Source organism: Ruegeria sp. AB8 (genome assembly GCF_056542605.1).
In genome coordinates this window covers 55,637-113,307 of sequence record NZ_JBQGAB010000008.1, presented here as the reverse complement: position 1 = coordinate 113,307, position 57,671 = coordinate 55,637, and the positions used below count along the sequence as shown (strand labels likewise).

General features: G+C 59.3%; 52 protein-coding genes and 1 pseudogene (2 of these 53 running past the window's edge). 33 read left to right on the top strand and 20 right to left on the bottom strand.

What is annotated here, in order from left to right; genetic code table 11:
- A protein-coding gene (locus tag ACR0CG_RS10290; RefSeq protein ID WP_480524595.1) for an MmgE/PrpD family protein crosses the window boundary here: on the top strand, positions 1-1,017 show its 3' portion. Its footprint begins 339 nt before the window's first position; 1,017 of the gene's 1,356 nt are visible here — the last part of the coding sequence; its start codon lies beyond the left edge, outside the window; its stop codon occupies positions 1,015-1,017.
- Positions 1,018-1,030: 13 nt separating this feature from the next.
- On the opposite strand, the gene ACR0CG_RS10285 is transcribed toward ACR0CG_RS10290, so the two are convergent.
- From ACR0CG_RS10285 to ACR0CG_RS10215, 15 genes are all read right to left on the bottom strand, one after another.
- Positions 1,031-1,729, bottom strand: coding sequence for a maleate cis-trans isomerase family protein (locus tag ACR0CG_RS10285; protein ID WP_480524594.1), 699 nt, complete (start codon positions 1,727-1,729; stop codon positions 1,031-1,033).
- A gap of 38 nt (positions 1,730-1,767) precedes the next feature.
- Entirely contained in the window at positions 1,768-2,835 is a 1,068-nt protein-coding gene (locus tag ACR0CG_RS10280; protein WP_480524592.1) for a pyridoxal phosphate-dependent aminotransferase, read from the bottom strand.
- The gene (locus tag ACR0CG_RS10275; RefSeq protein WP_480524591.1) at positions 2,832-4,487 is read right to left on the bottom strand and encodes a hydantoinase B/oxoprolinase family protein; all 1,656 of its coding nucleotides are present in this window, start codon (positions 4,485-4,487) and stop codon (positions 2,832-2,834) included. The genes ACR0CG_RS10280 and ACR0CG_RS10275 overlap by 4 nt, the downstream gene beginning before the upstream one ends.
- Positions 4,484-6,580: a hydantoinase/oxoprolinase family protein gene (locus ACR0CG_RS10270; RefSeq protein ID WP_480524590.1), complete on the bottom strand. Its 2,097-nt coding sequence runs from the start codon at positions 6,578-6,580 to the stop codon at positions 4,484-4,486. The genes ACR0CG_RS10275 and ACR0CG_RS10270 overlap by 4 nt, the downstream gene beginning before the upstream one ends.
- Before the next feature lie 336 nt (positions 6,581-6,916).
- A complete protein-coding gene (locus ACR0CG_RS10265) occupies positions 6,917-7,546 on the bottom strand; it encodes an amidase family protein (protein WP_480524588.1) in 630 nt (209 codons plus the stop codon).
- Positions 7,483-8,205, bottom strand: coding sequence for an amidase (locus ACR0CG_RS10260; RefSeq protein ID WP_480524586.1), 723 nt, complete (start codon positions 8,203-8,205; stop codon positions 7,483-7,485). Before ACR0CG_RS10260 ends, ACR0CG_RS10265 begins: the two co-directional genes overlap by 64 nt.
- On the bottom strand, positions 8,202-9,395 hold the full coding sequence (locus ACR0CG_RS10255) for a YlbE family protein (RefSeq protein ID WP_480524584.1): 1,194 nt from the start codon (positions 9,393-9,395) through the stop codon (positions 8,202-8,204). Before ACR0CG_RS10255 ends, ACR0CG_RS10260 begins: the two co-directional genes overlap by 4 nt.
- On the bottom strand, positions 9,392-10,018 hold the full coding sequence (locus tag ACR0CG_RS10250; RefSeq protein WP_480524583.1) for a hypothetical protein: 627 nt from the start codon (positions 10,016-10,018) through the stop codon (positions 9,392-9,394). The genes ACR0CG_RS10255 and ACR0CG_RS10250 overlap by 4 nt, the downstream gene beginning before the upstream one ends.
- Entirely contained in the window at positions 10,018-10,647 is a 630-nt protein-coding gene (locus tag ACR0CG_RS10245) for a hypothetical protein (RefSeq protein WP_480524581.1), read from the bottom strand. Before ACR0CG_RS10245 ends, ACR0CG_RS10250 begins: the two co-directional genes overlap by 1 nt.
- Positions 10,648-10,684: 37 nt before the next feature.
- Positions 10,685-12,070: a Rieske 2Fe-2S domain-containing protein gene (locus tag ACR0CG_RS10240; RefSeq protein ID WP_480524580.1), complete on the bottom strand. Its 1,386-nt coding sequence runs from the start codon at positions 12,068-12,070 to the stop codon at positions 10,685-10,687.
- 1 nt (position 12,071) lies between these two features.
- Complete coding sequence (locus tag ACR0CG_RS10235; RefSeq protein ID WP_480524579.1) at positions 12,072-13,592, bottom strand: aldehyde dehydrogenase family protein; 1,521 nt, start codon at positions 13,590-13,592, stop codon at positions 12,072-12,074.
- Positions 13,593-14,138: 546 nt separating this feature from the next.
- The gene (locus ACR0CG_RS10230; RefSeq protein ID WP_480524577.1) at positions 14,139-14,933 is read right to left on the bottom strand and encodes a TIGR03084 family metal-binding protein; all 795 of its coding nucleotides are present in this window, start codon (positions 14,931-14,933) and stop codon (positions 14,139-14,141) included.
- On the bottom strand, positions 14,926-16,929 hold the full coding sequence (locus ACR0CG_RS10225) for an acetyl/propionyl/methylcrotonyl-CoA carboxylase subunit alpha (RefSeq protein ID WP_480524575.1): 2,004 nt from the start codon (positions 16,927-16,929) through the stop codon (positions 14,926-14,928). The genes ACR0CG_RS10230 and ACR0CG_RS10225 overlap by 8 nt, the downstream gene beginning before the upstream one ends.
- A gap of 122 nt (positions 16,930-17,051) precedes the next feature.
- The gene (locus ACR0CG_RS10220) at positions 17,052-18,683 is read right to left on the bottom strand and encodes an acyl-CoA carboxylase subunit beta (protein ID WP_480524573.1); all 1,632 of its coding nucleotides are present in this window, start codon (positions 18,681-18,683) and stop codon (positions 17,052-17,054) included.
- A complete protein-coding gene (locus ACR0CG_RS10215; protein ID WP_480524572.1) occupies positions 18,683-20,464 on the bottom strand; it encodes an acyclic terpene utilization AtuA family protein in 1,782 nt (593 codons plus the stop codon). Before ACR0CG_RS10215 ends, ACR0CG_RS10220 begins: the two co-directional genes overlap by 1 nt.
- Before the next feature lie 141 nt (positions 20,465-20,605).
- Here ACR0CG_RS10215 and ACR0CG_RS10210 point away from each other — a divergent pair, with 141 nt between their 5' ends.
- The 14 genes and pseudogenes from ACR0CG_RS10210 (at position 20,606) to ACR0CG_RS10145 (ending at position 31,285) form a co-directional block, all read left to right on the top strand.
- Positions 20,606-21,238 (top strand): TetR/AcrR family transcriptional regulator, encoded by a 633-nt coding sequence (locus ACR0CG_RS10210; RefSeq protein ID WP_480524570.1) that lies wholly within the window; start codon positions 20,606-20,608, stop codon positions 21,236-21,238.
- A gap of 285 nt (positions 21,239-21,523) precedes the next feature.
- Positions 21,524-22,678, top strand: coding sequence for an acyl-CoA dehydrogenase family protein (locus ACR0CG_RS10205; RefSeq protein WP_480524568.1), 1,155 nt, complete (start codon positions 21,524-21,526; stop codon positions 22,676-22,678).
- A gap of 186 nt (positions 22,679-22,864) precedes the next feature.
- A complete protein-coding gene (locus tag ACR0CG_RS10200) occupies positions 22,865-23,668 on the top strand; it encodes an SDR family NAD(P)-dependent oxidoreductase (RefSeq protein WP_480524566.1) in 804 nt (267 codons plus the stop codon).
- 177 nt (positions 23,669-23,845) lie between these two features.
- Positions 23,846-24,232 carry an acyl-CoA thioesterase gene (locus ACR0CG_RS10195; RefSeq protein WP_170678786.1) on the top strand — a complete coding sequence of 129 codons (387 nt, stop codon included), beginning with the start codon at positions 23,846-23,848 and terminating at the stop codon, positions 24,230-24,232.
- Between the two features lie 376 nt (positions 24,233-24,608).
- Positions 24,609-25,103, top strand: a complete 495-nt coding sequence (locus tag ACR0CG_RS10190) for a lyase family protein (protein ID WP_480524564.1) — start codon at positions 24,609-24,611, stop codon at positions 25,101-25,103.
- The gene (locus ACR0CG_RS10185) at positions 25,100-25,237 is read left to right on the top strand and encodes a hypothetical protein (RefSeq protein WP_480524562.1); all 138 of its coding nucleotides are present in this window, start codon (positions 25,100-25,102) and stop codon (positions 25,235-25,237) included. The genes ACR0CG_RS10190 and ACR0CG_RS10185 overlap by 4 nt, the downstream gene beginning before the upstream one ends.
- 92 nt (positions 25,238-25,329) lie before the next feature.
- Complete coding sequence (locus tag ACR0CG_RS10180; RefSeq protein WP_480524560.1) at positions 25,330-25,776, top strand: DUF2141 domain-containing protein; 447 nt, start codon at positions 25,330-25,332, stop codon at positions 25,774-25,776.
- Position 25,777: 1 nt separating this feature from the next.
- On the top strand, positions 25,778-26,371 hold the full coding sequence (locus ACR0CG_RS10175; protein WP_480524559.1) for a TetR/AcrR family transcriptional regulator: 594 nt from the start codon (positions 25,778-25,780) through the stop codon (positions 26,369-26,371).
- Positions 26,368-26,613: a hypothetical protein gene (locus ACR0CG_RS10170; RefSeq protein WP_480524557.1), complete on the top strand. Its 246-nt coding sequence runs from the start codon at positions 26,368-26,370 to the stop codon at positions 26,611-26,613. The genes ACR0CG_RS10175 and ACR0CG_RS10170 overlap by 4 nt, the downstream gene beginning before the upstream one ends.
- 28 nt (positions 26,614-26,641) lie before the next feature.
- Entirely contained in the window at positions 26,642-27,796 is a 1,155-nt protein-coding gene (locus ACR0CG_RS10165) for an aromatic ring-hydroxylating oxygenase subunit alpha (RefSeq protein ID WP_480524555.1), read from the top strand.
- Positions 27,793-28,857, top strand: a complete 1,065-nt coding sequence (locus ACR0CG_RS10160) for a 2Fe-2S iron-sulfur cluster-binding protein (protein ID WP_480524553.1) — start codon at positions 27,793-27,795, stop codon at positions 28,855-28,857. The genes ACR0CG_RS10165 and ACR0CG_RS10160 overlap by 4 nt, the downstream gene beginning before the upstream one ends.
- A 383-nt stretch (positions 28,858-29,240) precedes the next feature.
- A complete protein-coding gene (locus tag ACR0CG_RS10155; RefSeq protein WP_480524551.1) occupies positions 29,241-29,654 on the top strand; it encodes a RidA family protein in 414 nt (137 codons plus the stop codon).
- Entirely contained in the window at positions 29,651-30,451 is an 801-nt protein-coding gene (locus tag ACR0CG_RS10150) for a class I SAM-dependent methyltransferase (RefSeq protein ID WP_480524549.1), read from the top strand. Before ACR0CG_RS10155 ends, ACR0CG_RS10150 begins: the two co-directional genes overlap by 4 nt.
- Before the next feature lie 21 nt (positions 30,452-30,472).
- Positions 30,473-31,285, top strand: a pseudogene (locus ACR0CG_RS10145) (class I SAM-dependent methyltransferase).
- Between the two features lie 50 nt (positions 31,286-31,335).
- Here ACR0CG_RS10145 and ACR0CG_RS10140 read toward each other — a convergent pair.
- Entirely contained in the window at positions 31,336-31,524 is a 189-nt protein-coding gene (locus ACR0CG_RS10140) for a hypothetical protein (protein WP_170614043.1), read from the bottom strand.
- Between the two features lie 253 nt (positions 31,525-31,777).
- On the opposite strand from ACR0CG_RS10140, the gene ACR0CG_RS10135 reads away from it, so the two are divergent.
- The 11 genes from ACR0CG_RS10135 to ACR0CG_RS10085 all read left to right on the top strand — a co-directional run bounded on the left by ACR0CG_RS10135 (position 31,778) and on the right by ACR0CG_RS10085 (position 45,583).
- Positions 31,778-32,647: a LysR family transcriptional regulator gene (locus ACR0CG_RS10135; protein WP_480524547.1), complete on the top strand. Its 870-nt coding sequence runs from the start codon at positions 31,778-31,780 to the stop codon at positions 32,645-32,647.
- Positions 32,648-32,894: 247 nt separating this feature from the next.
- Positions 32,895-34,031 carry a LacI family DNA-binding transcriptional regulator gene (locus tag ACR0CG_RS10130; protein WP_480524545.1) on the top strand — a complete coding sequence of 379 codons (1,137 nt, stop codon included), beginning with the start codon at positions 32,895-32,897 and terminating at the stop codon, positions 34,029-34,031.
- Between the two features lie 16 nt (positions 34,032-34,047).
- Positions 34,048-35,409, top strand: coding sequence for an ABC transporter substrate-binding protein (locus ACR0CG_RS10125; protein WP_480524543.1), 1,362 nt, complete (start codon positions 34,048-34,050; stop codon positions 35,407-35,409).
- A 68-nt stretch (positions 35,410-35,477) separates the two neighbouring features.
- Positions 35,478-36,713: a carbohydrate ABC transporter permease gene (locus ACR0CG_RS10120; protein WP_480524541.1), complete on the top strand. Its 1,236-nt coding sequence runs from the start codon at positions 35,478-35,480 to the stop codon at positions 36,711-36,713.
- Positions 36,713-37,921 (top strand): carbohydrate ABC transporter permease, encoded by a 1,209-nt coding sequence (locus ACR0CG_RS10115; RefSeq protein WP_480524539.1) that lies wholly within the window; start codon positions 36,713-36,715, stop codon positions 37,919-37,921. The genes ACR0CG_RS10120 and ACR0CG_RS10115 overlap by 1 nt, the downstream gene beginning before the upstream one ends.
- A 5-nt stretch (positions 37,922-37,926) precedes the next feature.
- Positions 37,927-39,174, top strand: coding sequence for an MGH1-like glycoside hydrolase domain-containing protein (locus tag ACR0CG_RS10110; protein ID WP_480492360.1), 1,248 nt, complete (start codon positions 37,927-37,929; stop codon positions 39,172-39,174).
- A complete protein-coding gene (locus tag ACR0CG_RS10105) occupies positions 39,174-40,226 on the top strand; it encodes a sn-glycerol-3-phosphate ABC transporter ATP-binding protein UgpC (protein ID WP_170679222.1) in 1,053 nt (350 codons plus the stop codon). The genes ACR0CG_RS10110 and ACR0CG_RS10105 overlap by 1 nt, the downstream gene beginning before the upstream one ends.
- Before the next feature lie 207 nt (positions 40,227-40,433).
- Positions 40,434-42,074 carry a thiamine pyrophosphate-dependent enzyme gene (locus ACR0CG_RS10100; protein WP_480524537.1) on the top strand — a complete coding sequence of 547 codons (1,641 nt, stop codon included), beginning with the start codon at positions 40,434-40,436 and terminating at the stop codon, positions 42,072-42,074.
- Positions 42,071-43,264: a pyridoxal phosphate-dependent aminotransferase gene (locus tag ACR0CG_RS10095; RefSeq protein WP_480524536.1), complete on the top strand. Its 1,194-nt coding sequence runs from the start codon at positions 42,071-42,073 to the stop codon at positions 43,262-43,264. Before ACR0CG_RS10100 ends, ACR0CG_RS10095 begins: the two co-directional genes overlap by 4 nt.
- Entirely contained in the window at positions 43,264-44,607 is a 1,344-nt protein-coding gene (locus tag ACR0CG_RS10090) for an MmgE/PrpD family protein (RefSeq protein ID WP_480524534.1), read from the top strand. Before ACR0CG_RS10095 ends, ACR0CG_RS10090 begins: the two co-directional genes overlap by 1 nt.
- A gap of 70 nt (positions 44,608-44,677) precedes the next feature.
- Entirely contained in the window at positions 44,678-45,583 is a 906-nt protein-coding gene (locus ACR0CG_RS10085) for a LysR substrate-binding domain-containing protein (RefSeq protein WP_480524532.1), read from the top strand.
- Between the two features lie 170 nt (positions 45,584-45,753).
- Here ACR0CG_RS10085 and ACR0CG_RS10080 read toward each other — a convergent pair whose 3' ends face one another.
- Positions 45,754-46,455, bottom strand: coding sequence for a GntR family transcriptional regulator (locus tag ACR0CG_RS10080; RefSeq protein ID WP_480524529.1), 702 nt, complete (start codon positions 46,453-46,455; stop codon positions 45,754-45,756).
- 77 nt (positions 46,456-46,532) lie between these two features.
- Between ACR0CG_RS10080 and ACR0CG_RS10075 the strand changes: the two genes are divergently transcribed.
- Entirely contained in the window at positions 46,533-47,072 is a 540-nt protein-coding gene (locus ACR0CG_RS10075) for a HutD/Ves family protein (protein WP_480524527.1), read from the top strand.
- Here the strand turns inward: ACR0CG_RS10075 and ACR0CG_RS10070 are convergent.
- Positions 47,069-48,433, bottom strand: coding sequence for a formimidoylglutamate deiminase (locus tag ACR0CG_RS10070; protein ID WP_480524525.1), 1,365 nt, complete (start codon positions 48,431-48,433; stop codon positions 47,069-47,071). The two genes, ACR0CG_RS10075 and ACR0CG_RS10070, sit on opposite strands and share 4 nt — an antisense overlap.
- Before the next feature lie 81 nt (positions 48,434-48,514).
- Here ACR0CG_RS10070 and hutI point away from each other — a divergent pair, with 81 nt between their 5' ends.
- Genes hutI through hutU form a run of 4 tightly spaced genes read left to right on the top strand, consistent with a single transcriptional unit; the run spans position 48,515 to position 53,731 of the window.
- Positions 48,515-49,726, top strand: coding sequence for an imidazolonepropionase (gene hutI, locus ACR0CG_RS10065; RefSeq protein WP_480524523.1), 1,212 nt, complete (start codon positions 48,515-48,517; stop codon positions 49,724-49,726).
- Complete coding sequence (gene hutH / locus ACR0CG_RS10060; protein ID WP_480524521.1) at positions 49,723-51,261, top strand: histidine ammonia-lyase; 1,539 nt, start codon at positions 49,723-49,725, stop codon at positions 51,259-51,261. Before hutI ends, hutH begins: the two co-directional genes overlap by 4 nt.
- Entirely contained in the window at positions 51,258-52,052 is a 795-nt protein-coding gene (gene hutG, locus ACR0CG_RS10055) for an N-formylglutamate deformylase (protein ID WP_480524519.1), read from the top strand. Before hutH ends, hutG begins: the two co-directional genes overlap by 4 nt.
- Entirely contained in the window at positions 52,049-53,731 is a 1,683-nt protein-coding gene (hutU, locus tag ACR0CG_RS10050) for a urocanate hydratase (RefSeq protein WP_480524517.1), read from the top strand. Before hutG ends, hutU begins: the two co-directional genes overlap by 4 nt.
- A gap of 170 nt (positions 53,732-53,901) precedes the next feature.
- On the opposite strand, the gene ACR0CG_RS10045 is transcribed toward hutU, so the two are convergent.
- Together ACR0CG_RS10045 and ACR0CG_RS10040 are read right to left on the bottom strand one after the other, a co-directional pair.
- Positions 53,902-54,942 carry an aromatic ring-hydroxylating dioxygenase subunit alpha gene (locus tag ACR0CG_RS10045; RefSeq protein ID WP_480524515.1) on the bottom strand — a complete coding sequence of 347 codons (1,041 nt, stop codon included), beginning with the start codon at positions 54,940-54,942 and terminating at the stop codon, positions 53,902-53,904.
- Positions 54,943-55,052: 110 nt separating this feature from the next.
- Positions 55,053-55,994 carry a LysR substrate-binding domain-containing protein gene (locus tag ACR0CG_RS10040; protein WP_480524513.1) on the bottom strand — a complete coding sequence of 314 codons (942 nt, stop codon included), beginning with the start codon at positions 55,992-55,994 and terminating at the stop codon, positions 55,053-55,055.
- A 403-nt stretch (positions 55,995-56,397) separates the two neighbouring features.
- Between ACR0CG_RS10040 and ACR0CG_RS10035 the strand changes: the two genes are divergently transcribed.
- Positions 56,398-57,414 carry a succinylglutamate desuccinylase/aspartoacylase family protein gene (locus tag ACR0CG_RS10035; protein ID WP_480524511.1) on the top strand — a complete coding sequence of 339 codons (1,017 nt, stop codon included), beginning with the start codon at positions 56,398-56,400 and terminating at the stop codon, positions 57,412-57,414.
- 239 nt (positions 57,415-57,653) lie between these two features.
- Positions 57,654-57,671: the 5' end (the start) of a molybdopterin molybdotransferase MoeA gene (locus tag ACR0CG_RS10030; RefSeq protein ID WP_480524509.1), read on the top strand. 1,227 nt of this gene lie beyond the right edge of the window; only the first 18 of its 1,245 coding nucleotides appear in the window; it begins with the start codon at positions 57,654-57,656; its stop codon lies off the right edge, out of view.

Genomic DNA, 57,671 nt, shown 5'->3' with positions numbered 1-57,671 from the left:
CTGGCGGCACTGGCGGAAACGGTGCCCGATTTCTCGGGGCCTGAAGCGCTGACCGCCGTGACGATTGGGTATGAAGTTGCCGGACGAACCGGGATTTCTCTGCATGATACGGTCAGCGACTATCATACGTCGGGCGCCTGGAATGCATTGGGCGTGGTGGCGGTTGCAGCCCGTCTTCGCGGTCTGAGCGCTGAACAGATGCGGCAGGCAATGGGCATCGCCGAGTATCACGGTCCGCGCAGCCAGATGATGCGCGAGATCGCTAACCCGACCATGTTGCACGACGGCTCAGGCTGGGGGGCTTTGGTGGGTATTTCCTCGGCGGTACTGGCAGAAAAGGGCTTTACCGGCGCGCCTGCCATCACCATTGAGGCGAAAGAGGTCGCCCCGCATTGGCAGGACCTGGGTCAGTTCTGGCAGATGGAACATCAGTATGTGAAACCCTATCCGATTTGCCGCTGGGCTCACGCTGCCATTGACGCAACCCGCGCATTGATGCGCGAAAACAACCTGAGCCATCAGGATATCGCGGCCATCCACGTGAACACCTTCAAGGAAAGCGCCTGCCTGTTCCGGGGCATGCCGGATGATACGTCCAAGGCGCAATACTCGCTGCCTTTTGCGGTCGCCACAATGGCGGCACATGGCCGGATCGGTGTCGAGCACATCACCGGCGCAGGTCTGTCCGACCCGCTGGTGGCCAGCATTGTCGAGCGCATCACGGTTGCGGAAACCGCACGCCACTCTGACCGCTTCCCGCAAAGCCGCACTGCCGATGTCAGCATAACTCCGACCGACGGACAGGTGCTGAACTCGGGTGACGTACACGCGCGCGGCGGCCCCGAAGCACCGATGGATCAGGACGAGGTTGTCGGAAAGTTCATGGAATTCGCCAGCCCGTCGCTGTGTACAGAACGGGCCGTCGCCATTCGGGACGCGGTTCTCGGGCTCAACCAAGCCGGATCAAAGTTCTCGGACCTTGGCGCACTGATCTACGACGCTGCGAACCGCACCTGAATAGGGGCGAAGATCAAAGCCACTCGAACAACTGGCCTGGTAACGCATCGTGACGCGGAAGATTCAGGGCCCGCATAAGGCAAAACATCATTGCCTGATTGGGCGTCACCACTGGTTTGCCCAGCTTTTCTTCGATCCGGTCAATTGCTTCCACGGATCGCATGTCCGTGCAGCTGAGAACAATTGCCTGCGCGTCGGGATGATCGGCCTGACAGGCCAGATCAAAAACCTCATCCGGGGTCAGTTCACCCTGACCATAATTCCCCAGTTCGCGGCCTATGTCAGCGCAACGAACGGTTTCGATGCCGTTTTGAGACATGAAATCAATCGCCTGTGCATTGATTTCCCCCAGGTAGGGCGAGGAAAACCCGACTTTGGCAGCTCCCAGCGCTGTAATCGCCGCAATCAGTGACCCTGCGGCGGTCAGAGAAAGCGCGCCCGAACCGGATTTTATCTGCCGCGCAAGATCCGCGTCAAATGACGGGCCATGAGTCAGCGTGGCAGAAGTGCAACCGTATAATACCACGTCCGGCCGAACGCCTGCGATCATTCGCAGGTCGTGACTGATATCGGATGCGCCAAGATTTGCCATCTGGTCCGATCCCGGAATCTCGTCCACGTCGTACCCACCCATGCGCTGGAAATGGACGGTGGTGTCCGGCGGGCGCATCAATTCCATATCCGGTTCCAGATTGGTATTGGTGAAGGGCACAAGGACGCCTATTTTGGCTCGTCTACGCGTTTCGCAAATCATGATATCACCTTTTTTAGCACCGCCAGGCATCGACCCATGACCGGTGCCTCGCATATGGTGGCGCGCAGGCAGTCGCTCAGCCCATAGCCGCCCATTCCGCGCATCAACAGATTTTCAGCACGCAGCGCCGCATCAGCACGCTGTGCTTCTTCGGCCGAGGCAAAACGCAGCAGGACGAAGTTGGTGTGGCTTTCGGGAACGCTCAGGCCCATGGCGCGGCATTGATCGGCGAAGCGGTCGCGAATGTCGGCGGTTCGGGCAATCACGTCCCTCATATGCGTCTGATCGCGCATCGCGGCGGTTGCGGCGGCTTGCGAGGCGATCGATATATTGTTGGGATTCAGAAGCTTTCGTATCTCAGTCGCAATCGCCGGCGGGAAATACCCCCAGCCCACCCGAGCACCCGCAAGACCATAAGCCTTGGAAAACGTCCGCATGACCACGGTATCACCCCTGTCAGTCAGGGCAAAATTCCCGGCGGGGTCATTGACCTCATCAGAGAACTCGGCATAGGCCTGATCCACGACCAGCAGAACATCTGCGGGCAACCCGTCCCGCAGGCGCAGGATCTCGGAGTTCGGAATCAAGGTGCCCGTCGGGTTGCCTGGGTTGCAGACAAAAACGATCCGCGTCTTGCGCGACATCGCAGCAAGGATGTCGTCAACGGATACTGTCAGGTCAATTTCGCGGGCTTGGACATAATCAGCCTGCACCTGCGCCGCAGCGGACGAGACGAACGCATATCCATAGTCCGTACCGAGAACCCGATCGCCAGGTCCGGCATAAGCCCGGATCAGGCAACCAATCAGTTCCATCGAGCCGGCGCCGCATAACACCCGCGCCGGATCCAGCCGATGCACATCGGCAATAGCGGCGCGCAGTTCCGGCCACTCCGGATCGGGGTAGAGTGGCAAATCACTCATTGCAGCCTGTCCCGCCGCGATGGCAGCGGGGCTTGCAGGAAAGGCACTTTCGTTCTGGGCCAGCGAGATGGTGTCCGCGCCGCCGAGATCGGCCAACGCATACGCCGCCATCGCGCCTACATGGGAAACCGGGCGGATCATGACACAACACCGTAGGATTTGGCGCCGTCCTTGCTGATCAGGCCGCGTTTCAGATCCAGCGCAAGTGCCTGTGCGTCGCGTTCGGAGGGATCTCCGAAACCACCTCCGCCGGGGGTTTCGAAAATCAGATAGTCGCCGCCTTCGACCCGCAACTCGCCCTTGCCGGGAATGTCGCCTTCTCCGTCGCGGAAACGGATGCGCCCGGGTGCGCCTGGCCGTCCGCCCATACGCCCCAGGGCGGGGAACTTCAGCCGTTCGACCGAGAGGAATACGATGAAGGGTGCACCGTTGGCCGAGGTCATCTCGATCCGTTGACCCAATCCGCCGCGATACGTGCCTGCGCCGCCGGAATCGGGGCGCAGTTCGCGCCGCCAGATGGTGACGGGCGCCACGCTTTCAGTGATCTCGACCTGTGATCCGAATACGCCCGAAGGGTAAGCAGTGGCCGACAGGCCATCCGCGTGTGGCCGAGCGCCGGTGCCGCCATTATGTACCGGTTCAACCGCAAACTCGCGCCCACCGTCACGGGCCACTTCGGGGGCATGGCGCATTGGCAGGTCGAACATGCACGAGGCACCTTCGGCCGGCACCGCTTTTGGAAGCGCCTGATGCAGACACCCCAGCACCAGATCCGGCGTCACCTGTCCCAGCGTATGCCGCATGGCGACCGGCACCGGGCGCTGTGCATTCAGGATACAGCCCTTTGGTCCGTCCACGGTGAACGGTTCCAGCGACCCGGCATTGTTGGGGATGTCAGAGCCGACGATGCAACGCAGTGCGAACACTGTATAGGCGGTGGCATAGTTGAGCGGCACGTTGATACCCTTGCGCGAACAACCCGAGGTGCCGGTGAAATCAACATGCATGCCCGATTTGCTTACGGTCAGTGTCGCGTGCAGTTCCAGTTCGTTCTCGTAGCCGTCCATCTTCAGCGCGTTCCTGTAGACGCCTTCCGGTACTTCGGCGATTGCTTCGAGCGTACCACGGCGCGAGGTGTCGATGATGTAGCTTCCCAGCCTGTCCAGATCGTCGATGCCGAACTCGTCCATCATGTCGACCAACCGGGTCACACCCGCCTCGCAGCAGGCGATCAGCGCGTAGATGTCACCCTCATTTGCAATTGGCTCGCGGCTGTTGGCGCGGACGATGTCGAGCAGCAGCGCGTTCGGCACGCCTTCTTCGACCAGTTTGCAGGGCGGGATCAGCAGACCTTCGTCATAGATGTCCGAACCCTCTGGCCCCATGCCGAGGCCACCCAGATCGACCAGATGCGAGGTGCACGAAGTAAAGCCCACGACCTCGCCATTCTTGAACGCAGGCATCATCAGCAGAAAATCGTTCAGATGCCCCGAGGCGAGCCAGGGATCATTGGTCATGTAGATGTCGCCGGGCTTCATGTTCTGCACCGGGAAACGCTCGCGCAGATGCATCACCGCTTCGGCCATGGTGTTGATATGGCCCGGTGTGCCGGTGACCGCCTGTGCCAGCATCCGGCCGGAGATATCGAAAATCCCGGCAGAGATGTCGCCACATTCCCGCACAATGGGCGAAAACGCCGCGCGGATCAGGGTCTGGCCCTGTTCCTCGACCACTGCCAGCAGTCGGTTCCACATCACTTGCAGGCGGGCGGGAGAATGATCGGCAGTCATCATGCGCCTCCTTTCTGGTCCTGGAGCAGGACGAGGTTTCCAATGGCGTCCACATGCGCCGAGAAATCAGCCGAGACCAATGTTGTGGTCTGCGGTTCGGTGATCAGTGCCGGGCCATGTATCCGGTCGCCGGGTCTCAGGCTGTCGCGGGGGACAAAGCTTGCCTGCTTTTTCTGCCCGTCAACATCACAGGTGATGGGGCGCGTCTCGGAAGGTGTGATCGTGGTCAGATCAGGTGTTGTCGGAATATCCGTCACCTCGGCATCCGGCGTGGCAACGCGCACGGCCCAATTCAGAATCTCGATCTGCATCCCCGGCACAGGGCGGGAGAACTGCTTGCGGTATTCCGTTTCGAACGCCGTTATCAGCGGGCTGATATCATCCGCCGTTAAGGCACGGTCGGGCAGGGGAATCTCGATCTCGTGACCCTGACCGTTGTAGCGCATAAAGGCAGTGCGTTGCGTCTCGGTAAGCGCATCGCCTGCACCTTGTGCAACAACGCCACAGGCCTCGGCAATCATGTCAGCGAACAGGGTGTTGATCCCGTCAAAATCCAGCGTCTCCAGCAGCGAGTAGCGCGAGCGCACGATCTCAAAACTGACTGGTGCGAACAGGAAACCCACCGCCGAGCCGACGCCCGGATTGGGCGGGATCACGATCCGGCTGACCCCGGCCGAACGCGCCACACGGCTGGCGTGCAGCGGCCCGTTACCACCAAAGGCGATCATGGTGCGCGGACCCAGATCCTTGCCCGATTCCACGGCATGCATCCGGCCAGCGCTGGCCATGCTTTCATCGACGATCCGGCTGACCCCATCGGCCGATCCCGTCGCATCGGTGTCCAGGCGTGATCCGATCACACGGGTAAGCGCCTCTTTTGAGGCTTCGGCATCAAGCTTGATGTGCCCTTCGGCAAAAGTGTCCGGCACGATGTAACCCAGCGTGATGTCACTGTCGGTCACGGTTGGTTCTGTGCCGCCTCGGCCAAAGGCCACCGGGCCGGGTTCCGATCCGGCCGATTTCGGGCCGACGGTCAGGCGGCCCAGACGATCGACATCCGCGATGGAACCACCACCCGCGCCAATCTCGATCATTTCTATCACCGGAATGCGCACGGGCATGCCCGATCCCTTGATGAACCTAGCTGCGCGCGCGATTTCGAACTGGCGTGAGGTTTGGGGCCGGGCGCTATCAATCAGGCACAGCTTGGCGGTTGTGCCGCCCACATCAAAGGACAGAACATCGCAAATCCCAGCCCGCGCCGCGATGCGCGCGGCAAGGATGGCACCGCCCGCTGGTCCGCTTTCCACCAGTCGGATCGGAAACCGGGCGGCGGTTCGTACCGTGCACATGCCACCCCCTGCAGTCATCATCAGGATCGGGCAGGTCACGCCCTCGGCCTCAAACCGGGCGACGAACCGTTCGAGATAGCTTTCCATCAGCGGCTGGATATAGGCATTGGCAACCGTGGTGCAGAGACGGTCGAATTCACGCGCCTCGGGGCTGACATCGGACGAGATCGAAACCGTCAAACCGGGACGTTTCTCGGCTAGCGCATCGCGCAGGCGCCGCTCATGGTCGGGATTGGCATAAGCATGCATCAGGCAGATCGCGACCGCCTCGGCACCGCTGGCGTCTAGATCGGCCAACAATGCATCAATCGCGTCATCCTCCAGAGGGATCAGCACACTGCCATCCGCCGCCATCCGTTCACGAACGGTCAGCGCCCGTTCGCGCGGCACCAGCAGATCGGGCTTTTCCAGATTGATGTCATATTGCGAGTACCGCCGCTCGTACGCGATCTCAAGGATGTCCCGGAACCCTTCGGTCGTCACCGTCGCCACAACAGCGCCGCGCCGCTCAATCAGTGCATTGGTTGCAAGGGTGGTGCCGTGAATGAACCCTGTTACTTCATTCAGGTCGTGCCCGGACTGTGCCATTACTCGCACCGCGCCCTCCATCGCGCCATCTGCCGGGTTCTGGTGCGTGGTCAGCGTTTTTGTCGAAGCCAGTATCGTCTCTTCACCGGATACCAGAACCGTATCGGTAAATGTGCCGCCAATATCAATGGCCAGACGCAGTCTTTGAAATGTCATGAAGTTTTCCGGATATGATCGTCACAGCGCAGATGAGCCCGGGCAGATGCCCGCGCTTCAGGCTGACGCGACCAGATCGCAACCGGTCGCGCGACGGTCCAGAGGGTTCAAGATGTGACTCGCTCTCATGCGATTGATCTTGCCGTCGCGCCAATGCTTCGACAAGCCGATTTGCGACAAAAGTTCTCGTTAGCGACATGCACTTGCTCGCTCGGCCGATAGTCGTGCGACAGAATTTTGTTTTGAAGCGGACCCCGTGGCCCCAGCAAAGGACTACTGAAAACCAAATAGCCAGCAACCTACACGCCACTTGGACCGGGATTCGTGCCCATTATTTTATGGCTCAGCCTGCAGAATATCATGAACCCATTGCGCAATGCCCAACAACCGCGCGTCGGCACCGCATGGTGCGATCAACTGAAATCCCAACGGCAGGCCGCTTGGATCAACCCCGAACGGTACGGCGCAGGACGGGACCTGCAACAGGTTCCACATTCGGGAAAACAGTGGATCGCCGGTGGCTTCCAACCCCTTAGGTGCAGGTCCCGGAGCCGATGGCACCAGCAAGGCGTCAATATCCCGGAACAACTGGTTCAGAACGACAGACGCGCTGTCGCGGATTGTCAGCGCCTGCCCGTAGTCCGCTTCGCTTGTCCGAAGACCATTCTCGATCAGCGAATGGAATTGCGGGCTGATCGCGGACTCGCCCGCGCTGTATTCGACAGCGCGCAACCGGGCGGCCTCATAACTCATGACGGTGTTTTGGGCGTCGGAAAGTCCGGAAAACACCTGCGGGCAGGCGACCTCTGCTGTGTCGGCTCCGGCCGCCGCAATTGCAGCCAGCGCACGAGTACATGTATCGCGCATTTCGACCGTGCCATCCATCCAGTGTGGGCCACGCATCAGCCCGATACGCGGCAGATTGTCTTGGAAGTCTGGCGGCGGCGGCACATCGGTTCCCAGCAAGACAGAATCCGCCAACAAAAGATCACGGGGTTTCGGGCCAGCTCGCCCAGGGTATCTAGGCTTTGCGACAAACCCATGACTCCGTCCAGCGGATAGCCACCCATAGTTGGCCGAAACCCATATACCCCGCAATAGGCCGCTGGCCTGATCAGGGAAGCCGCCGTTTGCGAACCAAAGGCCAGCGGCACCATGAAGTCCGCCACCGCTGCGGCTGAGCCTGACGAAGATCCGCCGGGTGTATGCAAGGTGTTGTGGGGGTTTGCCGTCTTGCTCGGGCGGAAATAGGCGAACTCGGTTGTCACCGTCTTGCCGACTGCAATCGCGCCCGCATTTATGAATGCCTGAACGCAGGCCGCATTACGCGTTGGCTGCCGCCCCGCATACAAGTCACTGCCCCATCCTGTTGGCATGTCTTCGGTATCAATGATGTCTTTAATCGCGAAAGGCACCCCAAACAGCGGCCCGTTGACAGGCAGAGCGTCGGCTCGGATCGCCCGTTCCATGGCATGCTCAGCATCGAGGTATTCGAAGGCGCCAATTTCAGGCTCTCTGCGTGCCATGCGATGCAAATGGGCGGCCATTACTTCGGACGGTTTGGCTTGGCCCGCCCGGATCAGCGCGGCAAGCTCAAACGCCCCAAGCTCATTCAGTTCTGTCATGAAGGCAGCGCCCGCAAGGCAGCCGCAAAAGGATCGACCGGCATGTCATAAATCCCACCGCCTAAGCGCCCAGCCTGTCCCAGCCGATCCAGAATGCCAAGGCTGACCACCGGACCTGCCCCTTGCGCAACCGCCCCTCTGGCGGTCGAGCCCAGACGGATATCCAAGGCATTGAAGTATGGGTGCGCGCCTACTGACAAGCCGGATGTACGTGTCCTGGCATCGTCCGGCAAAAAGGCACCCAAACCCTTTAACTGCTCTGGGCTGTGTTCGATGGCCATGGCGCCCAGCCCGAACGCGTCGACCACAGCGCTGTCACCGATGGCGCCAAGGGCACGCTCGGCCGGTAGATCGACATCGAATTTACCTGATGGCGGAGCGGCCGGAATGGTGAACCAACGCCTGGGCAGGCCAGATACCTGAATGCCGACGTCGCGCCCGTTTCCGCCGGCCGCGGTGACGAAACTGGACCCTTCGACCCCCTCGGCCAGTTTCATCATGATCTTGGTTGCGGCCATCCAAAGGTTCAGAAACAAGGACGGTGAGGTCGCCATGAATTCCAGCGCATCCTCGTCATCAATGCCCCTCGGGCTGCGTTCTTTCAGTTCCTCGACAAGCGCAGCCGTGCTGACGGGGGTTCGCCCGTGACAATCATCACCACCCACCAGACCAATGACCGCCAGAGGCACAAGTGCAAGGCCCTCGGCGATGCCGTTTTGCAGGATGTCCAGAAATCGCGTGTTCAGCCAGCGGATATGATCCAGCACTGCCTGGGATCGCAGACCCAGCCGCATGGACGGGCGCGCGCCACCGTTGATCGGGGTGAATACCCGCGTCTGTCCCCGCCACGCATCGTAAATCGTGTGAAGGGGCATATTTGCGGAGACAACGGCAGCCAGTGGTGTGACCACGTCATGGTCTTGCGCTGGTTGCAACAGGATTTCCTGTGCCATGATCATCGCTTCGGCCTGATCGAAATCCCGGGCCAACCCTTCCCAGACTGCCGCGACACAGGCGGAATTCAGGATCGGTACAGTGATTTGTTCCGGCGCAGAGAACGCCGGACCAGCATGCAACAACACGTTTTCGGCCAACCCGACTGCTTCGGAGGCCGTGTTAAAACGGTTCCAGACCGGTTGCGTCACCATCGCCCGGTCAAACGCCAGCTGGTCGGCGGGGTGCAGAGTCATGAGACCTCCGGCGGGATGATCCAGGTTTCCGAAAAATAGAGGAACGCGGTCGTGGTCTCGAACCCGGCCTGAACCCGTGTCCCCAATTTTCCCGGCAATGCACGCCCATTTACGATGATCTGCGCGAATTTCGCCGGGATCAGAAGCGAGAACATGTTCTGTTCACCCGATGCCACCTCATGCGGGGACAACTCCAATGCGCGGGGTGGTTCAAGCTTCTCCCAGACCAGTTCAACCGTCAGGGTTCCGCCAACGATGGTTTCAGAGTAACGATGGCTCATCGGGTCACCCGAGCTGCGAACCACCTGCGCGCCAATTTCCGGAAGGGTTTCAAAAGCTGGCGCGTTGGCAAAGGCTGCAAGTTTGCTGATGAAGTTCTTTTTCAGAAAAGCAGTCAGATCGGGATTGTCGCTGAGGATGACATTCGGCGCATCCGAAGTGCCTTCGACCTGAGAGGGGGTGCCGTACAGCAGCAGAACCTGCCCCTGTCCCACAGGCGACCAGGCAACACGGAAAAACAAGGCCATCGCGCTAATTTTCCCGTCGTCATCTTTCAACAGGATTCCGGGATTTTCCCCGGTCCAGTCAACCACGCCCGGTGTGATCGGTTCATTCAGTGGCATCAGGCATCCTCCTGCGGCGTGACCCAGGTTTCTGAAAAGGCCAGAAAGGCGGTGCTCATCCTGCGGCCAAAGAACTGACGTTCCGCCACTTGGCCGGGCAGGGTTGTGCCGTTGATCTTGATCTCCGCCTTGCCCGCCTCAAGGAAAACGGAATACATCTCGTGTTCCTTGGTCGCCGAGTTCTCTTTGGTCACCTCGACCGGCAGCGGCGGGCCCATATCCCGCCAGATCATCTCGAGTGTCACGCCAGACCCGCGCAGGGTCTCCGAATACCTGGTTTTGAGGTCTCCGGGACGTTTTTCAACGCTGTCACAGTCCAGCCATGTCATCGCGGACAGCCCGGCCTTGCCTACGAATGTCGGCATTTTCGTCACCCAGCCATCGACGATCCAACGCATCATACGCTGATTATCAGTCATGATCAGATTTGGCACCCTGGGCCAGCCGAGTGCGTCATCCGGCGCACCTAGCACGATGGCCGCATGACCCCGTCCGAACGGCGATACAACCACGCGGAAGAAAAGCGCCAGAGTGTCATACCTCTCCTGACCCGGATCCCGCTTCAGGTAGATGCCCGGGTTTTCCCCCGACCACTCCACCCGCCCCGGATTGTGCGGTATGCGCGTCATGTCCAATCCCCTTTTCCTGTCGCCTCGCCCTTCACCGTCAGGCCCAGCCAGATTCGTAAGCCTTCAGTTCCTTCACGATAAAGTCGCGTCTCTGTTTGCCGGTCAGGTGATCGCCCGATTTCAGGATTTCGGCGACCTTGAAGCTGACTTCTTTCTGCAGGGCACCGTCGTCGCGGCCTTCCTGCTGCGGGATCTTCAGTACCGTGTCACCGGCGTAGGTTGGGATCACCCTGCCGGTGAAATGGTCGGTCGGCTGTGCGGGGCGCTCGCCTTTTTGCAGCGCCCGGATCGCATTGCGTACCATCCGCCGCGCCTTGGCGACCCCACGGTCGGTAAACGACAGGTTTTCGCGGGCATGGATATTGATCGGGCCCTGACTGACCCAGGCGTCGTAGTCGCCTGGATCTCGTTGGCGCGTTTCATATGGGCGGTCAGGGCCCTGTCCGTAGAAATCCGTTTTGCCGAACCCGACCTCGTCACGATTGGTCAACCCTCGCGGGTCATCATTGAACTCGGGGTCGCGAAAGTGCCGCCAGGCGATGACCATCGTATTGGTGTCGTCGATCGGGGTGATCCAGCGCGTCAGTCCCCCGCGACCAAAATAGCGCGAGCGGTCCGGCACCGGAAAATGCCCGCCATTCTGCGTGAAACTGGGCAGCATGTGGTCGTGCACGCGCACCCAGATATAGTCCCCGTCCCGGCGCACGTTGGTATAGAAATCGCCGGTGGCGCAGTCGTGAAACTCAATCATCGGCATATGCGCGAACGCTTCGGTGAACTGCACGCGGGCGGCCAGCGTGTGCAGGTACACGACATGGAACGGATCCCAAGCATTCTCCATCACCTGGAGCCAGTTGCACGGAGATTTGATCAGATAGGGAACAAGCTCGTCTCCTTCATCATCGAACGTGTCCATGACTGGGAATGGCGGCATTTCGTTCTTTGGACCCAGATAAGCAAAGGCAAGTCCCTTGTATTCGATCACCGGATAAGCCCCCAGACAGGCCTTTTTCCTGACCTGGCTGGCAGGGGGTTCGCAGGGCGTTTCCAGAACCGTGCCATCCAGACCGTATTTCCAGCCATGATAGGAACATCGGATGCCACCCTCTTCGACGATACCGAATTCCAGGCTCATGTTGCGGTGGCAGCAGTGCAGATGAGTCAGGCCCAGCTTGCCTTCCTTCTTTTCCCGGAACAGGACAAGATCCTCGCCCAGTATGCGCAGTCGATAGGGCAGATCGCCAATCTGATCCGTCATCGCGACCGGCATCCAGAACCGCCGCAGATACTCGCCGCAAGGTGTGCCGGGGCCGACTTCGGTCAGTTCCGGATCATGCTCAAGTGACCATACCTGTTGCTGGTCATGACCCCGGAAATCACCCTCGGGAATTGCGAACAAGATGTCGTTGGCTGGATTGCTCATGTCATTGCTCCATACTTTCCGGGTCACAAAGGGTTGTTTCCGTCGGGTCCGGGAAGGGGTCGGGAACCGGGGAAGATCCGGTCCAGATCGATTTGCTTTGCAGGAAGTCCTTGACGGCATCCGGCCCCAATTCCCGGCCATATCCCGACAGTTTGAACCCGCCGATGGGACTTGCCGGATCGACGCTTCGAAAATGGTTGATGTAAACCGTGCCTGCATGAATGGCGCCGGCAACGCGCGCGCCCTTGTCCGGATCAGAGGTCCAGACTCCGCCCGCCAGGCCGTAGTCGGTGTCGTTGGCCAATTCGATGGCCTCGTCTTCAGTTGCGAAGGTGGTGATCGCAAGGACCGGACCAAAAACCTCCTCACGCCAGAGCTGCATGTCCGGTGTCACTTCGGCGAAAATCGTTGGTCCGATATAAAAACCGGGATACCCGGCCCCTGTCTCGGTACCATCAAGAAGGCAAATCGCGCCATCGGCCTTCGCCTGCCGGATCATGGCCGCAACCTTGGTCCAATGCGGTTCGTTCGCCAACGGTCCGATCTGCGTCTCTGTTTTCATCGGGTCACCAGGCCGAAGGATGCGGGCGCGTTCCAGAAGGCGATTGGTAAAGGCGGCGGCAACCGTTTCCTCCAGAATCAGACGGGACCCGGCGACACAGGTCTGACCATTCGAAAGAAAGATTCCCGACATGACGCCGTTGACCGCATTTTCCGGATCGGCATCGGCAAACACGACTTGCGGGGACTTGCCACCCAGTTCCAGAGTAGTAGGAACAACTCCGGCTGCTGCTGCCTCGGCCACTTTACGCCCGCCGATATCAGAGCCGGTAAAGGTCACTTTGCGGGTCAGCGGGTGGCGCACAAGCGTCTCACCAGCCTCATGCCCGTGACCTGTCACGACGTTCAATACACCAGAAGGCAAGCCGCATTCACACGCCAGTCGCGCAAATTCCAGCGTCGAGGCCGACGCCATCTCGGATGGTTTCACCACCACCGTATTCCCTGCGGCTAGTGCCGGGGCCAGTTTCCACGCCAGGATCATCAGCGGTGAATTCCACGGTGTGATCGCGGCGACCACCCCGTAAGGCATCCAATGGCCGGTGCTTTCCACACCAGACACCCCGTTCGATTGCGGCGCGGGCGAAAGCTGTCGTGCCTGATCTGCAAAGTACCTGTACCAGCCGTGCAAGCCGGAAAACTGTCCGCGGACTTCGGCGATGCGTTTGCCGTTGTCACGGATTTCGGGCTCGACAAGCTCTTCCCAGCGACTCTGCAGCCCATCCGCAAGACCATCTAGGATATCTGCGCGCTGCGAAGATGTTGCATTGGCCCAGGGCCCGGTTCGAAACGCCGTGTCCGCATCACGAACAGCCTGATCGACCTCGTCAGACCCGCAACACGCAAACCGACACCATTCCTGACCCGTCGCAGGGTCAACACTCGGCAATGTCTCACCATGCCAGTTCAGGAATGAACCCGAGATGAAAGGGCCGTATGTTTTCAAGCCGCTATCGCCCATTTACCAGCTCCCGAGCCGCCATTTCAGGTTTCCGCAGACTTGAGATTGTGCACCTGTTGCCAAGACGGATCAGGCTCGCTGCACACATTCTCGGGATTTGATGGCCGGTGGTTGAAATGCATGAACTCATTGCAGGCGGATCCTATTTAACTTTCATTCATAATATTTTCGAAATCGAAAAGCAAAAACTTACTTACTGTGTGATGAAACAATCTGAAAAATGAACAACAAGAGCATGCGAAACACGGTACTCACCAGCAGGAAAAGACCCGTTCCGCAGCCAATTGAGGCGCCGTGCGGCCCGAGATTTAAGCTGGCCGCAATCGAGGAGTGGTCGTTTTCAGGCTTGGCATTTGGCCGTTCGCAGCGAATGAATTAACTGCCGGCCGCCAAGTTCTCGAACCTGAACACCAACAGGTTGGACACCGTCTGCGATCAGGGTCGTGGCCGACACCAGATGCTGTCGCGCGTCGCCTGATCGCACCAAACGTTCGCGGCCATACCTGGCGACTTTTGGGGGGTTTACCCAGACGTGTTCTTACGAGCTCAGGCCATATGGCGCTGGCCGGGGGTCGGGGGCATTTCGGGGGGGCCCGCAAAACACTGCGCCATGCCCATCCATTCCGTGGCAACCGGGCCGGTCACTTGTAGGGCGGTGTCGGCGATATTTCGGGTTTGGGTGACGACCTGACAAAACTCTGTGGCGCGGCCCTCGATCCGCTCGGCCTCATTGGGTTCCCCCCATTCCCAGACTTCACCGGAAGGGGCGGTCAGGTTTAGATAGGGCATCGTACTGGGCACATCCAAGCTGCGGTTCTTGTAGGTCCAGCCAAAGGTGTTCACACCCAGAACGACGATATTCTTGATATAGTCGTGATCCTGCCGCACGACACCGAACAGATCGTAAAGCGCCTGCGCGTGCGACCAGGTTTCCATCAGCCGGGCAGAAATGGACGATCGCACGGACATATCCGGCCCGACCCACGGCACCCGAGCTTTGGGATCGGCCTGCGCAAAGCGGTCGCACATTCCAGTGGTATAGAACATCCACTCATCCAGCAACGCGTGCCCCGATAAGCCCTCGAGGTATTTCGTCTCGAATCCGACTAGATCGCCGCTGCTAAAGTGGGCCATGGCGTCAGTGTTGAAAGGCGCGAAAGCCTCGGGTTTGCTCAGCGACAGGTCTGCACCGATGTTCCAGACATGCAGATGGCCCAGAATCCGGTTGGCGGTCCAGCCCTTGAACAGGGTCGTGCGGGCCAGATCTTCCTCGCTCCGGTCCTTCAGAAGATCGTAGAGCGACTGGCTTTCGGCCTGAACGGCCTGCGGTTGATCAAACATCTTCGCCCTCCTCGGCGGGTTCAATGATCAGGATCACCTCATCGGCGGCGATCTGTCCTCCGGCACTGGCCTGTACTTCGGTCACGGTTCCGTCGATTTCCGCTTCGATAGCGTGCTGCATTTTCATCGTTTCCAGAACCGCCAGACGATCGCCCTTGGCGACGGTGTCGCCCACGACCACATTGATTTCCAGCAGAGCACCATGCATCGGTGCCGCCACACGGCCTCCGCCGCGTGCCTCCTCGGCCAAAGCCGGAAATTCGAGCTCGTTGCGCAGGGCGAACGTACGGCCCTGATGGTCCAGATGAATACGGCCGCGTTCGGTGACAAGCACACCGACCGGGACAATGCGTCCATTCACCCGCAAACGGGCTTCGGTGCCTTCTTGACGGTCGATGGCGATGGTGGCGCGGGTTTTACCACAGGTCACGTCATAGCGGCCTTCCGTGGCAGTCACCGTCACGTCGCGGGTCATGCCTTCGCTGACATAACGATAGTCGGTTTCCAGACGCCCGGTTGAACTGAAGTTGGCCAGTTCCGGGTTGATACCCAGCGCGGCCGCCATACCCCGTTGGCGCGAGTCCTCGTATTGCAGAACGGCCGCAATCATTGCTTCGGTTTCGGACAATACCGGTGGCGTCAATTCTTCTGCGCCGAACTCTTCGGCGATGAAGGCAGTGGTAGCCTGGCCCTTGGCGAAGGCATCCTTGCCAAGAATTGCTGACAGGAAGCCCTTGTTGGTCTTGATGCCGAATAGTCGTGTTTTGTCCAGTGCCGCGCTCAGCCTCGCGGTGGCGGTTTCACGGTCCGGGCCCCAGGCGATGACCTTGGCGATCATCGGGTCATAATAGGGCGAGACGACGCTGCCGGTCTCGATACCGCTGTCGATCCTGATGCCTTCGCCGCGATGGGGTTGCCAAAGGTCCACATGACCCGTCATCGGCAGGAAGTCCTGCGCCGGGTCTTCGGCGTAAAGACGCGCCTCGATCGCATGGCCATTCAACTGCACATCATCCTGCACCAACGGCAGGGGTTCGCCTTGTGCGATGCTGATTTGCAGCACCACAAGATCGATACCAGTGATCATCTCGGTCACCGGGTGTTCCACCTGAAGGCGGGTATTCATTTCAAGGAAGTAGAACTTGCCCGAGGCGTCCAACAGGAACTCCACCGTGCCCGCGCCCAGATAGCTGATCGACAGCGCCGCATCGACGGCGGCCTTGCCCATCGCAGCACGCAGTCCGGGGGTCATGATCGGGCAGGGGGCCTCTTCAATGATCTTCTGGTGTCGGCGCTGGACGGAACAGTCACGTTCGCCAAGATGGATGGCGTTACCATGGGCGTCGGCAAAAACCTGAACCTCGACATGACGAGGGCGGATGAGGGCCATTTCCAGAATCAACTCGTCCGAGCCAAAGGCGTTCAGCGACTCGGACCGGGCCGAGATCAGCGCAGCGGGCAGTTCCTCGGCCATCTGGACCAGACGCATCCCGCGCCCGCCGCCACCTGCGGCAGCCTTGACCATGATTGGAAAACCGAGCTCGGCTGCGGCAGCGATCAATTGGTCATCCGACTGACCCTTGCCCTCACGGCCAGGAACACAAGGCACACCCGCCTCAATCATCCGACGCTTGGCGGCAGCCTTGTTGCCCATCAGGTCAACCGCTTCGGCCGTGGGGCCGATAAAGACAATACCCGCGTCGACACAAGCCTTTGCGAAATCAGCGTTTTCTGACAAGAAGCCATAACCCGGATGCACCGCGCCCGCACCAGCCTTCCTGGCAGCCTCAAGGATTTTGTCCGCACGCAGATAGCTTTCGCCTACAGGTGCCGGACCCACACAGACCGCATCATCGGCAAATTTCACGTGCGGCTCGGTGGCATCGGCCTCGGAATAGACGGCGATGGTGCGATAGCCCAGCGAACGCGCGGTTTTCATCACCCGCAGCGCAATTTCACCACGATTGGCCACAAGGATCGAGTTGAAGCGCGGCATGGATCAGACCTTTGCGGTTTCGGAGGTGTCTTCGGCCTGGTCGGACCACAGCGTCCGGCTGTTGCACTGATTGTCCAGTTCGAAGGTTTGATGGGTCTTGAAATCAGCCAAGTTGCGCCCTCTCAAATCCTTGCGATGCCAAAGGTGTTGGGTTTCAGGTCTCGGTTGCGTGCTTCCCAAGTGGTCTCGATCAAAAAGCCCAGAATTTTACGAGTGTCGCGCGGGTCGATGATACCGTTGTCCAACATCCGGCCCGAGGTGTAGAAGACGCTTTCCTGCGGTTCGAACACGTCCTGAATGGCCTGTTTCTGCCTGGCCATCTTCGCTTCCATCTCGGGCGTGATCTCAACCCCCTTGCGGGCGGCTCCGGCGCGGGCAACAACGTCCATGGTCATGGCGGCCTGCTCGCCACCCATTACTCCGGTGCGCGCATTGGGCCATGAGAACAGGAAATCCGCATCAAAAGCATGACCGCACATGCCGTAATTCCCGGCACCAAAGCTGGCACCGACATAGAGTGAAAACTTTGGAACGCGGACATTCGACACGGCCTGAATCATCTTGGAGCCAAGCTTGATCATACCCGCCTGCTCGTACTCGGTACCCACCATGTAGCCGGTGATGTTGTTGAGGAAGATGATCGGCATCTCTGCGCTGTCGCAGAGCTGGAAGAACTGCGTTGCCTTGGCCGCACCCTGAGGGTCCAACGGGCCATTGTTGCCAATGATACCGACCGAATGACCAAAAATTCGGGCCTGGACGCAGACGGTTGCAGGGCCAAAACGGGGTTTGAATTCCAGCAGGTCCGAGCCGTCGGTGATCCGGGCCATGATCTCGCGGCAGTCAAAGGCGGTTCTGTAATCCACAGGGACGACACCCGCGAGTTCGTCCGGCGAATAGACCGGCGGTTCGACCTGTTTGCGGGGTAGGGGGCGGGCGTTCTTGTTCCAGTCCAGACGCTCGATCAGATCGCGACATATCAGGATGCCATCCGCATCGTCCTCGGCCAGGTATTCCACAAGGCCCGAAACCGAAGCGTGCATCTCCGATCCGCCCAGTTCGCGCTCATCGGCCACCTCACCGGTTGCGGCCTGCGTCAGCGCGGCTCCGGCCAGCGCGGCCATACCGTTGTGTTTCACACCGATCACATAATCCGACATGCCCGGCTGATAGGCGCCACCAGCAGTGGAAGGCCCGTGCAGAACCACAAAGGTCGGAATGCCGGCTGCGGACAGTTTGGCCAGACCGTAAAACAGCCCGCCGCCATTGGCCCAAAGTTCTACGGTGTACTGCATCAGATTGGCCCCGGCGCTTTCCACCAGATGCACAAAGGGCAGCTTTTGTTTCAGCGCGATCTTGAGAATGGCCAGTCCCTTGTTCACTGACATATTGGTCGACGCGCCCGCATTGATCCCGCTGTCATCGGCATAGACCAGACAGCGCGTGCCGCTGATATAGCCGATCCCGGTTATCATCGACGCGCCGGGAATGGAGGTTTCCGGGTCTGGGTCGTCGACCAGAAAATTCGCCATATTGAACAGCTCGACAAACGGCATACCCGGGTCCAGCAGGCGCTTGACCCGCTCGCGCGGGGTCAACTGGCCACGCTGGTCGAAACGGGCCTTGCGGCTGTCCGAACGCGCAACGGCGCGCGCTTCGTACTCGCGCAGTTCGGTGATCAGTGCCAGCATATCCCGACGGTTCTGCCCAAACGCTTCGGATGAGGTCGATATTCTGGTCTGGAAAACGGGCATCAGAGCACCTCCGCAACAGAGGGGGGAACAGGAATGGGGTGATCCAGCAGAATCTGCCCATAGGCCTTGCCCAGAGGATCGTCCTGCAGTGCGGCCGTGCCACCGCCACCCAGTGCATCATGCAGTACAAAATTCAGCGCGTGCATGCCCGGCATATAGAACCGCTCTACCCCGCCTTTCAGTCGATGGGCAAAGCGGGTCGCCACCACATCCGAGGTTACCGCGGCAGCAATATAAGGCAAGTTTTCGGGCTTGCGGGCGATCACGCCGATATTGGCCTTGTCGCCCTTGTCGCCCGAGCGTCCGAAGGCCAACTTGATCAGGGGCACTTCGACTGTGCAGGCTTCTAGAACAGCGGGGATGCCAGGCAGGGGTTCGGAATCCGTAAATGGTTGCCCCCCCGCTATATCCACTGATTGTGCGCCGCTCTCTGTGACGACATAGACCGGCACATCCGATTTCGGGATCAGGCACGAAAAGAGGCGCACGATCGGCATCGGCTTTGGCTTGCCACCGCCAAAGGCGGACAGACCGGCTGGTGTTGCAAGGCCCGCGCCAATTACCTCGGCCAAGAAAAGGGCGACGCCGGTTTTGTCCATGTGTTTTACAGTGATCCGGCCCGCAATCTCGCGCACGCCCAATTCTCGGGCATAATCGCCGTATTTGGCTTCGGATCCGATCGGCTCAACGCATATCTCTTCGAAATCCGGCAAGTTTCTGGCGGCCAGTTTTCCGCGAGCACGGGTCAGAGCCGCCTGCGCATAAGCGCGGAACTTGGCCTCGGCGTCAAAGCCGGTAAACACCAGCATGATTGAGCCCTTATATCCATCCAGGAAAGTGACACTGGCCTTATAAGACTCGGTTGGCGCGCGGCCCCGGGCACCAGCAACCCGGACCAGGTCGGGGCCGATCTGCGTCACGACAACCTGCGAGAAATCGCAGACAACATCAGGCAGGATATAGGCCTGCGGGTCGCCGATCTCATAAATGATCTGTTCAGCGACGGTCCCGACGGACACCAAACCGCCGGTGCCTTTGGGCTTTTCGACGGTAAAGCTTCCGTCGGCCGTGAGCGTTGCGACTGGATAACCGATGTTGGCCATATCGCCCACATCCCGCCAATCGGTGAAATTACCACCTGTGGCTTGCGGCCCGCATTCGATTACATGTCCTGCAAGGCTGCCACCCGCAAGTTGGTCCAGATCATCCGCTCCCCAGCCAAATTCATGGATACAGGCCCCCAGCGTGACGGCACTATCCACACAGCGACCGGTTACAACTATCTCTGCACCACCCGCCAGCGCCTGCGCGATGGGGAAGGCGCCCAGATAGGCGTTCGCGCTTTGCAGGTTTTCTGGTTTCGGCAGCGGAGTGTTCACAAACATTTCGCGCACGCCAACGAATTCCCCGGCCTGGAAGCGGGGTAGAATATCGTCCCCCAAAACCACGGCGACCTTCAGATCCAACCCCAAATCGGCAATGAGTGACCGTACGGCTTCACCGCAGGCTTCGGGGTTCACGCCACCCGCATTTGCAATGACCTTGATCTTCTGCCGCGTGATCTCGGGCAGGTTCTGACGCAGGACCGAATTCACGAAGTCCACCGCATAACCCTTGTCTGCATCTGCTGCGCACGCGCGCGCCAGTACGGACATCGTGATTTCAGCTAGATAGTCGAACACCATATAGTCCAGCCGCCCGCTTTCCAAAAACTGCGGCAAAGCCATATCAGATTCACCCCAAAATCCGCTGGCACCTCCTATTCGGATTTGTCTCTGCATGAACTCCCCTTTGAAACCACTGGACCTGCGTCAGTTTTGATGTCATCAAACAAACAGAACGTTCTGTTTGTCAACTGCTTCGTGTCGCATAAAACCTTTCGAAATCGCAAAGGGGCAGACCGAAGCTGAATAAGGTGGAATATGGCCAACAGCAAACCGACCAAACGCGAGACCAGGGCGCAAAAGTCGCGGCAGACGATCCTTGAGGCGACGATGCGGTGTCTCGTGAAATACGGCTACTCCGAAACCAGCACGTCGCGTGTTTGCGAAGAGGCGGGGCTTTCGCGCGGGGCTTTGACCCACCACTTTACCTCGAAGACCGCATTGATGGTGGCCACCAGCGACTGGATCATGCAGGCCTCGATCCGCTGGCTGACTGGCCGCGAAAACCGACCTGAGCAGACGATCGAGAGGGATCTGGAACGGCTTTGGCGGCAGGTCATGAACACCGACGCGATGCGCGCCCTGCACGAGATTCTGGTGGCGATCCGCACGGATAAGGAGCTTGCGGGCCAGATCCACGACTCGCTGCTGGACTGGAACGACACCATCAATGAAAACGCATTGCTTCATCTCAAGACGACGGATGGCGACAATGCGAAATTTATTCGCCTGTGGACCATCGCCCGAATTTTCTATCGCGGCTTGCTGACACATGACTCATTTGTCCGGAGCGAAGCTGAGACCGCGGAAATCGTGCAGGAGTTCATTTACCTGCTGACCCCGCATCTGCAACGGCGAAGCGAGGTGCGGCTGGTGAGTTCCGAAAGCTAGGCAGTCATGCCCCAGATCGGGCACTGTAACCATTTTGAGAGGATTTCGATGATGTTTACGCAAAGACACGAAGAATCCCGACGTACTTGCGAACCTTGAGCAGAGACCGAGACGAACCTTTGCAAGGGCCTTCCCCGCCCATGAGATTTTCAAATCACTGGACACCCGGGAGATCAAGCGGGTCAAAAAGATCGGTATGAATGGCTCGACACGGTCAAACTGGGCGCGACCAGTGCATTATCCGAACAGCCGGTTGAGAAAGTACTGAATGGCTAGGAGGCCGAGATGGCGCTGATTTCACCCTTTATGACACCCGAGCGCGAACACTTCCGGGACAATTTCCAGCGCTTTGTCGAAAGCGAGATTCACCCCAACATCGAAAAGTGGGAGGCCGACAAAGCCGTTCCCGCCGAACTGGATGAAAAAGTGGCCGAGTTCGGTGTGTTCGGCTTTGGGGTGCCCGAAGAATACGGTGGGATGGGAATTGACGATGCCTTTCTGCGCGCCGATTTCAACGAATTGATCTTTGGCTGCGGGGCGTCGGGCGTGGCGGCAGCCGTGGGCGGCCGCGCGATTTCAATTGCGCCGATGGCACGGTTCGCATCAGATGACTTCCGCACCACCGTTCTGCCCGAAATCGTAGCGGGGCGGATGTCGTCGTCGCTGGCGATCACTGAGCCCAGTGGCGGATCAGATGTGGCCAACATGCGCACGACCGCCACGCGATCAGGTAACGGGTGGGTTCTGAATGGTGAGAAGTGCTTTATCACCGGCGGCATGGCCTCTAAGTGGTTTGTCGTCGGCGCACGGACGGGCGATGCGGGTCTGGGCGGTATCTCTCTGTTTCTGATCGAAGCCGACACACCAGGCTTTACCCGCACTAGAGGCGAAGAAAAGATGGGTTGGCATTGTTCAGAACAGGCCTCTTTGTTCTTCAAGGATTGCCACGTTCCCGCCGATGCGCTGATCGGTCCTGAAAACCGGGGTTTCCTTGCAATCATGGAAAACTTCAATCATGAACGGCTTGCTTTGATCGCCGGTTCGCTGGGCATGATGAAGCTGTGTTTCAATGCCTCCCTGGACTGGGCGCGCGAACGAAGGACCTTTGGCAAACGCCTGATCGATCATCAGGTCATCGCCCATAAGTTTGCCGAAATCTCGGCCCGGATAGACATGAATCAGGCCTATCTGGATCAGATTTGCTACACCATCAACGCGGGCCAAATGCCTGCCGCTGAAATCGCCAAGGCCAAGGTGCAGGCGACGAAATCGCTGGAATTTGTGGCGTCTGAATCGATGCAGATCTTTGGTGGCGCAGGTTACATGCTCGGCAATCCGGTCGAGCGCGTTTATCGCGAAGTCAAGATCATGGCTATCGGCGGCGGTTCGGAAGAGATCATGCGCGATCTGGCTGTACGCCAAATGGGCCTGGCCACATAACCGTCAGCCGGCACGAAGGCGTTTTGCAAAGGCCGGATACGGTTGCGCGCGACCGGGCGGGTCGACCGCTACGGAGCTAACCGACGCGATAAACTACCCACAACCACATCGACAAAAGAAGTGCCGACCCTCAGGATACACGCGTTGGTTTTTGCGACGAAGCGAAGCAAGGGAGAGGCGGGTAGCATGGGCAGGACGTATCAGGACAGGTATGGCAATTGGGCGATGGTCACAGGTGCCAGTTCCGGAATTGGCGCCGAATTTGCGAACCAGCTTGCGGTTGCCGGGATGAACCTCGTCCTCGTGGCGCGCCGCGCCGATGTGCTGGACGCTATGGCCAGCGATCTCAGCGCTCGCCACGGGGTGGAAGTACGCTGTGTCGCCGCTGATCTCGGAACGGAGGCCGGCATCGACGCGGTGTGTACCATCCCCGAAGAAATCGGTCTGTTGGTTCATTCTGCCGGTGTCGAGGTGAACGGCGCGTTTGAAACGACCGATGCGGATCAGGGAATGGCATTGCTGAGGCTGAATGTTCTGTCGACCTTTCGCCTGACCCACCACTTTTGCCAGGGAATGTTAAAGCGCGGACGGGGCGGGATCGTTCTGGTCTCAAGCCTGTCGGGCCACATGCCGAACCCCTATTTTTCAAACTATGCAGGCAGCAAGGCTTACGTGTTGAACTTCGGCGCATCCCTGCGGGCCGAGCTTCGGCCGAAGGGCATTGACGTTCATGTCCTGTCGCCCGGACCGACCGACACGCCGATGGCTGCTGGTACCGGGTTGGATTGGAGCAAGGTTCCATCAAGCGTTATGAATGCAGACGCTGTTGTAACCGAAGCGCTCGGCAATCTGGGTGGCAAGTTCCTGACGGCTCCGGGGCTGATGAACAAAATGACCATATGGATGGCCAAACACAGCCCGACAGCCCTGTTCGGTCGCATAAATGAGAAAGTGCTGAAAAACGCCCTACCGCCGGAAAAGCTTGGGTGAAGAACTGCGGCGATCACGGCTATGGCAACGTCAGGGAGCGTCTTATAAGGGAACCTAGGGAACGTCAGAACGGCCTGTAATGCGCGACTGAACGGTGCAATCCACCTCTGGCGATCAAGACAGGACAAAAACTTCCGGACATGATGACCGTGTCCTGAACCAAAAAGGGCACAAAAGATGAGCAGTGAAACTCCGAAAGGTGAACTGACATTGCGCACGGCAGCAATGCCTGCGGACGTCAACGTTAACGGCGATATCTTTGGCGGCTGGGTTCTCAGTCAGATGGACATCGCCGGAGGAATTGTTGCAGCTACACGTGCGCAAGGCCGCGTTGCCACAATCGCTGTTGACGCGATGAAGTTCATACGTCCGGTGAAAGTCGGTGACGTGTTATGCATCTACGGAGAGGTGTCGCGTGTGGGCCGAACCTCAATGGCCATATCCATCGAAGCCTGGGTTTTGCGCGGCCTCATCGGCGTCCGTGAAAAGGTGACCGAAGCGATCTTCACCTTTGTTGCGATCGACGAGAACGGAGTTCCACGTCCGGTTCCAAGCGCTGAATAGGGGCTGTCACTGGCGTTTGCGGTATCCAATATTGTCAGGAAAGTTAGAATTTGACCGTTTTGGAGCGGTACTGGAGCGCGCTTCCATAATTCGAACTGCTGGAAACTGTACTAAGGCTTTCATGCCGGCACTATTCACATGCCAGCCGGTCAGGAGAGTTCCTGCCTGAGTTCACTAGATCGATAACAACTACTAAAAAACGCGAGGATTTCTGCCGCGCACCTCGATTGGAGCGCGATTTCCAATCAGGCAAGCCAGTCAGGTCCACATTAGTCCCCTGAACCGATAGTTGGCTGATCAGGACGCCTCGCTGCGCATGATGTCGCTGTAATGGGATACGTGTCTTACTTGCTCCACCAGCTTGTCTTGCAACTGCTTGGCCACTAAACTGGAGGTGTGGCGGTCAGAACTGGCGCGCCGCAACAAGGCGTTGGAACAGGCTTCGGGTCGTGGCCTCAACGTGCAAATCGGCGGCCCGGTTGGTGATCTGCGGGGCTACAAGAACGGAGAGGGAGAGAGGGTCAAGACAGCAGTCGCGGAAAGCCCGGGGCTGGGCAGTGTCGCGCCCCACTGGCAAAACGCCCGCGACGGGATCGCGGATGTGGTGACTGCACTGGGATCACTCTGCGCCACGCTCCGCAAGATCGCCCACAACATCAATCTTCTGTCCTCATCCGACATTGCCGAGATTTCTGAAGTACATGCCAACGGCAAAGGCGCGTCCTCGTCCATGCACCACAAACGCAACCAGCGGGCATCTGAATTCATGGAGGCGGTGTCGCGCCTTGGCGGCAGAAAGCGGAACAGATCGGGGAATTCACCCTTCACCAACACGAAAGGTCCGGCGGCGCATGGATTGGAGAGTGGGTGATCGTGCCCGAAGTGTTCCTGCTGACATCAGGGGCACTGCACTGGGCGCAGACCTTGTTTGAAAACCTGACCTTTCATCCCGAACGAATGGCAGAGCACTGCACAGCATCGGCTGAGGCCGCCCGGATGCGTTGAAGTTTGGCGTTCCAAAATAATAACCTGTCACCGTTGACAATAAAAGGAAGTCGCCCTAAATACTGTCACAGTTGACAACTTATGGTGACCCGATGCAACCTTTCAAACTTGTCTCAGTGGCGGCCCTTGCTGCAGCCACCGCAGTCGCAGCCATTGCGCAATCGCCCGAAACCGCACCGCTTTCGGTGACTGTCGACGGGTTGCGGAATGGCAATGGCGCAGTGATCGTGGCGGCCTTCGATCAGGCCGCGGGCTTTGAGACGATGGACGTGGCCACGGCGATCGCGATGGCCCAGGTCCCCGCAGCCGGTGCGACGGTGTCGGTCACGTTTCACAACCTTCCGGCTGGCACCTATGCCTTCGCCGCGATGCACGACGAAGACCTGGACAGCGATCTGGACATGAAAGGCGAAGTACCGACCGAAGGATATGCGTTTTCCGGCATGGGGCGACGGGGCTTGCCGCCGAAATTCGAGGATGCGGCTGTCGCCACTGGCGCGACGGCCAATTCGACATTGCAGCTGAAGTACTGGAACTGACGTGGCCGGACGCCCATCAAACCGAGACGAACGCTATGCACAGGTGATGAACGCACTGGTGCGTTGCGTGGCACGTTTCGGGCTTGAAGGCGCCTCGCTTGCGCAAATCGCGGACGATGCGGGGCTGACCCGGCCACTGATCCGACACCATCTGGGCAATCGGGACGAAATGATCATGGCGTTGCAGGACCATGTCCTGCGCAGCTTTGCCGAACAGACCGAAGCGCTGTTGGCCGCGCTTCCGGAAGATGGCGCAGGGCCGGGTCTGGTCGAGCTTCTGTTTTCCGACACGATGGAATCGACCCCGGACATGGTGTTGGCGTTTGCGGCACTGACAGCGCGTGCCGCAGAAGATGCGGACCTGCGCGCCGCCTGCCTAGACTCCCTTCTGGGGTTCGAGGCCGCGATTGCAGGTATTTTGAGCAAGGACCATCCGCAAGCCGACCATCACGCGATCGCTGTCGCGGCCCATGGCATCGTTGCGCTATATCTGAATGTGGCGTCTCTGGCGCCGTTGAACATGCCGCAGGAGTGGCCGCAAGCTGCACAATCCCTCGCGGGCAACCTGCTGGAAGGATTGGAAAGCCGCTCATGATCCAGATGCGTCCACTCAACTACATCGCTTTCGCGGTGCTGATGACTGCAACAGTGCTTGGCTATCAATCGCTCTGGGGGCTGCTGTTCCTGTTTTGGACAGTCCAGAGTTACCGCACGGGCTATGCGTTTTTGTTGTCTGAAGTAACGCGGGACGAAGACCCTGTTCTGTACTGGTTGATCCAAGTTGCCTGGGTCGTTTTCGGTATCTTGCTGATAACCGCCGATTTTCTGCCCGGCTAGGGCTCACACCAATCTTGGGAACACCCGAATGACCCGAATGCTTCACCTGCTGCCTGTCGAGGCCTACACCTCGCAAGAATGGTTCGATCGCGAAATGCGCGAGATCTTTTCAAAAACCTGGCGTTATGCCGGGTTCATGGAGGATGTCAGCGAACCCGGCCAGTACATCACCGTTCAGGCCGGGCTGAACAACATTTTCGTGGTAATGGGCCGCGACAGGCGCCTGCGCGCGTTTCATAACATTTGCCGTCACCGCGGCACGCAACTGATCCGGGCCGTCGGCAAGACGCAAAAGGCGCTGACATGCCCGTATCACGACTGGACCTATGACCTTGAAGGCAACCTGATCTCGGTGCCCGAAGAACAAGAGGAATTCGGCAAGGTAGATAAATCCTGCCTGGGTCTGAAACCCGCCAGGGTCGACATCTGGAAATCGATGATATTTGTGCATCCTGACCCGGACGCGCCCTCTATCGCTGAATGGTTCGGGCCGGTGGAACAGCATATTGGCCCGCACGTACCCGAGGAACTGGTCGAATATGAAGACCTGAACAACAGCTACGAGATCAAGGCCAACTGGAAGGTGGTCGTCGAAAACTACATCGACGTCTACCACCTGAGCCACCTGCATTCGAACACGCTGCAAATGTACGACCACAAGGCCGCGAAGTACCACTGGGAAGGCCCCCATTACATGTTCTGGGAACCCCCGGTCGAAGACTTTCTGAAGGATCAGGAAAGCAAGCTGATTGCCCCGCGTGTGATCCCCGAGGACATGACTGGCGCATGGGTGCCGATGCTGTTCCCGGGGATTGGGTTGGCTGGCTCCGAGGACGGTTGGAACATCTTCATCATTGAGCCGCTCGGCCCCGAACTGACGCGAGTGTCCAACCGGGGGCGGGTGTCCAACAGTTCCGGCTGGGAGTTTGCCAAGCAGTCGATGAAATCCTCGAATTTCTGGACCAAGTTTGGCCTGAGCGGCAAGTACGAAGCCCATGACGCCATGAGCGAGGATGACCCGATGGTCGCGGGCGACTTCACGGGGGAAGACATCTACGCATGTGAACAGCAGCAGAAATCGATGAAATCGCCCTATTTCGAAACCGGTCCCGCAGCGGTTGGTGAAAGCCCGGTCGTGCAGCATCAGAAAGTCGTTCTCGAATGGTTGGGGGAAGCCAAATGAACCAGCGAAACTTCCACCCGCTGACCGTTCTCGATACCCGCGAGGAAATCGGCGGCCAGGCCAAGACAGTCATGTTCGACGTGCCCGACGCCCTGCGCGAAACCTTCGTCTGGCGGCCCGGTCAGCACCTGTCGTTCCGCTTCGTGGTGAACGGAGAGGAGCAAAGGCGCAGCTATTCAATCTCCTCGTCTCCGTTCACGAGTGATCCCCTGCGGATCACCGTAAAGCGTGTCCGGAACGGCCTCGTCAGCAACCACGTCAATGACACTGTGAACAAGGGCGATGTGATTGATGTGATGCCACCTTTCGGCGGGTTTTTCCTGGACCCCGGAGCGACAGCGCGGCGTACCCATTACTTTTTTGGCGCAGGTTCAGGCATCACCCCGCTTTACGCAATGCTCAGTTCAGTCATGGCGGCCGAGCCCAATTCCTTCGCGCATCTGGCTTATGGTAACAACAACGAGCACTCTGTCCTGTTGTTGGACGAGCTGAACGCCCTGTGGGAAGCCAATCCGGATCGGATGACCATTCACCATGTCTTTTCCCAACCCGGTTTCTGGTCCTCGGCCGAGTATTGGCGCAGAGGTATCATCGACGAACCCGCGATCGAGGCGCTGATTGCCGAAAACCCGCCCTATGCACAGGACGCGCAGTATTACGTCTGCGGACCCGGCGGCATGAACAAGGCCGTGAAAGCATCGCTGATGTCGCTGGATGTTCCTGCCAATCGCATCCACATGGAAAGCTATGGCGGCGCGGCAGAGATTGACACCACTGTCGAAGGTCTGGCTGCCAAGGCAGAGATCACGTTGGGCGGCGTCAGGCATTCGGTCGACGTGGCCAGCGGCCAAACGGTTCTCGAAGCGGCAAAATCCGCAGGACTGAAACCGCCCTTTTCCTGCCAGTCCGGGGTTTGTGGTGCCTGCCGTGCCAAGCTGGCAAAAGGCGATGTCCACATGCGCGCGCGAATGGCGCTGGAAGACGCAGACATTGCAAAAGGGGCGATCCTGACGTGCCAGTCGCTGCCGCAGACGGACACCCTATCGCTCAGCTATGACTGATCGCATTATGAGCAAAAGGTGAGTCGTTCTGCGCAACCCGTTGCACCATCTACCAGACTTCACCTGCGGCACGAATGGCCTGTGCCGGGGCGGGCAGGGCCGTCGATGGAGCGGCCTGCCCATTATGGCGGTGTGTCTTCCTTTGTGCCAAAAGCCCTCCCTTGTCAGGCCAAGTGGCCAAGGCCAAACGATAAGATAACACTGGCCACGTGAATGCCCTGGCGGCTTGCTTTTTCAAGCCCGGATCTGTGTGAATCGCACTTGGAATGCCTTGCCCCAAGACCGTCAAACAGAACTGTCCCCGCAGGTTGCCGGGTCGATTATTTCTGAGACAAGAAAAAAAGAATTCTCTACACTAGCGCATCAATTTGGGGGAACCAGTAATGAAGGGACGGCAACTCGTTTCGAACGGCAACCCGATGGAAGAGATCGTTGGGTTCAGCCGTGCTGTTCGGGTCGGATCGTTCATCGCCGTCGGGGGAACTGCGCCGGTCGATGCAAACGGTAAAACGGTCGGCATCGGCGATGTCTATACGCAGACCAGACAGTGTTTCGAAATCATCAAGGCGGCCCTCGAAGACGCCGGATCCGGCTTGCAGGACATTGTCCGCACCCGCGTGATCCTGACGGATATCGACAACTGGAAGGACGCGATCGAGGCGCGGAAACACTATTGCAGGGACTCCCGGCCGGTGGACACGATCATGGCGATTGAACGCTTCGTGAACCCGGAATGGCTGGTCGAAATCGAAGTGGATGCCGTGATCCCCGAAGACACAGGCGGTGCACCGGCATGACCATATCTGCGAAATTCGACAGCTGGGCCGCCGGTGATGCCTACGAACATTACATGGGCCGGTGGAGCCGTCAGATCGCCCGCGATTTCCTGGATTGGCTGGCACCTTCGCCTGACGCCGACTGGATAGATGTCGGATGCGGAACCGGCGCGCTTTCCGCAACCATTCTGGACCACTGTCGCCCGAAATCCGTGCTCGGCGTTGATCCGTCGGACGGTTTCGTCGCCTTCGCCCGCGAAAACTCGGCAGATGATCGTGCTCGGTTTGCCGTCGGCGGTGCGGAAGATCTGCCTGCCGAGACCGGGATGTTCGACATCGCGACGTCTGGCCTGGCCGTCAATTTTTTCCCCGATGCAACTGCGGGTCTGCAGGAAATGATGCGCGTAGTCAGGCCGGGAGGCACTGTTTGCTTCTATGTCTGGGACTATCCGGGCGGCGGCATCGGTTTCATCAGTACTTTCTGGAAAGCTGCGGCATCGATTGATGAAAACGCGGCCAGTTTGGACGAGGCGGCCCGGTTTCCTCAATGCACGCCCGACGGGCTGACCGAGCTTTGCAGGGCTGCGGGCCTGCAATGTGATGTGGCACCCATCCAGCGCGACACCCGCTTTTCCGACTTCGAATCGTTCTGGGACCCGTTCACACGAGGGGCTGGACCGGCTCCGGGCTACCTCGCAAAGCTCGCTCCGAAACAACAGGCCGAATTGAAAGGCAGATTAAAGACTGATCTGGGTGAGAACGAGATCGTGCTGCCGGCCCGCGCCTGGGCCGTCAAGGCAACCAATACTCGCGCCTAGTAAACTTCGGACGGCAATCCAATGTCGCAAGACAACACCTTTCATCTTTCGACCTCTGCAGCGGAAACATACGAGAAACAACGCGTCCCGGCCATTTTCGGCCCGATGGCAGAAGCCACGCTGAATGCCATTTCGCTGACCCCCGCAAAAACCGTGCTCGACGTGGCCTGCGGAACGGGGGGCATGGCCCGCGCCGTGGCCAAACGGCTGACCACACCCGCTCGTATTGTCGGATGCGATCTGAACCCGGCCATGATCTAGGTTGCCCGCGCAAACACGCCGGACGGCCCGCACCGATTTGAATGGATCGAGGCACCTGCCCAGTCGATGCCCTTGAAAGATGGGGCAGTCGATCTGGCGTTTTGCCAACATGGTTTGCAGTTTTTTCCTGACAAACCCGCAGCCCTGGCCGAGATCAGGAGGATCGTAAAGCCAGACGCGCTGGTTGTCGTGACATGCTGGAAAGCGATCCCGCCCTTTTTTGCGGTCGTTGCCGATGTGCTGAAAGTCCATATTGGTGACACGGCCGCCACAACGGCTGTTCAACCCTTCACATGGAACGACGCCGATGAAGTTCGCGAATTGATTGGAGCCGCTGGTTTCAACGTTGCCGCACCGAAGACCATTTCCGTCGACCGAAAACTGCGCTGCGACGCGCAAGCCATGCGAGAAGAACTGTTATCAACTCCGAACGAAAAGGCGCTTCGCGCGGCGGGAGAGGAAGCCACCAACGTTGTTGCTTCAGAGATACTAAAGGCGGTCACTCACTTTCGCGACGGCGAGTTCCTGATCATGCCGCAAAAGGCGCTTTTGTTCGAAGCGGTCGCCGGATAGCAGACGGCCGAAGTTCGGATCGGTTCCCTCGCACTTAATGATTGTTCGACTCAACTGACAAAGCCATCTGCATCCGGGCCGAATTCCAGAAAGAACTCATCAGGGACTGCAGGATACTTCGTCTGAAGCTCCGCCAGAGAGGCCAGGCCGTCACCGTCCATATCCAGATCAGCGGGCATGGGGAACACAAGCCGGGCAAACAGCGACGAGAGCAGTGACACAACAGAATCTCGACCCATTTTAGTCTCCGTCAGATATGGGCAACTACCCATTGCAAGGTTGGTGTAGCGCTCCGGTGCCGGTGAAATTTCTTCGGGTATCAGACTTCATTGGTTCCTCAGCTTGGGTGCTGCAATACGAAATTAGAAGTGTTGATTGGTGATCCGATATGCAGGGGCACTTTCGCGCTACACATTAAATATGGCACGGCCTCATTTTATTGAAAAACGAATTTTTATCACGGATAATATCGAGCAATCAAATAGGTGGCTCATGGATATTGAACTTGCTCGCACGTTCCTGGCGGTCGTTGAGACGGGCACCTTTTTCGATGCCGCAAACAAGGTGCATGTCACACAGTCGACCGTGAGCATGAGGATTCGGACTCTCGAGCAGCAGCTAGGCCAATCCGTTTTTGAACGTGGCAAATCCGGCGCGACCCTGACGCCCGCGGGGCGGCATTTCCTCAAACACGCTCAGGTTCTGGTACGCACCTGGACACAGGCAAAGCTGGATGCAAGCCTTCCGGCAGCGATGAAAGCCGCGCTGGCGATCGGTGCGGCGCCGAGCTTATGGGACGGCTATTTGACCGACGCCCTGCCCAAGTTGATGACATTGATGCCCGATGTTGCCATCAAAGCGTCAGCCGCGTCTTCCGCAACCCTGACCCGCGAAATTGAAGAGGGCGGCCTGGACCTTGCAATAATGTACGAGCCGCGAAGCGTGTCAGGGCTTTCTGCGGTGCAACTTTTCGAAGATGAGTTTGTACTGGTCACCAGCGGCCCGGATGCCCTGCCAGCCAATCTCGGCAACGCCTACATCCTGATAGATTGGGGCCCGGAATTCCGGGCTGACCATTTGCTGAACTTTCCCGAGCTTAATACGCCACGTCTTCAGTTGGGGATCGGAACCCTCGGCCTTCAATACCTGCGCTCAATTCCCGCCGCCGGTTATTTTCCGAAACGCGTGATCGAACCGGAACTTGAAGGCGGGTGGCTTAAGCTGGTCAAGGCGGCCCCCCGGTTCGCATATGCCGCCTACGCGGTTTTCGACGAAAGCGAGGGGGATGGGCTGCCAGCCCAGGCCGCATCAGAGCTTCGCGCTGCCGCGAGTTCGTTGGGTCTTGCATCGCACAACGGATAAGATCGCCCTGCGGGCTTGATCGGCCACTTGCGACTACCGCCACGGACATCGCCCCGATGGTTTCGTATGTGATCAGGCCGGATTTGCGCCGGGGAAGCCTGTGCCTGTCCAGAGCGACGGAGTTGCCAGCAATTCAGCATCTAAGTTGGCACCTAGGTCAGTAGTCGGCGGATCCGGGTTTGGCTCGATCCAAAAAAACACACACAAAACTGTTGCCGAAACCGGTTTCGGAACTGAACCTGAGCACATGAGCGCGAATCCGTCCACTTCCAAGGCAAGAAACAACGGGGCGACGCCCCCGGCGGCGGGTCGCGTCAAAATCGACGAACTGGCCGAACATCTGGGGCTGTCAAAAAGCACCGTTTCCCGCGCACTGAACGGCTATTCCGATATCGCCGAAACAACGCGAAAAAGGGTGGAAAACGCCGCGCGAAAGCTCGGTTACCGTCCATTGAGCCATGCACAGGCAATCCGAACCGGACGTGTTCGCGCCATCGCCATGGTTCTCAACAGTGAAGAGCCGGACGGGCACAATCCGTTCCTTCAGGAATTTCTTGCCGGTGCGTGCGAGGCCGCCAGCGGTTTTGACTGGACCATGACAATCTCGACCGCCAAATCCGAGCAGGACACGCTGAAAGTCCTGAGCCGTTTGGTCGAGGAGCGCAAGGCCGACGGCTTCATCCTGCCTCGGACCGCCGTGAATGATTCTCGTGTTCGTCTTCTGCGCCATCTTGGCGTGCCGCATATTCTATATGGACGAACCGGTTACGGACGCTCGAACCCGCCCGAAGGTACATCCTGGTTCGACATTTCCGGCGAAAGCGCAATGCGTAACGCAGTCCTGAGGCTGGCCGGGCACGGCCATACGCGGATCGGCTATGTCGGCAGCGATCTCAAATTCAACTACAGTCACCTGCGTCGGGACGGGTTTGTCGAGGGGCTGGGCATCGCAGGTCTGCCCTATGATCCTGAACTCGTGCGCGACGGTGCCCGAACCCGAGAGGAAGGGGCCGTGCAGGGCCGCGCGCTGATGCGGCTGAACCGCCCGCCCACAGCGATCGTTTTTGCCACTGATCTTGCTGCATTGGGCTTTTATACCGTGACCGCTGATTTAAACCTGCAGGTTGGTCGGGATGTCTCGGTCATTGCATATGACGGTATTCCCGAAAGCCAGCATGCCCACCCGGCATTGACCACCTTCAACGTGGATTCCGGCCAGGCCGGGCACAGGCTTGTGACACTGCTGATCCGTCAGATCAGGGGCGAAATCGCAGATACGCTGCGCGAGTTGGGTGAGGCCACGTTGGTTGAGCGCGCTTCAGACGGGCCGCCCACCTGTTCTCCAGAAGAACTGGCGCAAAAGATTTCCATACATGTCGAATAATCCGGGGAGGAACCAAATGACTATTCGCATCGCAACCCGTACGGCCAGGCTATTGCTTGGCACATCCCTTGCACTGACCTTGTCAGCGCTGTCGGCGCAAGCCGATACCATTCGCTTCTGGACCACGGAAGAACAGCCCGAACGCCTGGCAAAACAGCAGGAAATGGCTGATCAGTTCAAAGCCGATACAGGCACGACCGTCGAGGTGATCCCGGTGACGGAAAGCGATCTGGGCACGCGCGCAACCGCGGCTTTTGCAGCAGGCGACCTGCCGGACGTAATTTATCACACCCTGCAATATGCCCTGCCATGGGCAGAAGCTGGCATTCTTGACACCGAAGCCGCATCCGAAGTGATCGAAGAACTGGGCGCGGATACATTCGCACCCGGAGCCATCGCCATGGCCGCGTTCAACGATGAATCCGCATCGGTGCCTGTAGACGGCTGGACCCAGATGGTCGTCTATCGCAAGGACCTGTTCGAGGAGAACGGTCTCGAAGCCCCGGATTCCTTTGCCGATATTCAGGCGGCATTGGAAAAACTGCACAATCCGCCCGAGATGTACGGGTTCGTGTCCGCCACCAAAGTTGATGAGAACTTCATGAGCCAGGTTCTGGAGCATGTTTTCCTCGCCAATGGCGTCAGCCCGGTTGGTCCGGATGGCTTCCAACCACTGGACGAAGCCAAAACCACCGAAGTTCTGGACTTCTACAAGGCGATTTCCAAAGCCTCACCTCCGGGAGAGTTGTACTGGAAGCAATCGCGCGAGCTTTATTTTGACGGCAAAGCGGCAATGATCATCTGGTCGCCTTTCATTCTGGACGAGCTGGCCGGTCTGCGCGATAGCGCTCCGCCGACCATCAACGACGACCCGACCTCGCGTGATCTGGCGGGCAAGACAGGTATCGTGACCAAATTGTCCGGCCCCTCCAATCCGGATGGCGCGGCCTGGGGTGACGTCCGGTATTTCGGCATCACCAGCGACGCGGACACCGATGCAGCCATGGAATTCGTGAAATACGCCATGGATGACGGCTATACTCAGACGCTGGCAATCGCGCCTGAGGGCAAGTTCCCGGTCCGCCGCGGCAATGCCGAAAATCCGACGGCCTTTGCAGAAGCTTGGGCCGAATTGCCGGTCGGGGTGGATCGCAAGGCACCCTTGGGTGAGCTTTATGATCAGGCGATGATCGACGAAATCGTCGGTGGTCTTGACGTCGCACAACGCTGGGGCGTGACCGAGGGGCAGTTGTCCCTGGCATCAAAAATGATCAACTCGCAGGCCATCAACCGTGTCGTTCGTCAGTATATCGACGATGAAATCGACGCTGCCGAGGCCGTTGCGGCCATGAACGACGAACTGGCCAAAGTTCAGTAGAACCGTCTCTCAATCGGAAACCGCAGCGGCGTGCGCGCCGCTGCACCCAACCCTCTCCGAGGTCTTCCATGTCTTCTTCGGTAACCCCACCGACCGGAACCGGGGCACTTGCCAAACGCGAGGCGCGTATGGCCTGGGCTCTGCTGGCTCCGACCGTGATCAGTGTGTCGCTTGTCGTGATCCTGCCGTTGCTGGCAATCATCTGGATCAGCTTCAAGCCATTTACCCTGTCCGACCTGCGCCCACCCGCGCCGGTTGTCCGTGAAAGTCTGCGCGGATCGGGCGACGATCTGCGGATCGAATACCGCTTGCGCAACTCCAGCCAGGAGATCGCGATCGAAGGCGTGACCCTGGCCGATGTTCTTCCGGACGGGGTGACCGCCGGAGAAGTCGTTGCGCCATGTGCTCTGGACGGGCAGGATTTGTATTGCGATTTCGGCACCTTGCAGGGTGGACAGCGTGAGCGTATCCGCATCCCGGTCACATTCGACGGCGACCCGGATGCGGTCGAGGATGCGGTCGAGGGATCAGAGCCGAAAGTCACCGGCAGCGGGCCGAATGTACTGACCAGCCTTGAATTCAGCCTCGAAAACTTTGCCCGCGTCTTTGACGGGAAAGAATTCTGGGGCGTTCTGTGGGTCACTCTGTTCTATACTGTATTCGGCACAATCGGTGCGCTGGTCATGGGCCTCTTTGCGGCCCTGCTGCTGAACAAAAGCTTCAGGGGGCAGGGCATCATCCGAGGCCTCTACCTGTTCCCTTACGTTGCCCCGGTGATTGCGGTCGCCTTCACATGGGTCACGCTGTTCGACCCATTCTCAGGTTCCGCCAACGCGTTGCTGGTGCAGATGGGACTGACCAGCGATCCCATCAACTTCTTCGGTGAACGCCCATTGGCCCTGATCATGGTCACAGTGTTTGAGATCTGGCGCTATTTCCCTCTGTCCTTCCTGTTCATCCTCGCCCGGATGCAATCTATCGACTCCAGCATGTATGAAGCGGCGGATATGGACGGGGCTTCGCCATTCCAGAAATTCTGGTTGCTGAGCATCCCGCAACTGCTGGGTATCCTGTCAGTGCTGTTCCTGCTGCGCTTCATTTGGACGTTCAACAAATTCGATGACATCTTCCTGCTGACCGGCGGCAATGCGGGCACTCGCACGCTGACCGTGAATGTCTATGAACAGGCTTTTGCAATATCGAACATCGGCGCCGGTGCGGCGGTGGCGGTGGTGATCCTGGTGTGCCTGATTGCCTTCAGCTTTGTCTTCTTCCGCTTCATTAGCCGTGAGGAGGGTCTGTGATGCGCAAAGGGTATATAACCGGCCCAATTCTGGGCGCGCTTTGGCTGGTTGTCATCGCGACAACCGTTGCCGTCACCATGTCGTTTTCCACCGGGGCGGCATTTCGTCCCCAGATACTGCTCTGCCTGATCTGGGGTGCGCTGGCAGGATGGATCTACATCCGGTTCCCGGCGCACCATGCACCGGCCCGCCTGGGTATATCGGCCATGCTGGGCCTGTCCGGCCTGACCGGGTTTGGCCCCGTTCTGATCGGCCCGGACACGTCGGTGCAGGCAGTCCTGGTTACTGTTCTGGCAATGGCCGCCGTAATTCACGTCTCGTTGGCTGCAATTCTCAGGGAAACCCCGTTCGGAGAGCTGACCCGGCACGAATTCGAGGATGCGGTAATCCGGTTCTGCACCGGCTTCGGTTATATTTTCTTCACGGCGATCGTGGTCATCCCGTTTTACGTCATGGTGATGACCAGCCTTAAATCCCAGCAGGCGTTGCTGCAAAATCCGCTGGATTTCTCAATCGACCTGAGCCAGGGCACCGCGCTTTTCCGCAGTTATACCGAGCTGTTCCGTGACTTCAATTTCGGCACCTATTTGTGGACGTCCTTCTACGTCTCGGTCCTCACGGTATTCATTACGCTGGCCTTCAGCGTCCCCGGGGCCTACGCTGTTGCGCGGTTCCGGTTCAAGGGGCAAAAGGCGTTCTCACGATCGATCCTGTTGATCTACATGGTCCCGATGATCGTACTGGCGCTGCCGATCTATATCGCATTCTCTCTGACCGGCTTGCGCAATTCGATCCTTGGCATTGTCATGATCTATCCGGTGACGACGATCCCGGTCGCGCTCTACATGCTGCAAGGCTATTTTCGCGGCTTGCCGACCGAGGTCGAGGAAGCCGGTTTGATGGATGGGTTGTCACGCCTGTCGGTGATCTGGAAGATCACCCTTCCGCTCAGCCTGCCGGCTCTGGCGTCGGTCTCGCTTTACGTCTTCATGATCGCCTGGAACGAGTTCCTGCTGGCCTTCATGCTGCTGGACGATCCGTCAAAATTCACCCTGACCCGAGGGGTCACGATGCTGAATTCCTCAGAAATTCCCCGTCAGCACCTGATGGCCGGTGCCGTCATCGCCACTGTCCCGATCATGGCGCTGTTCCTGGGGCTTGAACGTTTCATGAGCAAGGGCCTGACTGCGGGGTCCGTCAAAGGATGACACAGATGAACCAACATACGAACCCCGACCGCGAGGCGCGCAATATCCTGATCGCCAATGACCGGGGAGGCTACACCATCCCGACCGAAGGGCTGTATCCGTATCAATGGAACTGGGACAGCGCGATCGCCGCGCTTGGGTTTGCCGAATTTGACATAGATCGCGCCTGGATTGAGCTTGAGACGCTGTTCTCGGGACAATGGGCTGACGGGATGGTCCCGCATATCCTGTTTCACAAACCCGATCCTGGGTATTTCCCCGGTCCGGATGTCTGGGGGTGCAACGGCCCGATCCCGTCGTCGGGCATCATCCAGCCACCCATTGCGGCCACCATGGCGCGCCTTATCTGGGACAAGGACCGGACACTGGGCGAAGTTCGTATTCGCCCCCTTTTCGCCGCCATGCTGGCCTGGCACCGTTGGATCATGAAATGGCGGCTGGACGATCTGGGGGCTGTCTGCACCACCCACCCCTGGGAGGCGGGCCGCGACAACGCCCCGGACTGGGACAAGGCGATGGCACGTATGGATGCCTCGGACGTGGGCGAATATGTCCGCCGGGACACAAGCCACGTCAACAGCGACGACCGGCCCACCAAGTTCGACTATGACCGGTACATCAAGCTGGTTCAGATCGGACGCCAAGCCGGATGGGATCAGAAGACCTTACTCCGCAAGAACCCGTTCCGCGTGGCGGACCCGACAATGACCTTCACCACCTTACGCGCGGCCCGCGATCTGTTGGCCGTAGGCACCGAACTCGGTCTGGAAACCGACGGCTTGAGCAACGACATCGCCCGGCTGGAGGAGGGCGCGCGGTCGCTGTGGAATGCCGATCTGGGGTCTTTTGACTCGCGCGATGCCCATAGCGGCGACTGGGCGAACAGTATCTCGAACGCTTCCTTCATGTGCTGGTTTGCCGGCATCGAGTCACCCGAAATGCTGGAAAGGCTCCGAAAAGTTCAGAAAACGGTCCCGCACCCTATTCCCAGCCACGACACAGAAAGCCCGAAATTCGATCCCCGCCGATACTGGCGCGGACCAACCTGGGCGATCATGAACATGATGATCGGCATTGGCCTTGCCGAAATGGGCCATGAGGCCGAAGCGGAAGACCTGCGCGCCAAAACCGCCGCGTTGATTTCCAATTTCGGGTTTGCTGAATACTTCGATCCCAATACCGGCAGTCCCGCGGGCGGGAATTCGTTTACATGGACAGCCGCCGTTTGGCTGATCTGGGCAGGGAGGAACTGATGGGCAGCATCAAGCTCAACGCGGTCGAAAAGTGGTTTGGTAACGTTCAGGTCATCAAGGGCATTGACCTTGACATAGACGAAGGTGAGTTCATCGTGTTCGTAGGCCCATCGGGCTGCGGTAAATCCACCCTGTTGCGTATGATCGGCGGCCTTGAAGATACTTCGCGCGGCGCAATTCTGATCAACGACAACGACGTCACCGATCACCCGCCTTCGAAACGCGGTCTAACCATGGTGTTTCAATCCTACGCCCTTTACCCCCATCTGACCGTGGCCGAGAATATGGGGTTTTCGCTGAAGGTTGCCGGTGCCCCAAAAACAGACATCGACGCCCAGGTCAGCAAGGCTGCGGAGGTGCTGAAACTGACGCCATTTCTGGAACGCAGGCCTAAGGACCTTTCAGGTGGTCAGCGCCAGCGTGTCGCTATCGGCCGCTCAATCGTGCGTGACCCCACCGCATTCCTGTTTGACGAACCTCTTTCGAACCTCGACGCCGCGTTGCGCGTCGAAATGCGCTACGAGATCGCCAAACTGCACCAGAACCTGAAACGTACCATGATCTACGTCACGCACGATCAGGTCGAGGCGATGACGCTGGCAGACCGGATCGTCGTGCTGGAATACGGTCATATCGCCCAGGTCGGCACTCCGCGCGAATTATATGAGCATCCAGCGAACCTGTTCGTAGCCCAATTCATCGGCAGCCCGAAAATGAACATCCTGCCGTGCACGACCGACAATGGTTCTTACCGCCTTTCGGGGGGTGGCAGTGGAACCTATGATCGGGCTGTAGCCGCGACACGGTTGGGCATCCGCCCCGAACATATTAAGGTCGTAGCACAAGGTGCAGGTCAGTGTGATGGCGTTATCGAGGTTATTGAGTATCTTGGCGCAGACACATTCCTGATCCTCGATTGTGGTGGCGAAGACAAAGTTACAGTCCGCATCACCGGTGATACCGAATTGCAGCCTGGCGCAACGGTTGGGTTGCACCTTGCACCAGAATTCCTGCATTTCTTCGATGTCGAGGATCAACGCGTTGATGTGTAAATGGGATTCTAAAGGCTAAGGTCGACACAATTGCACCCGTGACATGGCCCGAAGTAGGCATGCGCCGCCCGTTTGCACGTCGCACGGCCTGGATGTTTTTCCGGGCGCCCCTTCGGGATGAATTTACCTCAATCCCGGCGTGAATAATTCAGTTTCGATCTTTGCTTCCGACTGAAAAACATGGACTCTGAAACAGGAGGCAATGTGATGCGGACAGGCGGACAGGTTTTGATCGACATGCTGCGGGTCAACGGTGTTGAGGCCATTTTCGGTGTCCCCGGTGAAAGTTACCTAGCGGCCCTGGATGCGCTGCATGATTGCTCGAACACACTAAAGTACTACACGACACGGCAAGAGGGCGGCGCGGCCTTCATGGCGGCGGCGTATTCGGACGCCACAGGCAAGCCCGGGGTCTGTTTCGTGACACGGGGCCCCGGGGTGACCAATGCCTCCATCGGGGTGCATACTGCGCAACAGGGCTCGACTCCGCTGATCCTGCTGATCGGTCAGATCCCGCGCACTCATCGCGACAAGGAGGCGTTTCAGGAGGTCGATTACCGTCGGTTTCTGGGCCATATGGTGAAATGGGTGGCCGAAATCGACGATCCCGCCCGCATCCCGGAATATGTGAACCGCGCCTTTCGCACCGCCCTTTCGGGACGGCCCGGCCCGGTGGCGCTGGCCCTGCCCGAGGATATGCTGGCCGAACTGACCGACGCCGCAGATCTGCCAAAGGTCAAACTGACCCCTCCCGCACCCACACCGGCCGATCTGGAACAGGTGTCCGCGCTTCTGGCCGAAGCCGAGCGCCCGCTGCTGCTGTTAGGCGGCACCTGCTGGACCGAAGAGGGGCATGCAGCCGCGATCCGCTTTGTCGAAGACCACGGGCTTCCGGTTGCCGTAGGGTTCCGCCGCCAGGGTCTGTTTCCGCATGACCACCCCAATTTTATCGGGAATCTGGGTTTTGGCGGCAATCCGATGCCAAATGAATACGCGACATCTGCTGATCTGGTGATCGCACTGGGCGCGCGCCTGAATGACGGGACCACACTGAAATTCAGCCTCATCCAATCGCCCCAACCGGATTGCAAGCTTGTGCACATCCTGCCGGGCCCCGAGGATCTGGGACGGCTCTATCAGGCCGACCTGCCCATTCTGGCCGACCCGAACGAAGCTGCAAAATCCCTGGCCTTGCTGCCGGTCGCAAAACGCCACTCGCCTGCCCGCGCGCGTGCCGATTACCAGGCGATGCGGGCCCTGCCTGTCCAACGCGGCCCGGTCGACATGGCCGAAGTGATGTGCGTGCTGAACTCCACTTTGCCTCGGGAAACTACGATGACCACCGGTGCGGGCAACGCGGCCGACTGGCCCAACATCCATTTCGACTACCGTCAGTTTCTGGGCGCTCTGGCCCCGATTTCCGGCGCGATGGGAATGGGCGTTCCGGCGGCGGTCGCCGCCAAGGTGGCGCGCCCCTATGCACCGGCCGTCTACGTCGCCGGGGATGGTGATTTTCTGATGAACGGGCAAGAGTTGGCGACGGCAATTCAATATGGGCTCGATCCTATATTCATCATCGTTGACAACGGCATGTACGGCACCATTCGCACCAATCAGGAGCGAAAGCATCCCGGGCGTATTTCGGGCACTTCACTGACAAACCCCGATTTCGCGGTCGTCGCGCAAGGCTATGGCGCACATGGCGAGCGGGTTGAGACGACCGCCGATTTCGCACCCGCGCTGGAACGCGCAATGGCATCCGGCAAAGCCGCCGTCATCCATATTCTTGTTGGCCCCGACAGTCTTGGCCCCAATCTGACCCTGACCGATCTGGCGGAGGCATCATGATGCTGTCCCGACTGGTCGACGCGCTGCCCGCATCACCGATCATCGGTGTCTTCAACAAAGCCTTCGAAATGCGGCAGGCCGGGGCCGATCTGATCGACTTTTCCGTGGGCGAACCGGATTTCGACACACCCGCCCATATTTGCGAGGCCGGGATTGCCGCCATTCGGGCGGGCGACACCCGGTACACCCCGACCGACGGAAACGGAGCCGTCAAGGCGGCCGTGATCGAAAAGTTCCGCCGCGACAACAACCTGACCTTCTCGGCAAAAGAAATCATCGTCTGTTCAGGCGCGAAGCCGTTGCTGGCAACCGCCATTCGGGCGGTCCTGAACCCAGGGGACGAGATGATCCTGCCTGTGCCACTCTGGGCCTCTCACTTGGGTATGGTGCAGGCCGTGGGCGGAACGCCGGTTTTGGTCGACACTGCAGACAGCTGCTTCAAACTGACGCCCGAAGTTTTTGAAACGGCAATCACACCCCGGACGCGGCTGATGATGATCTGCTCACCCTCCAATCCGACCGGAGCCGTGTATTCGGCCACCGAGTTGGAGGCGCTGGCCGTGGTCCTCAGACGCCATCCGCAGGTCAATGTGATCTCGGACGATCTGTACGAACACATCATTTTCGATGGCGCAGAATTCGCGACACTGGCTGCTGTCGCGCCGGACCTGCAGCAGCGGATACTGACAGTGAACGGCGTGTCGAAATCCTACGCCATGACGGGCTGGCGCATCGGGTTTGCCGGTGGGCCCGAATGGTGGACCAACGGAATTCGCAGCCTGTTCAGCCAGACCAATGGCGGTCCGTGCTCGATCAGTCAGGCGGCGACGGTGGCGGCTCTGACCGGGCCGCAAGAATTCCTGAAAGACTGGTGCGCCATCTACCGGAAGCGCCGCGATCAGGCTTTGACCGGGATGGCCGAAATCGAAGGGCTGCAAACACAGAGCCCCGGCGGCGCGTTCTACTTGATGCCCGATTGCGGCGGACTGCTTGGACGCCGGACGCCCATGGGTAAGATACTGACCAGCTCGACCGAACTGGCGGCCTATTTTCTGGAACATGGGGTCGTCGTGGTCCCCGGGCCCGGATTTTCATGTGATCCGTTCTTTCGTATGTCAATCGCAACGTCTGAAAACAACATATCGGAAGGTTTGAAGCGTATGAAATCCGCCGTGGGCTTGCTGAGCTGATGGGACACAAATTCGACCAGTTCGCCGCCAATCTGCGTTATGATGATCTGCCCGAAGCAGTCCTGTGGACGCTGCGCCGGTCCTTCGTCGACACGATCGGCGTGGCGGCCGTGGGCGTGACCACCGAAATGTCGGGTGTCGCACGCCGCGTTGCACCGATGATATTCGGGGTGGGCACATCCGGTTCGGCGAGGATTCTGATGGATGGCCGCTCGGTCAGCCCTGTCGGGGCCGCGATGGCCGGCGCATTCACCGTGGACAGCATCGACGCCCATGACGGCACCACCCCTTGCAAAGGTCATGCGGGTTCAGCCGTGTTCCCGGCGATGATCGCAATGGCACAGGCCAGCGGCAATCAGATCGACGGCAGGCGCTTTGCCGAAATCCTCGCCACCGCATACGAAGTCTCCTACCGTGCCGGGTTGGTGCAACACGCAACCTGCGCTGATTATCACACCTCGGGGGCGTGGACCGCCGTTGGGGTCGCCGCCGCCGGAGTCAAATTGCTGGGTGGTAACGCGGAACAGATCCGGCAGGCCGCGGGGATCGGGGAATACCATGGCCCCCGCAGCCAGATGATGCGCTGCATCGACCATCCCACCATGGTTCGCGATGGCGTCGGTTGGGGCGCGCCCTCGGGGGTGACGGCGGCTTACCTGGCAATGGAAGGGTTCACCGGTGCCCCGGCGCTGACCTGCGAGGGCGAAGACGGCGCGGAATTCTGGGCCGATCTGGGCATCGGCTGGCGGCTGGTCGACCATACGCATTACAAGGCCTATCCATGCTGCCGCTGGGCCCATCCCTCGCTCGATTCCGTACACGACATGATGCAGAAACACGGCTTCACCCACGAACAGGTGGACAGCGTCGAAATCCGCACCTTCCACTATGCAACACGGCTGGCCGGCCACGAACCGCAAACTCAGGATGAGTTCGCCTATGCAATCGCCTTTCCCGTCGCCGCGATGCTCGTGCGCGGTCAGGTGGGCGTCGACGAATTGAGCGCCGAAGCCCTACGCGACCCCGATATCATGCGCGTAAGCCGCACCATCAAGCTGATAGATGATCCGGAAATGACCCGCATCAGTACCGACAAACGCTGGGCGCAGGTGACAATCATCCTCAGGAACGGCCAGCAGATTGTGGATGAGCCCCGCACACCGCGCGGTGACGCGGACATGGCACTCAGCGACGACCAGATCACCCAAAAGTTCCGCATGCTCGCCGCTCCGGTTCTTGGGGAATCCCGAGCCGAAGAAATCCGCGACCTGTCCGCGCAGTTCGATCAACTGGCGGCACAAGACCTGCGGCATCTGTTCGATCTGTGCACGGCTCCCGTATAAGGGGACAGGGCTGGGAGCAGCGTATCATTTGTTCTAGGGTCCGCACGTTGGCCCTTAACCGGATGATCAGATGTCACGCAAGATACCGCCATTTGCCGCCATTCGCGCGTTCGAAGCCGTCGTACGGCTGGGGCGCAACGTCGAGGCCGCGCGCGAGCTCAATATCACTGCCTCGGGCGTGAGCCATCAGATCCGGTCACTCGAAACCTTTGTCGGCGCGACCCTATTGAAGCGCGGAGCACATCAGAGCGTCGAACTGACAGACGAAGGGAAAGCGCTGTTCGGCCCCTTGCGCCAAGCCCTGGACACGCTTGATGCCGCCTTCGCCGAATATACCGGCGACAAGAGCGAGCAAACCGTGTCGGTCCATATGTACCAGTCACTGGCCAACATGTGGCTGATCCCGAACCTGCCCAATCTGCGCGAGGCAGCGCCGAACGTGACCGTCAAAATCATCACCATGCCCGAGGAAATCATCCTTGCAGGTAGTGACATCGACATGGCGATCGTCTTTGCCGACAAACCCCCGCAAGACGCACGCTGCGTCAAGCTGTTCGATGAGATCATCCAGCCGGTTTGCGCCCCCCAATATCTGGAGGCCAGAGGCAGCATTCCACTGCCCGAAGAGATGCAGTCCGAGCCGCTGATCAGCAGCCACCACCACGCGAATGAATGGAGCCGGTGGTTTTCGGCAGCCGGTCTGAGCGAGATTTCGTGGAAACCGGTCGCCGAGATGGACAATCGCTCGAACGCACTGCAGGCCGCAAAAAGCGGGCTGGGCTGGGCCATGGACCGCCGCCCCTTTGGTGAGGAAAGCCGGCGCAAGGGCCAGTTGGTTGCGCCCCTTGATCTGAGCCTTCCGACCGGCAATGCCTACTACCTGGTGACCTCGTACCGCGCCGACGGGTCGCGTGCGGTCACTCAGTTCCGCAACTGGCTGCTGCGCATTTGCGCCAGAGAATTCCTGCTCAGGTAAGTAGTTCTGTTTCGCGCTTAAATGAATTCATTGATGGGAAATGCATCTGTGCGTGTTGTTCCGGAAACCTGAGGCATCGGCATTAGAAGGCTGGTCTCTTCCAAAACCTGTTTCAACGAGGCTAAACCCGTATTCTTCGACTGCCAGACAATGCCTGAGGGCGACCGCGGTCAATAGGTTGTGCGCATCTGATAGCCTTGATGGAATGTCATACGCACGAACGTGACGGGTTCGTTCTGAAACCATGTCGTGCGTTCCAGCTGGAACAGCGGTGTTCCGGACGGGACGGACAAAAAGTCCTGCAACGGGCCTGTGGCGGGGACGGCCGAGAATGCGATTTCCGCATTTGAAAATGGCACTTCAGCCAGCAGCCATTCGTTGGGGCCAACGGACAGGAAATCTTCGTTCGAAACATGGGGCACGGCGTCGATATTGATCCAACGCTCTTCGAACTGGAAAGGGCGGTTGTCGGCGTGGTGCATACAGGACAGATGAAGGACCTGCGCCGCCTCGGGCAGGCCCAACTTGGCCTGCAGCCACGCCGGGCAGGCAATGACAGTTCGGCTGACAAGCGCATAACGGTATTCGGCATTCATCTCTTCGATGGTCTGACGAACCACGGTGATGGGCAGTTTTGCCTGTTTGACCGGCATGGTGACCACGCGGGTGCCGCCCTTGCGTTTACGGGTGACGATCCCCTGATCTGCCAGTTCGCGCAGGGCCCGGTTGACCGTTGCGCGGGCGCAGCCGAACTCAGCCGCCAGCTCCAGCTCGGTCGGCAGCAGGCTGCCCTGCGGCCAGACACGCGTCTGGATGCGGTTCAGCACTTCATCGCGGATCGCCTGAAAGCCTATGTTTTTCTGCTCGGTCAAGTTCTGCTCACTATATCATTTTGCTCATATTCATATTATGTCCAGAATAATGACAACATGCAAAGAAATTGACCCGCATGCGTATCAGGCTTGAGGAGACGGCAGCCGCCCCCTGGGCCAATGGCGGCGGCGTGACCCGTGAACTGGCCGTCCAGCGGATCAAAAATCAACTCGCCTGGCGCATAAGCGTTGCCGAGATCGGCCGTGACGGGCCATTCTCACGCTTTCCGGGTCTGGCGCGGGTGCACACGATCATCGACGGGGCCGGGCTGAACTTGCAAGGCTCGACAGATATCTATAAGGCCCGGCCGTTCAAGCCGCTATTTTTCGATGGGGCGCTGCCGCTGAATGCGCGGCTGCTGGACGGGCCGTGCCAGGCATTCAATGTGATTTACGATCCGCAGGCTACCACGGCCAGCGTGGATGTTCATATAGGTGCACAACCTTTCGATGTGGCACCGTTTGGATTCGTCTTTGTTGCCAAGGGTATGGCTGCCACGTCAGTTGGCGCTCAGTTGATCGCGGGAGAGGCGGAATGGCCGGATGACGCCTTAACCGTCACTCCGGCCCTTGATGCCATAGTCCTGTCTGTCCGATTTGCACAGGTTCGCGCCTAGAGACCAGACAGAAGCCCGGCCATGGCGGCCCGGTAACCGGAGATGATCTGGTCCCGTGCCACGTGGCGGCCATTCTGCACACGATGGCGACCAGCAGACCACAGGTCGGTCACCACATGGTCCTTTGCGGCAAAGACTAGCCCGTCCAGAAGCTGGTCCGGGCGCAAGGCACACAAGGCTGGGTTTTGCCCGTCCAGTGCCACGAGGTCGGCGAGCTTGCCCTCGGCAATCTGCCCCGCATCGCGGCCAAGCGCCTGCGCGCCACCCTCTGCCGCGCCGCAATAAAGCGTCCGCCCGACCGAGCCCTCGCCCACGACTAGCACATTGCGCGACAAATCGCGCAGACGCTGGGAATACTCCAGTGTGCGCAACTCTTCAGTCAGGGATATCAAAACGTTGGAATCCGAACCCACGCCAAAGGCGCCGTTTGCAATTAGGTAAGTAGGGCCGTTAAAGGGACCATCGCCCAGATTGGCCTCGGTCACGGGGCAGAGGCCCGCAACGGCACCGCTGCCAGCCATGGCGCAGGTCTCGGCCTCAGTCATATGCGTGGCGTGGATCAGGCACCAGTTGGCATCGACCGGCGCATTGTCCAGCAGCCATTCAACCGGGCGCGCACCCAGACCCGCCTGCACTTCAGCCACCTCCTTCGGTTGTTCGGCGATGTGAATGTGGATCGGGCCAGCGCCCTGCGCGGCGATAACCTGCGCCAAATCTGCTGGCGAGGTGGCACGCAGGGAATGCGGTGCGATGCCGACCCGGCAGTCATCTGGCAGATCACCAAGCGCGCCACGGGCTTGCTCCACCAATTTGCAGAAACGGTCCACATCGTTGCCAAAGCGGCGCTGGCCACTCTCCAGCGGCTTTTCCCCGACGCCCGCATAGGAATAGAGCACCGGCAGATGCGTCAGTCCAATCCCGGTCTCGGCGGCAGCGGCCATGATCCGGTCCGACAGCTCGGCAAGGCGGTCATAAGGCGTCCCGTCCAGCTGGTGATGCAGATAGTGGAATTCGCCGACCGCGGCATATCCGGCCTCCTGCATCTCAAGATAAACCAACGCCGCGATGGCCTGAACCTGTTCGGGGCTGAGATGGCCGGTAAAGCGATACATCAAATCGCGCCAGGTCCAGAAACTGTCGCGACCGGCCAGACGATACTCGGTCATCCCGGCCATGGCGCGCTGGAAGGCGTGACTGTGCAGGTTCGACAAGGCAGGCAGCAGAATGTCGACGCGGGTATCTTCATCACACGCCGCGGAATCCGGGGTCAGGCGCGCAATCCGCCCGCTTTCGACCTCAAGCCGCAGGTTCTCTGCCCAGCCAGTGGGCAGCAGGGCGCGATTTGCGAATATAGCTGTCATGTGTGTCTCCGCTTTATGGATAGACATATGACATAAAGACCTGTACCAGAAAAGAGAGAATTGCCGGGGAGAGGGATTCGAATGCAGGCCCGCGATCATCTGTTCACCGATCTGCACGCAGCGACGATGGTGGAAGCTGCCAATGCCTATGGTCTGATCGAGGATGCCGCGATTGCGGCTGTGGATGGTCGCATCGCCTGGGTCGGTCCGCAGATCGAACTGCCCGCTGAATTTGCAGCGCTGCCCCGGACCTCGTTCGAGGGCCGACTGGTGACACCTGCATTTATTGACTGTCATACACATGTGGTCTTTGGCGGCCACCGCGCGGTCGAGTTCGAGATGCGGCTGAACGGCGCCAGCTATGAAGAAGTGGCGCGTGCAGGCGGCGGCATCATCTCGACCGTGAAGGCGACGCGTTCAGCCAGTTTCGAGGATTTGGTCACGCAGGCGCTGCCACGGGTGGATGCGATGCTGGCCGAAGGTGTTTCGGTGATCGAGGTCAAATCCGGCTACGGGCTGGATAAAGAAACCGAATTGAACATGCTGCGCGCGGCAAGGGCGCTGCCACGACATCGCCCTGTCCGGGTCGTGACCAGCTTTCTGGGCGCCCATGCAGTTCCGGTTGAATATCAGGACCGCCCCGAAGCCTATATCACCGAAGTCTGCATTCCGACCCTGCGTGCCGCCCATGCGGAAGGGTTGGTGGACGCGGTGGATGCCTTCTGCGAAGGGATTGCGTTCCTGCCCGAGCAACTGGTGCCATTGTTCGATGTGGCCACAGAATTGGGACTGCCGATCAAATGCCATACCGAACAGTTGTCCAATCTGGGCGGCACGAAACTTGCCGCATCCTACGGGGCGATCTCAGCCGATCACATTGAATATCTGGACGAGGACGGCGTTCAGGCCATGGCGGCTGCCGGCACGGTCGGCGTCATCTTGCCCGGTGCCTTCTACACCCTGCGCGAAACACAAGCCCCGCCAATCGACCTGCTGCGCAAGCACAAGGTACCGATGGCGCTGGCCACTGATTGCAATCCGGGTTCTGCGCCGATGACCTCGCTTTTGCTGGCGATGAACATGGGTTGCACCCTGTTCCGGATGACGCCCGAAGAGGCGCTGCAAGGTGTCACCACCCATGCGGCACGCGCGCTGCGCCTGGACGATTGCGGCCGTATCGCCCCCGGTTTGCGCGCCGATCTTGCCGTCTGGAATGCAACGCACCCGGCTGAACTGGCCTATCGCATCGGCTTCAACCCGCTTCATTCCCGCATACTCGGAGAACTCAATTGACCACCCTGACACTCACCCCCGGCTCTGTGTCTCTGGCGCAACTGGAACAGGTATACCGGGAAGAATGCGCGGTTCGGCTGGACCCGGCCTGCCGCCCCGGCATTGAAGCTGCCCATGCGCGCATTGCCGATGCGGCAACAGGTGATGCGGCAGTTTACGGGGTCAATACCGGGTTTGGAAAACTAGCCAGCGTCAAGATCGCGGCCGAAGATACGGCGACCCTGCAGCGCAACCTGATCCTGTCCCATTGCTGTGGGGTGGGGCCGGCCATTCCGCGCGCCCATGCGCGGCTGATGATGGCGCTGAAACTGCTTAGCCTCGGGCGCGGTGCATCCGGTGTGCGGCTGGAACTGATCGACCTGATTGAGGCGATGCTGGACAAGGGCGTGACCCCGGTGATCCCAGCGCAGGGGTCCGTGGGCGCGTCAGGTGATCTTGCGCCCTTGTCGCATATGGCAGCGGTGATGATGGGCGCAGGCGAGGCCGAGTTTGGCGGCACCGTGATGCCGGGCGACCAAGCACTGGCCGCAGCCGGTCTGACCCCGGTCGAACTTGGCCCCAAAGAAGGTCTGGCCCTGATCAACGGAACCCAGTTTTCGACCGCGTTTGCTTTGGCAGGTCTGTTTGGTGCGTGGCAGGCCGCTCAAAGCGCGCTGGTGACATCGGCGCTGACCACCGACGCGATTATGGGGTCAACCGCGCCATTGCAGCCCGAGATTCACACATTGCGTGGCCATCGCGGCCAGATTGAGGCCGGAGCCACCATGCGCGCATTGCTGGCCGGATCGGTGATCCGCGACAGTCATCGCGAGGGCGACACGCGGGTGCAGGACCCTTATTGCATCCGCTGCCAGCCGCAGGTCGTGGGTGCCGCGATGGACGTCCTGCGACAGACCGCCACGACGCTCGAGATCGAGGCCAATGCCGCGACCGACAACCCGCTGGTGCTGGCCGACGCGGCGCTCATCGTCTCGGGTGGCAATTTCCATGCTGAACCCGTGGGGTTTGCCGCCGATATGATCGCGCTGGCGATTGCGGAAATCGGGGCCATTGCGCAGCGCCGTATTGCCCTGATCGTGGATCCGGTGCTCAGCTTTGACCTGCCGCCTTTCCTGACCCCCAATCCAGGGCTGAACTCGGGGCTTATGATTGCCGAAGTCACCACCGCCGCCCTGATGAGCGAGAACAAGCATCTGGCCAACCCCTGCGTGACAGACTCGACCCCGACCTCGGCCAATCAGGAGGATCACGTGTCCATGGCCGCTCATGGTGCACGACGTCTGGGGCAGATGGTGACCAATCTGGAACGCATTCTGGGGGTCGAACTGCTTTGTGCCACGCAAGGGATCGAGTTCCGCGCGCCGCTGCCCACCAGTGAAACCCTGCAGGGCGTGATGGCGCGTCTGCGCGCGGTGGTTCCTCCCCTTGGCGATGACCGCTATACCGCCCCGGATATCGAAGCCGCCTGGGTTCTGATTGCCAGTGGTGAGATTGCCAATGGCACAGAGATTGAAATGCCCAGGCTTGGCGCATGACCCATCCGGTGGAAATCATCCGGGGCGACAGCCCCCTTGTGCTTGGGTTGCCCCATACGGGCACCTACGTGCCGCCTGACATCAAGGCCAGGCTGAACGACCGCGGCCGGGAACTGGCCGATACGGACTGGCATATTGACCGACTTTACGACGGGCTTCTTCCGGGGGCCACCACGGTGCGGGCCACATTCCACCGTTATGTGATTGATGCCAACCGTGATCCGTCGGGCGTGTCTCTCTACCCCGGGCAGAACACCACGACGCTGGTGCCGCTGACGGATTTTGACGGACATGACATCTGGGACCAGCCACCTTCCGAGGCAGAGATCACCGAGTGCCGCGAAACGTTCCATGCGCCGTATCACGCAGCGCTCGAGGCCGAGCTGGCGCGGGTGAAGGCGATCCATGGAATTGCGGTTCTGTATGACTGTCATTCGATCCGCAGCCACATTCCATTCCTGTTTGACGGTGTCCTGCCGGACATGAATCTGGGTACCAATGGCGGGACAACCTGCGCGCCCCAGATCGAGGCCATTGCCCATGAATTTGCCGCCTCGTCCCCCTACAGCACCGTATTGAACGGGCGGTTCAAAGGCGGGTGGACAACCCGGCACTACGGCCGCCTCGACGAAGGCCTGCACGCCATTCAGATGGAACTGGCCCAATCCACCTACCTGACCACAGAATGCCCGCCCTGGTCCTATGGCGACCGCAAGGCCACCCGCCTGCGCCGCTGGCTTTCCGACATTCTGGACGCCATCAAAGACACTGCACTGGAGCTTGCCCCATGACCGACCCCCGCAAGAACACCCGCGATATCTTTCCGCCAACCGGCCCTGAGCTGACCGCCAAAAGCTGGATGACCGAAGCCCCCCTGCGGATGATGATGAACAACCTGCACCCGGACGTTGCTGAAAACCCGCATGAACTGGTGGTCTATGGCGGCATCGGTCGCGCCGCGCGGACGTGGAAAGATTTTGACACCATCGTCGCCAGCCTCAAGGATCTGGAAGAGGATGAAACGCTGGTGGTGCAGTCCGGCAAGCCGGTGGCCATCGTGCGCACCCATGCCGATGCTCCACGTGTGCTGATCGCCAACTCGAACCTTGTTCCGCACTGGGCCAACTGGGATCACTTCAACGAGCTCGATAAGAAGGGCCTGATGATGTACGGCCAGATGACCGCCGGCTCGTGGATCTATATCGGAACGCAGGGCATTGTTCAGGGCACTTACGAAACCTTCGCCGAGGCCGGACGTCAGCATTATGGCGGCGATCTGAAAGGCAAGTGGATCCTGACCGGCGGTTTGGGCGGCATGGGTGGCGCACAGCCTCTGGCCGCCGTCTTTGCCGGGGCCTGCTGTCTGGCGGTCGAGTGCAATCCCGACAGCATCGATTTCCGCCTGCGCACCAAATACCTGGACGAAAAGGCCGAGACGCTGGACGAGGCGCTTGAGATGATCGACCGCTGGACCAAAGCGGGCGAGGCGAAATCCGTCGGCCTCCTCGGCAATGCCGCCGAAATTTTCCCCGAAATCTATGCCCGGATGCAGGCCGGTGGCATGCGTCCCGATATCGTCACCGATCAGACTTCGGCGCATGACCCGGTCAACGGTTATCTGCCCCTGGGCTGGACCATGGCACAGTGGAAAGACAAGCGCGAAAGCGATCCCAAGGCGGTGGAAAAAGCGGCACGGGCCTCGATGAAACAACACGTGGCCGCCATGGTCGATTTCTGGAACGCAGGCGTTCCGACACTGGATTATGGCAACAACATTCGGCAGGTGGCACAGGATGAGGGTTTGGAAAACGCCTTTGCCTTCCCCGGATTTGTCCCGGCCTATATCCGTCCGCTGTTCTGCCGTGGTATTGGCCCGTTCCGCTGGTGTGCGCTGTCGGGCGACCCCGAGGATATCTACAAGACCGACGCCAAGATGAAAGAATTGTTCCCCGAGAACACCCATCTGCACAACTGGCTCGACATGGCGCAGGAACGTATCGCCTTCCAGGGCCTGCCCGCGCGCATTTGTTGGATCGGTCTGGGCGACCGTCACCGCGCCGGGCTGGCGTTCAACGAAATGGTCAGGAACGGCGAGTTGAAAGCACCTGTCGTCATTGGTCGCGACCATCTGGACAGCGGTTCGGTCGCATCACCCAACCGCGAGACGGAGGCAATGCTGGATGGCTCGGACGCCGTCAGTGACTGGCCGCTGCTGAACGCGCTGGTCAATACTGCCTCAGGCGCCACATGGGTGTCGCTGCATCACGGTGGCGGGGTCGGAATGGGGTTCAGCCAGCACGCAGGCGTCGTGATTTGCGCCGACGGCACGGATGCGGCCGCCAAACGGCTTGAGCGTGTCCTGTGGAACGACCCGGCCTCGGGAGTCTGGCGGCACGCGGACGCCGGCTATGACATCGCAAAAGACTGCGCCCGCGAACATGGCCTGCGCTTGCCCGGCATCCTGGGGTAAATGTAAGTGGCGGAGGGGTTGCCCCTCCGCATCTCTACTGAAGATTGCGATTGCCACGGAAGCCCGCAAGGCCTAGGCCTTGCGACACCTGATTTCAGGTTCGAACGCCGTGGTGATCGCGCGCTCCCTTATCTTGTGCGACCCGATACTAACGGATATTCCCGGCCGCCTCAGCCCTCCATCTTGGCATCGACCATCGCCTCTTCGGCGATCATTGCTTCCAGTTGGCGGCGGAAGCGCAGCTGGCCTCCGTCGATGTTCAGGTCGATATGGGGGCTTTCCTTTTCGTCCATGCCGATCTGTACCTCTTCGAGAACGGCCAGGTCTTCTTCGAATGCGTGGCGGACATCCTCACTCATCATCCTGGAAAGCTCGGCGTCGTCCGGGCGGATGTTGCGCAGCTGGAACCAGTAATACCGGGTCTCGGTTTCCGAGGTCGGCGTCATGAAGTTGTAGCTGTCCATGATGAAGGTCCGCGCATGCAGCGGTCCGTCCGGCCCCCCGGTACCAGCAGGGGTGAAGACGGCCTTAATCAGCGCATGGCTGGGATAGCGCACTTCATAGTGCTGCAGCCGGTCGCAATTGCCTTCGAACTCGACCACCTTCTTGTAAAACGGGGCAGGTTCCACATCCATCATCCACCGACGCACGACGATGCCGTTGTCCTTTTTTGTAACCGACAGCGGCGTGTCCTTCGTGGCATCCTGCGCGAAAGAGCTTTGGTGCACCCACGCGACATGCGTTGGATCCAGCAGGTTGTCGGTCATGTACAGATAGTTGCACCTGATCTCCATCGCCGCACCACGGTTGATGCCCCAGTCGGGGTCGTCGTAATGCTCGATCTCGAAGATCTCGGAAGGCTCGGCCATGGCCGGATTGCCCATCCAGATCCAGACCAGTTCGTATTTTTCATGCACCGGATAGGAATGCACCTTAGCCGAGGAAGGAATGCGCCCTTTGCCGGGGGCCGAGACACACTGACCGGCGCAGTCGAACGTCAGCCCGTGATAGCCGCATTCCACATCGTCGCCTTTCATGCGGCCTTTTGACAGCGGCAGTTTGCGGTGCGGGCAGGCGTCCTCCAGCGCGACAACCTCACCGGCCCGGGTCCGATAGATACAAATTTTCTTGCCCAGAACCCGGATTTGCCGCAGCTCATGAGTGATTTCGGAACTCCAGGCCGCAACGTACCAGGCATTTTTCAGAAACACGGCTCACCTCCCGCAGAATAGTTTATTCGCGCTTTAGGAACTTATGTGCGGGGAATGCAGGCTTGTATAGTATTGCTGCCTGTCTTGTTGCTTAGGAAAACTAAATCATTTTACCGATCTCTTGAGGAGTTTCCGAGCGATTTTGAGACGTCGCGTCCTGCCTGCAGAATCCAGTCCAGAAAGCTGCGTGCCGTTCGTTCGTCCAGCGCGCCTTCACCCCAGCAGACCAGATAGGGTCTGGGCAATGGTATTTCCTGTTCGGACAGGCGACACAGATAGCCCATCTGCAAGTCCCGTTGAACAAAAGATGTTTGTGCCAACGCCACGCCACGTCCCTGAATGGCGGCATCCAAAGCCAGGCTGGACAGCGAAAAGACGGCATCCTTCCGTCGTGGTGAGGCGTCGATATCGTTCGCTGCAAACCAGTCTTCCCAGTCCGGGACGTCTTCGAAGCCGGGCCCCCAGTCTGTGCACAGCAGGGGCGCGCGCGACAGTCCTTCCGGCGTCACAAGCTCGGGGTGGTTGCGCGCGAACTCCGGCGAGCATACGGGAAACAGGGTGTCCGTGAACAGTTCCTTTTGGAACGGGAAATCCCGCCCCTGATCACCATATGTAAGTCTGAACGAGACGCTCAGCAAATGGCGGTCCGGTTCCTGATGGGTGGAATCCAGCCGGATTGAAACGCCGGGATGCTGTTGCTGAAAATCGCCGAGAATCGGGTAGAGCCATTTGGACAGCAAAGATGGCAAGGCGCTTATGGACAGGCTCGTCTCACGCTCCATCCGCGCAAGGTAATGCTGCGCCCGATGCAGTGCTTCGAACCCTTCGGACAGGAACTGGTGGTAAACTTGTGCATCCTGGCGCAGAAAAACGCTGCGGCCCCGCCGGGCAATCAGCGCGCGACCGGTTTGTTCTTCCAGTACCTTGAGCTGCTGACTGACCGCACCGGGTGTGACGTTCAGTTCCCGCGCGGTATCGGCGACGGAATTGGTACGCCCAAACACCTCGAATGTTTGCAAAGCCCGGAGGGAGGGGAGGGGGGTTCGACGCATATGTACCGCTTGAAGAAGTTTAGAAAAACTGCATTGTGATGCAGGCTACCCAACTTGGTGCCAGAAGAAAACAGATCCAGTTCAGGTGTGCTTTCAGAAAAGCGCTTCATTAGCCGACAGCTTTTCATCGATGGTCCTTTTTTTTGACAAACATCGACACCAACCCGGTCGTTCAAGTGGCCGCAGATTGATTTTGGCGAGCAACTGCATTCAAGAGAGATTCTGGTCGGATGGATGCCCACAAGGACCGGTGATTGGGCAAATCAAAGATTCGATGATCACTGATGGCCAATGCAAGATCAGATCAACGAAGGCTTTGAACTTAACCATAAAGATGAGAGCATGCGCGCAGTGGTCGAATTTGAAGCCGCTGACAAACGTGATATTTTCAGAAGGTGACTCGATGGTTCAGAATTGCCCGGTCCGATGCTCGCTTGATCTTGTAAGTCCGGGCAAACGGACCGGCTTCATCGACGTGACCCTGTCCAACAATGCGCTTGCTTTCAGCACCATTCGCGTTCCCATTGGCGTGTTGTGCGGTGGGGCCGGACCTACGGTGCTACTTACGGCTGGCAACCATGGGGACGAGTACGAGGGGCAGCTTATCCTTCACCGGATGCTGAGAGAGCTCGAGCCGGAGCAGCTGAACGGGCGCATCATTGCGCTGCCGGCATTGAATGCGCCTGCCGTGCGTGCGCGTACCCGTGTGTCGCCACTGGATCAGGGAAATATGAACCGGGCGTTCCCCGGGACACATGCTCCCGGACCGACGGCTGCCATTGCCCGGTTCGTGTCACATGAGTTGATCCCGCAATCCGACATCATTCTGGATTTTCACTCAGGCGGAACTGCCACGCGTTACATTGACTGTGCGTTCGTTTGCCTAGGGAATGATGCGGCGCTGAATGCAGACAATATTGATCTTGCGCGCCAATTTGGTGCCGATTTCACAATGGTGAGTCGAACGTCCGGCGAGGGTGCAGATTTCGACTCGGAAGCCTATCGTCAGGGCAAAAAATTCCTTTCCTGCGAGCTTGGGGGGATGGGCACGATGACCACCCGCTCTTTCCAGATTGGCTGGTCGGGCTGCTGCCGTGTTCTGTCAAACCTAGGGCTTTTCGCAGTCGATGAGGTCATGACGGAACCCGCGGATGCTGCCATGACCCGTTTTGTTGATGTGGGTGCAGACTGCTCGCATGTCACCAGTAATTTTGAGGGGTTGATTGACCTTCACGTGCAGCTTGGTGACGAGGTCGGCAAAGGACAGGTCGTTGCGACCTTGTATGACATACACAACATCGGGCACCCACCTGCATCATTGACGACCCAGCAGGACGGAGTCGTTTGCGTCACGCGTCGAAACCCTTTGGTCTCACCCGGTGATCACCTGCTGATGATTTGCGGGGACTACGCAATTTAGCCAATAGGCTGCGGGGGCTGGCCGAGATTCTGCCGCAGACCGACAATCACAGCATGGGCATGGGGGACGTGTTCAGGCAAGTGGCGACGAGCTGTGACCTATGTCAAGGACAGCGCTAGGGTCTCGGTGTCCATTGGGCGCGGTTTGTTGGCCGGGTTGCGACCCGTCCGATCATGAACAGTGTTGACGCTGGTTTGCCGGGGTTGTCCTTGCATTCGGCTGAACCCGGAGAAACAAAGATGGCTGATGGATGCGCC

Excerpts from the sequence above, each read along its gene's own strand:
- ACR0CG_RS10260 (WP_480524586.1), bottom strand. The coding sequence starts at position 8,205 with ATGACAGAACTGAATGAGCTTGGGGCGTTTGAGCTTGCCGCGCTGATC.
- ACR0CG_RS10120 (WP_480524541.1), top strand. The coding sequence starts at position 35,478 with ATGTCTTCTTCGGTAACCCCACCGACCGGAACCGGGGCACTTGCCAAA.
- ACR0CG_RS10245 (WP_480524581.1), bottom strand. The coding sequence starts at position 10,647 with ATGACGCGCATACCGCACAATCCGGGGCGGGTGGAGTGGTCGGGGGAA.
- ACR0CG_RS10205 (WP_480524568.1), top strand. The coding sequence starts at position 21,524 with ATGGCGCTGATTTCACCCTTTATGACACCCGAGCGCGAACACTTCCGG.
- ACR0CG_RS10140 (WP_170614043.1), bottom strand. The coding sequence starts at position 31,524 with ATGGGTCGAGATTCTGTTGTGTCACTGCTCTCGTCGCTGTTTGCCCGG.
- ACR0CG_RS10255 (WP_480524584.1), bottom strand. The coding sequence starts at position 9,395 with ATGACTCTGCACCCCGCCGACCAGCTGGCGTTTGACCGGGCGATGGTG.
- ACR0CG_RS10235 (WP_480524579.1), bottom strand. The coding sequence starts at position 13,592 with ATGGGCGATAGCGGCTTGAAAACATACGGCCCTTTCATCTCGGGTTCA.
- ACR0CG_RS10130 (WP_480524545.1), top strand. The coding sequence starts at position 32,895 with ATGAGCGCGAATCCGTCCACTTCCAAGGCAAGAAACAACGGGGCGACG.
- hutU (WP_480524517.1), top strand. The coding sequence starts at position 52,049 with ATGACCGACCCCCGCAAGAACACCCGCGATATCTTTCCGCCAACCGGC.
- hutG (WP_480524519.1), top strand. The coding sequence starts at position 51,258 with ATGACCCATCCGGTGGAAATCATCCGGGGCGACAGCCCCCTTGTGCTT.
- ACR0CG_RS10135 (WP_480524547.1), top strand. The coding sequence starts at position 31,778 with ATGGATATTGAACTTGCTCGCACGTTCCTGGCGGTCGTTGAGACGGGC.
- ACR0CG_RS10165 (WP_480524555.1), top strand. The coding sequence starts at position 26,642 with ATGACCCGAATGCTTCACCTGCTGCCTGTCGAGGCCTACACCTCGCAA.
- ACR0CG_RS10095 (WP_480524536.1), top strand. The coding sequence starts at position 42,071 with ATGATGCTGTCCCGACTGGTCGACGCGCTGCCCGCATCACCGATCATC.
- ACR0CG_RS10070 (WP_480524525.1), bottom strand. The coding sequence starts at position 48,433 with ATGACAGCTATATTCGCAAATCGCGCCCTGCTGCCCACTGGCTGGGCA.
- ACR0CG_RS10240 (WP_480524580.1), bottom strand. The coding sequence starts at position 12,070 with ATGAGCAATCCAGCCAACGACATCTTGTTCGCAATTCCCGAGGGTGAT.
- ACR0CG_RS10075 (WP_480524527.1), top strand. The coding sequence starts at position 46,533 with ATGCGTATCAGGCTTGAGGAGACGGCAGCCGCCCCCTGGGCCAATGGC.
- ACR0CG_RS10085 (WP_480524532.1), top strand. The coding sequence starts at position 44,678 with ATGTCACGCAAGATACCGCCATTTGCCGCCATTCGCGCGTTCGAAGCC.
- ACR0CG_RS10115 (WP_480524539.1), top strand. The coding sequence starts at position 36,713 with ATGCGCAAAGGGTATATAACCGGCCCAATTCTGGGCGCGCTTTGGCTG.
- ACR0CG_RS10220 (WP_480524573.1), bottom strand. The coding sequence starts at position 18,683 with ATGCCCGTTTTCCAGACCAGAATATCGACCTCATCCGAAGCGTTTGGG.
- hutI (WP_480524523.1), top strand. The coding sequence starts at position 48,515 with ATGCAGGCCCGCGATCATCTGTTCACCGATCTGCACGCAGCGACGATG.
- ACR0CG_RS10100 (WP_480524537.1), top strand. The coding sequence starts at position 40,434 with ATGCGGACAGGCGGACAGGTTTTGATCGACATGCTGCGGGTCAACGGT.
- ACR0CG_RS10195 (WP_170678786.1), top strand. The coding sequence starts at position 23,846 with ATGAGCAGTGAAACTCCGAAAGGTGAACTGACATTGCGCACGGCAGCA.
- ACR0CG_RS10215 (WP_480524572.1), bottom strand. The coding sequence starts at position 20,464 with ATGCAGAGACAAATCCGAATAGGAGGTGCCAGCGGATTTTGGGGTGAA.
- ACR0CG_RS10125 (WP_480524543.1), top strand. The coding sequence starts at position 34,048 with ATGACTATTCGCATCGCAACCCGTACGGCCAGGCTATTGCTTGGCACA.
- ACR0CG_RS10040 (WP_480524513.1), bottom strand. The coding sequence starts at position 55,994 with ATGCGTCGAACCCCCCTCCCCTCCCTCCGGGCTTTGCAAACATTCGAG.
- ACR0CG_RS10105 (WP_170679222.1), top strand. The coding sequence starts at position 39,174 with ATGGGCAGCATCAAGCTCAACGCGGTCGAAAAGTGGTTTGGTAACGTT.
- ACR0CG_RS10110 (WP_480492360.1), top strand. The coding sequence starts at position 37,927 with ATGAACCAACATACGAACCCCGACCGCGAGGCGCGCAATATCCTGATC.
- ACR0CG_RS10035 (WP_480524511.1), top strand. The coding sequence starts at position 56,398 with ATGGTTCAGAATTGCCCGGTCCGATGCTCGCTTGATCTTGTAAGTCCG.
- ACR0CG_RS10275 (WP_480524591.1), bottom strand. The coding sequence starts at position 4,487 with ATGATGACTGCCGATCATTCTCCCGCCCGCCTGCAAGTGATGTGGAAC.
- ACR0CG_RS10090 (WP_480524534.1), top strand. The coding sequence starts at position 43,264 with ATGGGACACAAATTCGACCAGTTCGCCGCCAATCTGCGTTATGATGAT.
- ACR0CG_RS10170 (WP_480524557.1), top strand. The coding sequence starts at position 26,368 with ATGATCCAGATGCGTCCACTCAACTACATCGCTTTCGCGGTGCTGATG.
- ACR0CG_RS10250 (WP_480524583.1), bottom strand. The coding sequence starts at position 10,018 with ATGCCACTGAATGAACCGATCACACCGGGCGTGGTTGACTGGACCGGG.
- ACR0CG_RS10150 (WP_480524549.1), top strand. The coding sequence starts at position 29,651 with ATGACCATATCTGCGAAATTCGACAGCTGGGCCGCCGGTGATGCCTAC.
- ACR0CG_RS10225 (WP_480524575.1), bottom strand. The coding sequence starts at position 16,929 with ATGCCGCGCTTCAACTCGATCCTTGTGGCCAATCGTGGTGAAATTGCG.
- ACR0CG_RS10200 (WP_480524566.1), top strand. The coding sequence starts at position 22,865 with ATGGGCAGGACGTATCAGGACAGGTATGGCAATTGGGCGATGGTCACA.
- ACR0CG_RS10210 (WP_480524570.1), top strand. The coding sequence starts at position 20,606 with ATGGCCAACAGCAAACCGACCAAACGCGAGACCAGGGCGCAAAAGTCG.
- ACR0CG_RS10270 (WP_480524590.1), bottom strand. The coding sequence starts at position 6,580 with ATGACATTTCAAAGACTGCGTCTGGCCATTGATATTGGCGGCACATTT.
- ACR0CG_RS10230 (WP_480524577.1), bottom strand. The coding sequence starts at position 14,933 with ATGTTTGATCAACCGCAGGCCGTTCAGGCCGAAAGCCAGTCGCTCTAC.
- ACR0CG_RS10160 (WP_480524553.1), top strand. The coding sequence starts at position 27,793 with ATGAACCAGCGAAACTTCCACCCGCTGACCGTTCTCGATACCCGCGAG.
- ACR0CG_RS10155 (WP_480524551.1), top strand. The coding sequence starts at position 29,241 with ATGAAGGGACGGCAACTCGTTTCGAACGGCAACCCGATGGAAGAGATC.
- ACR0CG_RS10180 (WP_480524560.1), top strand. The coding sequence starts at position 25,330 with ATGCAACCTTTCAAACTTGTCTCAGTGGCGGCCCTTGCTGCAGCCACC.
- ACR0CG_RS10280 (WP_480524592.1), bottom strand. The coding sequence starts at position 2,835 with ATGATCCGCCCGGTTTCCCATGTAGGCGCGATGGCGGCGTATGCGTTG.